The 57,671-nt window shown below is 57.7% G+C and carries 49 protein-coding genes (2 of these 49 running past the window's edge); 23 read left to right on the forward strand and 26 right to left on the reverse strand.

All coding sequences use genetic code 11. The features are described 5' to 3' along the window. From WX88_RS08395 to WX88_RS08410, 4 genes are all read right to left on the reverse strand, one after another. A protein-coding gene (locus tag WX88_RS08395; protein WP_046243914.1) for a lysophospholipid acyltransferase family protein crosses the window boundary here: on the reverse strand, nucleotides 1–447 show its 5' portion. It extends 213 nt beyond the left edge of the window; the window shows 447 of its 660 coding nt (coding positions 1–447); its start codon is at nucleotides 445–447; its stop codon lies beyond the left edge, outside the window. A gap of 6 nt (nucleotides 448–453) precedes the next feature. Further along, nucleotides 454–1,386 carry a phosphatidate cytidylyltransferase gene (locus WX88_RS08400; RefSeq protein ID WP_046243915.1) on the reverse strand — a complete coding sequence of 311 codons (933 nt, stop codon included), beginning with the start codon at nucleotides 1,384–1,386 and terminating at the stop codon, nucleotides 454–456. A 4-nt stretch (nucleotides 1,387–1,390) separates the two neighbouring features. After that, nucleotides 1,391–2,008 carry a CDP-alcohol phosphatidyltransferase family protein gene (locus tag WX88_RS08405; RefSeq protein ID WP_046243916.1) on the reverse strand — a complete coding sequence of 206 codons (618 nt, stop codon included), beginning with the start codon at nucleotides 2,006–2,008 and terminating at the stop codon, nucleotides 1,391–1,393. 539 nt (nucleotides 2,009–2,547) lie between these two features. Continuing rightward, nucleotides 2,548–3,507 carry a ribonucleoside-diphosphate reductase small subunit gene (locus WX88_RS08410; protein WP_046243917.1) on the reverse strand — a complete coding sequence of 320 codons (960 nt, stop codon included), beginning with the start codon at nucleotides 3,505–3,507 and terminating at the stop codon, nucleotides 2,548–2,550. 508 nt (nucleotides 3,508–4,015) lie between these two features. On the opposite strand from WX88_RS08410, the gene rplU reads away from it, so the two are divergent. Both rplU and rpmA read left to right on the forward strand, forming a co-directional pair. Then, on the forward strand, nucleotides 4,016–4,321 hold the full coding sequence (gene rplU / locus WX88_RS08415) for a 50S ribosomal protein L21 (protein WP_046244063.1): 306 nt from the start codon (nucleotides 4,016–4,018) through the stop codon (nucleotides 4,319–4,321). Nucleotides 4,322–4,422: 101 nt separating this feature from the next. Further along, the gene (gene rpmA / locus WX88_RS08420; RefSeq protein ID WP_046243918.1) at nucleotides 4,423–4,701 is read left to right on the forward strand and encodes a 50S ribosomal protein L27; all 279 of its coding nucleotides are present in this window, start codon (nucleotides 4,423–4,425) and stop codon (nucleotides 4,699–4,701) included. Nucleotides 4,702–4,829: 128 nt separating this feature from the next. Here the strand turns inward: rpmA and WX88_RS08425 are convergent, their stop codons facing one another. From WX88_RS08425 to hemW, 4 genes are all read right to left on the reverse strand, one after another. Then, nucleotides 4,830–5,609: a cyclase family protein gene (locus tag WX88_RS08425; protein ID WP_046243919.1), complete on the reverse strand. Its 780-nt coding sequence runs from the start codon at nucleotides 5,607–5,609 to the stop codon at nucleotides 4,830–4,832. Between the two features lie 39 nt (nucleotides 5,610–5,648). Beyond that, nucleotides 5,649–6,299 carry an alpha/beta fold hydrolase gene (locus WX88_RS08430; RefSeq protein WP_046243920.1) on the reverse strand — a complete coding sequence of 217 codons (651 nt, stop codon included), beginning with the start codon at nucleotides 6,297–6,299 and terminating at the stop codon, nucleotides 5,649–5,651. 121 nt (nucleotides 6,300–6,420) lie between these two features. After that, on the reverse strand, nucleotides 6,421–6,855 hold the full coding sequence (locus tag WX88_RS08435; protein WP_046243921.1) for a hypothetical protein: 435 nt from the start codon (nucleotides 6,853–6,855) through the stop codon (nucleotides 6,421–6,423). A gap of 138 nt (nucleotides 6,856–6,993) precedes the next feature. Beyond that, nucleotides 6,994–8,133 (reverse strand): radical SAM family heme chaperone HemW, encoded by a 1,140-nt coding sequence (gene hemW / locus WX88_RS08440; RefSeq protein ID WP_046243922.1) that lies wholly within the window; start codon nucleotides 8,131–8,133, stop codon nucleotides 6,994–6,996. A gap of 188 nt (nucleotides 8,134–8,321) precedes the next feature. Here hemW and WX88_RS08445 point away from each other — a divergent pair, with 188 nt between their 5' ends. Both WX88_RS08445 and WX88_RS08450 read left to right on the forward strand, forming a co-directional pair. After that, entirely contained in the window at nucleotides 8,322–10,190 is a 1,869-nt protein-coding gene (locus WX88_RS08445) for a BamA/TamA family outer membrane protein (RefSeq protein ID WP_052732492.1), read from the forward strand. Between the two features lie 314 nt (nucleotides 10,191–10,504). Next, a complete protein-coding gene (locus WX88_RS08450) occupies nucleotides 10,505–10,888 on the forward strand; it encodes an Hsp20/alpha crystallin family protein (protein ID WP_046243923.1) in 384 nt (127 codons plus the stop codon). Between the two features lie 205 nt (nucleotides 10,889–11,093). On the opposite strand, the gene WX88_RS08455 is transcribed toward WX88_RS08450, so the two are convergent. Together WX88_RS08455 and WX88_RS08460 are read right to left on the reverse strand one after the other, a co-directional pair. After that, on the reverse strand, nucleotides 11,094–11,417 hold the full coding sequence (locus WX88_RS08455; RefSeq protein ID WP_046243924.1) for a hypothetical protein: 324 nt from the start codon (nucleotides 11,415–11,417) through the stop codon (nucleotides 11,094–11,096). Nucleotides 11,418–11,422: 5 nt separating this feature from the next. Then, the gene (locus WX88_RS08460) at nucleotides 11,423–11,698 is read right to left on the reverse strand and encodes a VF530 family protein (RefSeq protein ID WP_046243925.1); all 276 of its coding nucleotides are present in this window, start codon (nucleotides 11,696–11,698) and stop codon (nucleotides 11,423–11,425) included. Nucleotides 11,699–11,796: 98 nt separating this feature from the next. Between WX88_RS08460 and WX88_RS08465 the strand changes: the two genes are divergently transcribed. From WX88_RS08465 to WX88_RS08480, 3 genes are all read left to right on the forward strand, one after another. Next, nucleotides 11,797–12,657: a glycoside hydrolase family 25 protein gene (locus WX88_RS08465; protein WP_052732494.1), complete on the forward strand. Its 861-nt coding sequence runs from the start codon at nucleotides 11,797–11,799 to the stop codon at nucleotides 12,655–12,657. 286 nt (nucleotides 12,658–12,943) lie between these two features. After that, complete coding sequence (locus tag WX88_RS08475; RefSeq protein ID WP_072052970.1) at nucleotides 12,944–13,360, forward strand: septal ring lytic transglycosylase RlpA family protein; 417 nt, start codon at nucleotides 12,944–12,946, stop codon at nucleotides 13,358–13,360. Between the two features lie 42 nt (nucleotides 13,361–13,402). Next, nucleotides 13,403–13,597 (forward strand): hypothetical protein, encoded by a 195-nt coding sequence (locus WX88_RS08480; RefSeq protein WP_046243927.1) that lies wholly within the window; start codon nucleotides 13,403–13,405, stop codon nucleotides 13,595–13,597. Nucleotides 13,598–13,672: 75 nt separating this feature from the next. Here the strand turns inward: WX88_RS08480 and WX88_RS08485 are convergent, their stop codons facing one another. The 3 genes from WX88_RS08485 to glgP all read right to left on the reverse strand — a co-directional run bounded on the left by WX88_RS08485 (nucleotide 13,673) and on the right by glgP (nucleotide 16,715). Beyond that, nucleotides 13,673–14,047 carry a hypothetical protein gene (locus tag WX88_RS08485; RefSeq protein WP_046243928.1) on the reverse strand — a complete coding sequence of 125 codons (375 nt, stop codon included), beginning with the start codon at nucleotides 14,045–14,047 and terminating at the stop codon, nucleotides 13,673–13,675. Nucleotides 14,048–14,241: 194 nt separating this feature from the next. Continuing rightward, nucleotides 14,242–14,904, reverse strand: a complete 663-nt coding sequence (locus WX88_RS08490; protein WP_046243929.1) for an SOS response-associated peptidase — start codon at nucleotides 14,902–14,904, stop codon at nucleotides 14,242–14,244. 164 nt (nucleotides 14,905–15,068) lie between these two features. Further along, entirely contained in the window at nucleotides 15,069–16,715 is a 1,647-nt protein-coding gene (gene glgP, locus WX88_RS08495; RefSeq protein ID WP_046243930.1) for an alpha-glucan family phosphorylase, read from the reverse strand. 960 nt (nucleotides 16,716–17,675) lie between these two features. On the opposite strand from glgP, the gene WX88_RS08500 reads away from it, so the two are divergent. Continuing rightward, the gene (locus WX88_RS08500; protein WP_046243931.1) at nucleotides 17,676–19,139 is read left to right on the forward strand and encodes a hypothetical protein; all 1,464 of its coding nucleotides are present in this window, start codon (nucleotides 17,676–17,678) and stop codon (nucleotides 19,137–19,139) included. Nucleotides 19,140–19,308: 169 nt separating this feature from the next. Beyond that, on the forward strand, nucleotides 19,309–21,216 hold the full coding sequence (locus WX88_RS08505) for a glycoside hydrolase family 13 protein (RefSeq protein ID WP_052732496.1): 1,908 nt from the start codon (nucleotides 19,309–19,311) through the stop codon (nucleotides 21,214–21,216). Nucleotides 21,217–21,252: 36 nt separating this feature from the next. Here WX88_RS08505 and WX88_RS08510 read toward each other — a convergent pair whose 3' ends face one another. Then, a complete protein-coding gene (locus WX88_RS08510; protein ID WP_052732497.1) occupies nucleotides 21,253–21,825 on the reverse strand; it encodes a T6SS immunity protein Tdi1 domain-containing protein in 573 nt (190 codons plus the stop codon). Nucleotides 21,826–21,874: 49 nt separating this feature from the next. Continuing rightward, a complete protein-coding gene (gene tssD, locus WX88_RS28660) occupies nucleotides 21,875–22,894 on the reverse strand; it encodes a type VI secretion system tube protein TssD (RefSeq protein WP_052732498.1) in 1,020 nt (339 codons plus the stop codon). A gap of 236 nt (nucleotides 22,895–23,130) precedes the next feature. On the opposite strand from tssD, the gene WX88_RS08520 reads away from it, so the two are divergent. From WX88_RS08520 to WX88_RS08540, 5 genes are all read left to right on the forward strand, one after another. Next, the gene (locus tag WX88_RS08520; RefSeq protein WP_156176023.1) at nucleotides 23,131–23,760 is read left to right on the forward strand and encodes a helix-turn-helix domain-containing protein; all 630 of its coding nucleotides are present in this window, start codon (nucleotides 23,131–23,133) and stop codon (nucleotides 23,758–23,760) included. 72 nt (nucleotides 23,761–23,832) lie between these two features. Then, the gene (locus tag WX88_RS08525) at nucleotides 23,833–24,540 is read left to right on the forward strand and encodes an SDR family oxidoreductase (RefSeq protein WP_046243933.1); all 708 of its coding nucleotides are present in this window, start codon (nucleotides 23,833–23,835) and stop codon (nucleotides 24,538–24,540) included. 120 nt (nucleotides 24,541–24,660) lie between these two features. Beyond that, nucleotides 24,661–26,484, forward strand: coding sequence for an alpha-amylase family glycosyl hydrolase (locus WX88_RS08530; RefSeq protein WP_046243934.1), 1,824 nt, complete (start codon nucleotides 24,661–24,663; stop codon nucleotides 26,482–26,484). A 95-nt stretch (nucleotides 26,485–26,579) separates the two neighbouring features. Next, a complete protein-coding gene (locus WX88_RS08535; RefSeq protein WP_052732499.1) occupies nucleotides 26,580–28,208 on the forward strand; it encodes an MFS transporter in 1,629 nt (542 codons plus the stop codon). A gap of 171 nt (nucleotides 28,209–28,379) precedes the next feature. Beyond that, entirely contained in the window at nucleotides 28,380–29,423 is a 1,044-nt protein-coding gene (locus WX88_RS08540; RefSeq protein ID WP_046243935.1) for a glycosyltransferase, read from the forward strand. 21 nt (nucleotides 29,424–29,444) lie between these two features. Here the strand turns inward: WX88_RS08540 and WX88_RS08545 are convergent, their stop codons facing one another. The 5 genes from WX88_RS08545 to thrA all read right to left on the reverse strand — a co-directional run bounded on the left by WX88_RS08545 (nucleotide 29,445) and on the right by thrA (nucleotide 36,487). Next, complete coding sequence (locus WX88_RS08545; RefSeq protein ID WP_046243936.1) at nucleotides 29,445–30,749, reverse strand: protoporphyrinogen/coproporphyrinogen oxidase; 1,305 nt, start codon at nucleotides 30,747–30,749, stop codon at nucleotides 29,445–29,447. Between the two features lie 131 nt (nucleotides 30,750–30,880). Continuing rightward, nucleotides 30,881–31,591: a c-type heme family protein gene (locus WX88_RS08550; protein WP_197076722.1), complete on the reverse strand. Its 711-nt coding sequence runs from the start codon at nucleotides 31,589–31,591 to the stop codon at nucleotides 30,881–30,883. 82 nt (nucleotides 31,592–31,673) lie between these two features. Beyond that, on the reverse strand, nucleotides 31,674–32,972 hold the full coding sequence (gene thrC, locus WX88_RS08555) for a threonine synthase (protein WP_046243938.1): 1,299 nt from the start codon (nucleotides 32,970–32,972) through the stop codon (nucleotides 31,674–31,676). A 53-nt stretch (nucleotides 32,973–33,025) separates the two neighbouring features. After that, on the reverse strand, nucleotides 33,026–33,958 hold the full coding sequence (locus WX88_RS08560) for a homoserine kinase (RefSeq protein WP_046243939.1): 933 nt from the start codon (nucleotides 33,956–33,958) through the stop codon (nucleotides 33,026–33,028). An 84-nt stretch (nucleotides 33,959–34,042) separates the two neighbouring features. Next, nucleotides 34,043–36,487 carry a bifunctional aspartate kinase/homoserine dehydrogenase I gene (gene thrA / locus WX88_RS08565; RefSeq protein ID WP_046243940.1) on the reverse strand — a complete coding sequence of 815 codons (2,445 nt, stop codon included), beginning with the start codon at nucleotides 36,485–36,487 and terminating at the stop codon, nucleotides 34,043–34,045. A gap of 114 nt (nucleotides 36,488–36,601) precedes the next feature. Here thrA and prfA point away from each other — a divergent pair, with 114 nt between their 5' ends. Next, complete coding sequence (prfA, locus tag WX88_RS08570) at nucleotides 36,602–37,675, forward strand: peptide chain release factor 1 (protein ID WP_046243941.1); 1,074 nt, start codon at nucleotides 36,602–36,604, stop codon at nucleotides 37,673–37,675. 255 nt (nucleotides 37,676–37,930) lie between these two features. After that, nucleotides 37,931–39,436 carry a hypothetical protein gene (locus WX88_RS08575; protein ID WP_046243942.1) on the forward strand — a complete coding sequence of 502 codons (1,506 nt, stop codon included), beginning with the start codon at nucleotides 37,931–37,933 and terminating at the stop codon, nucleotides 39,434–39,436. A 169-nt stretch (nucleotides 39,437–39,605) separates the two neighbouring features. Here WX88_RS08575 and WX88_RS08580 read toward each other — a convergent pair whose 3' ends face one another. After that, complete coding sequence (locus WX88_RS08580) at nucleotides 39,606–40,217, reverse strand: hypothetical protein (RefSeq protein WP_156176024.1); 612 nt, start codon at nucleotides 40,215–40,217, stop codon at nucleotides 39,606–39,608. Beyond that, nucleotides 40,210–41,760: a 2,3-bisphosphoglycerate-independent phosphoglycerate mutase gene (gene gpmI, locus WX88_RS08585; RefSeq protein ID WP_046243944.1), complete on the reverse strand. Its 1,551-nt coding sequence runs from the start codon at nucleotides 41,758–41,760 to the stop codon at nucleotides 40,210–40,212. The genes WX88_RS08580 and gpmI overlap by 8 nt, the downstream gene beginning before the upstream one ends. Before the next feature lie 171 nt (nucleotides 41,761–41,931). On the opposite strand from gpmI, the gene WX88_RS08590 reads away from it, so the two are divergent. From WX88_RS08590 to WX88_RS08610, 5 genes are all read left to right on the forward strand, one after another. Next, entirely contained in the window at nucleotides 41,932–42,333 is a 402-nt protein-coding gene (locus tag WX88_RS08590; protein ID WP_072052971.1) for a DUF4783 domain-containing protein, read from the forward strand. Between the two features lie 191 nt (nucleotides 42,334–42,524). Then, a complete protein-coding gene (nadC, locus tag WX88_RS08595; protein ID WP_046243946.1) occupies nucleotides 42,525–43,391 on the forward strand; it encodes a carboxylating nicotinate-nucleotide diphosphorylase in 867 nt (288 codons plus the stop codon). A 57-nt stretch (nucleotides 43,392–43,448) separates the two neighbouring features. Next, nucleotides 43,449–44,072: a hypothetical protein gene (locus WX88_RS08600; RefSeq protein ID WP_046243947.1), complete on the forward strand. Its 624-nt coding sequence runs from the start codon at nucleotides 43,449–43,451 to the stop codon at nucleotides 44,070–44,072. Nucleotides 44,073–44,181: 109 nt separating this feature from the next. Further along, nucleotides 44,182–44,547, forward strand: coding sequence for a hypothetical protein (locus WX88_RS08605; RefSeq protein ID WP_046243948.1), 366 nt, complete (start codon nucleotides 44,182–44,184; stop codon nucleotides 44,545–44,547). A gap of 161 nt (nucleotides 44,548–44,708) precedes the next feature. Further along, on the forward strand, nucleotides 44,709–45,458 hold the full coding sequence (locus WX88_RS08610) for a ZIP family metal transporter (protein WP_052732501.1): 750 nt from the start codon (nucleotides 44,709–44,711) through the stop codon (nucleotides 45,456–45,458). Nucleotides 45,459–45,569: 111 nt separating this feature from the next. On the opposite strand, the gene WX88_RS08615 is transcribed toward WX88_RS08610, so the two are convergent. Next, a complete protein-coding gene (locus WX88_RS08615) occupies nucleotides 45,570–45,893 on the reverse strand; it encodes a chaperone modulator CbpM (RefSeq protein WP_046243949.1) in 324 nt (107 codons plus the stop codon). 35 nt (nucleotides 45,894–45,928) lie between these two features. Further along, the gene (locus WX88_RS08620) at nucleotides 45,929–46,867 is read right to left on the reverse strand and encodes a DnaJ C-terminal domain-containing protein (RefSeq protein ID WP_046243950.1); all 939 of its coding nucleotides are present in this window, start codon (nucleotides 46,865–46,867) and stop codon (nucleotides 45,929–45,931) included. 525 nt (nucleotides 46,868–47,392) lie between these two features. On the opposite strand from WX88_RS08620, the gene WX88_RS08625 reads away from it, so the two are divergent. Together WX88_RS08625 and WX88_RS08630 are read left to right on the forward strand one after the other, a co-directional pair. Beyond that, on the forward strand, nucleotides 47,393–47,884 hold the full coding sequence (locus tag WX88_RS08625; protein WP_046243951.1) for a DUF6799 domain-containing protein: 492 nt from the start codon (nucleotides 47,393–47,395) through the stop codon (nucleotides 47,882–47,884). Between the two features lie 117 nt (nucleotides 47,885–48,001). Then, on the forward strand, nucleotides 48,002–49,360 hold the full coding sequence (locus WX88_RS08630; protein WP_046243952.1) for a lysophospholipid acyltransferase family protein: 1,359 nt from the start codon (nucleotides 48,002–48,004) through the stop codon (nucleotides 49,358–49,360). A 115-nt stretch (nucleotides 49,361–49,475) separates the two neighbouring features. Here WX88_RS08630 and WX88_RS08635 read toward each other — a convergent pair whose 3' ends face one another. After that, nucleotides 49,476–56,186 carry a T9SS type A sorting domain-containing protein gene (locus WX88_RS08635; protein ID WP_046243953.1) on the reverse strand — a complete coding sequence of 2,237 codons (6,711 nt, stop codon included), beginning with the start codon at nucleotides 56,184–56,186 and terminating at the stop codon, nucleotides 49,476–49,478. Between the two features lie 1,109 nt (nucleotides 56,187–57,295). Continuing rightward, on the reverse strand, nucleotides 57,296–57,671 hold the 3' portion of the coding sequence (gene chrA, locus WX88_RS08640; protein WP_082115926.1) for a chromate efflux transporter. Its footprint extends 917 nt past the window's final position; only the last 376 of its 1,293 coding nucleotides appear in the window; the start codon falls outside the window, past its right edge — the gene reads right to left on this strand; its stop codon occupies nucleotides 57,296–57,298.

Consider the following 57,671-nt stretch of genomic DNA (forward strand, 5'->3'; position numbering starts at 1 on the left):
TTTAGCCAGGTACCAGATTCCGGCTTTTAGCTCGGCCATCTGCTCGGGCTGGCCACGGGTGCCTTCGGGAAAAATCACCAGCACCTTGCCGGCTTCCAACGCCCGGTAGCACTCGGTAAGAGGGTCTTCCTCGCCGAGCTGCACGGCCCCGCGCACCACCGGAATAATGCCGATGACGTGCCGGGAAAACCACCGCAGCCACCAGCTCTTGTGGAAGTAATCGGCCGCGGCGGCAGGCTGAATGTTGGGGATGCTGAGCAAGGGAAACAACGAGAGCAGCGTCAGAATGTCGAGGTGACTGTTGTGGTTGGCCGCGATAATGGCGGGGCCTTTCGACGGCAGCCGCTCGCGGTGGCGCACATGGATGCCGAGCCACAGCAGCACCACCGGGTAGGCCACGCCCACCACAAACAGCAGCCGCAACGATGCTCCAAACCAACCGCGCATGGGCTTTTAGTAGTAGAAATAATAAACGAAGTGAAAAAACAGCGGCGCCGTGTAGGTCAGCGAGTCGAGCCGGTCGAGAATACCGCCGTGGCCCGGCAGCAGGCGGCCAGCATCTTTCACCCCAATGTCGCGCTTAACGGCCGAAATCACAACGTCGCCGGTGAAGCCAAACAGGCTGATGAGCACGCCCGCCAGCAGTGAGTAAAGCGGACTCAGGGGCGTAAACCACGGCCCCATCAGCCAAGCCAGGAGCGTGGTGGTGATGATGCCGCCCACCAAGCCCTCCACCGTTTTATTGGGGCTAACCTTGGGGGCTACCTGATGTCGGCCCAACAGCTTGCCCCACAGGAACTGCGCCACGTCGTTGAGTTGGGTGAGCACCAGCAGGTAAAACACGAGCATCTCGCCCCGCACCTCGCCGTGGGCCCCGGCGTGAGCGGGCAAAGCCAGCAGGTAAGCCACGTGGCTGATGCTGAATACCGTTGTCATCAGCCCCCAATGGATGGTACCGACAGCCCGCACAAAGCCCTTGGTTTCCCCATTTATCACCATGCGCAAGGGTAGCAGCAGAAACACATACACCGGAATGAAGATAATGAACATGCCGTACCAAGCCATGCTCACCCACAAGTACTGCACCGGAATGGCCAAGTAAGCCAGCAGCAGCACCGAGTTGTCGATGGGCCGCGTGGGAATGAGTGAGATGAACTCTTTGAATGCCATGAAGCTGAGCACCGCCAGCACCACCACAGCCACCGTGCGATGGAAACCTAGCGAGAAAAACAGCAAGCTCGCCAGCCACCACCAGGTCTGGATGCGCAGCTTCACCGAAGTATAGTTGCGCGTGGGATGCAGCCGGATGAGCGTGGCGGTGATGCCGGAAGCTGTCACCAACAACGCCAGAATGGCCCCAAAAGCGTAGGGTAGAATGCCGTACACGGAACTACGCGGGTAAGGTCGACGCGACGCGCAGCGCCTGTCGGCCGCGGTTCCAGACGGTGATAATCAGCAGCAAAGTCAAGGCCCCAAAAACATAGTTGAGGTAAGGCGCCACTTGCAGGCCCAGACCAAGGAGCAGCGCCACCGCCCCAAAAGCAAAGGCCCGGTCGCTCTTGCCGCAGGGCCCATCGTAGCGCCGCCCCCCGCCTATCACCTGGCCCACCACGCCGATGAACTCACTGAGCACGGCCAGGAACACCACCAGCATTACGAGGCCCGGGTACACGCCCGGCAGCAGCGCAAATGGTGCGTACAGTGCCGCATCGGCTACTACGTCGCTGCCTTCATTGAGCAAGGCTCCGAGCTTGCTCTGCTGCCCAAACTCGCGTGCCAGCATGCCATCCACGGCATTAAGCGCCATGCGGCCGAATAGAAAGGCTGGCAGTAGCCCCCAGCCCCACCGACTCCCAGGAGCCAGCAGCAGCCAGCCCCCGTAGCCCATCGATGCCAGCATAGCCGCTATCGTCACCCCATTGGCCGTGATGCCGGCGCGGTAGAGGCCCGTCGCCAGCGGCCGAAGCAGCTGCTGAAAGCGGGGTTTCAACTCGTAGATGGAAATCATAGAATCAGGAGGTCCGAAAAAACAGCAAATGGCATTTGCAAAGGCCCAGACGCTGGGCAAAGACTCGTTAAAAACCATTGCCTAAGCTCAGGCTCAAAGCTAAGGTCAATATTTTAATAGCCTTGAGGTTACTTTTTTTATCGAAGAAGCCTCTTGTCTCAACCGACAGTACTTTCTTCTGCCTCAAAACTAGGCGCCGCCTCACCTGCTCCCAATTCAAAAACAACAATCATCAGACATTACGCCGAAAGCAAATCAGTGAGCTTTTAACAAATAAGCTCCTAACTATTAGCGCTGTAAAATTCAATTAAGTCAGACTTTTAGAATAGCTGTGCCTAGTCGTGACGTCTACTTTAGCAGGTCGCTCGTCAAAGGCGCACCTGTTGATTAGCCGCAAAAAAGCCCTGACTTTCCATGAAAGCCAGGGCTTTTAGTTATAATCCTGCTAAGCAGCAGTGTTCATACAAATGCTAACACACATCCTCGGATACTACTCATTTAGAGAGATTTAGGGAGACAATTCTACGTCAAGCGACTCCTTAGAAGTCCTCGTCCAGCGAGAATACGTTGTCGTTGCGCTCGCTCATCACGCCAGCTTTCTGGTACTCGGCCACGCGCTTCTCGAAGAAGTTAGTTTTGCCCTGCACCGAAATCATTTCCATGAAATCGAAGGGGTTGGTGGCATTGTAGATTTTGCCGCAGCCCAGCGACACCAGCAGGCGGTCGGCCACAAACTCGATGTACTGCGACATCGTCTTGGCGTTCATTCCGATGAGACTCACTGGCAAGGCATCGGTTACGAATTCCTGCTCGATGCGCACGGCGTCGGCAATGATGTTTTGCACGCGCTCCTCGGGCAGTTTGTTTTGCAGGTAGCTGTAGAGGAGGCAGGCGAAGTCGCAGTGCAGGCCTTCATCACGCGAAATCAACTCATTCGAGAACGTGAGGCCGGGCATTAAGCCGCGCTTCTTCAGCCAGAAGATGGAGCAGAACGAACCGGAGAAGAAAATGCCCTCCACAGCGGCGAAGGCGATAAGGCGCTCGGCGAAGTTGTCGGAGTTAATCCACTTCAGGGCCCACTCGCCTTTCTTCTGCACAGCGGGCACGGTTTCAAGGGCGTTGAAGAGGTAATCCTTTTCCTTGGGGTCTTTGATGTAGGTATCAATCAGCAGCGAATAGGTCTCGCTGTGAATGTTTTCCATCATAATCTGGAACCCATAGAAACAACGCGCCTCGGGCATCTGCACTTCCTGCATGAAATTCACGGCCAGGTTTTCGTTCACGATGCCGTCGGAAGCGGCAAAGAAGGCCAACACGTGCTTGATGAAGTGGCGTTCATTGTCATTCAAGCCATTCCAATCCTTTTGGTCCTGCGAGAGGTCAATTTCTTCAGCGGTCCAGAACGAAGCCTGCGACTTCTTGTAGTATTGCCATACCTCATCGTTCTGAATGGGGAAAAGCACGAAGCGGTTGGGATTTTCGGCGAGGAGCGGCTCCATAAATTTTAAGGGACTTAGTGGCGGTTTCGTCGGGAAAGACGGCAAGCTAACTGCTGAGTTCGGGCAGATGTTTGGCCCATGCGTCAGAAACACTGTCGCCCTTCCAGCACCAAATATAGCCCCGCCCTCCAAGCTGATTCGTACGCTTTTTTGGTTTTTTCTTCGTTATTTTTTGGCTAAGCCCCGGCATTTTTTACGTTAGCCTTCGGAAGATTTTGCTCGCTTTCGAAAAGTAACAGCGGTGCTAAACCACGCTCTAAATCAGGCGTTTTCAACATACTTATCCACATTTGCAGTGTGGATAAACCTACTTGTCCCCAAAATCCGTCCTTTATGTAGACACTCCTTCAATTTCTTAACTCGGCATTAATCTATCCTTCATCTACCGCCGGGGCTTTTTGAAGGGTCAGAACCCGGCCAGTCAATGATGATTAATAACTTAGGCTTGGATATGCGAAACCAAAGTCGTACTTTTGCCTTCCCATTTCAGAAAAACCCGCGAAAGCTGATGTACGCAATTGTCAACATAGCTGGCCAGCAGACCAAGGTTGAGGCCAACAAATTCGTTTACGCTCACAAACTGGCCGGCAACGTCGGTGACACCGTAACGCTGGGCAACGCCCTGCTGACCGATGACAACGGCACCATCACTATCGGCGCCCCCGAACTGAACGTAGCCGTAACCGGCACCATTCTCGCCCACGTAAAAGGCGATAAGGTGCTCGTCTTCAAGAAGAAGCGCCGCAAAGGCTACCAGAAGATGAACGGTCACCGCCAGTCGTTCACCAAAGTATTGATTAACAGCATCGGTTAATGGAATCATGAGTTAAAAGTTATGAGTTATGAGTTGGCTCTTACCCCTCATAATTCGCACTTTCTAACTCATGACTTTTAACTCATAACTTATAACTCAAGATGGCTCACAAGAAAGGTGTCGGCTCGTCCAACAACGGCCGCGAATCGCATTCCAAACGTCTCGGCGTGAAAATTTTCGGGGGCCAAGCCCTCATTGCTGGCAACATCATCGTGCGTCAGCGTGGTACTAAGCACCACCCCGGCGAGAACGTAGGCATGGGCAAAGACCACACGCTGTTTGCATTGGTTGACGGCGAAGTACAGTTCCGCAAGGGTCGCAAAGACCGTTCATTCGTAACGGTTATTCCGCGCGAAGTAGTTTCGGTTCCGGCTGCTTAATTGCCCAGTGCTTTTACCTGAGAAGGCTGCCCCGTGAGAGGCAGCCTTTTTCGCGTTGAGGCTCGGTCAGCGAGGGAGTCAATGGTATGGGTGAGGTTTGTCGGTATACCGAAACAACTCTCGCGCGTTCAGGATGAGGGCAGTGCTTCCAGCCGGTAGAGCACCGGCTTACTGGGGCTGGCATCCAGTTCCAGGCTGGTAATTTGAATGTTGAGTAGGTAGAGACCGTCGGCTACTTCGTCGGGCACGAAAATCAGTTCTGTGATGGTGGCACCGCAACGGGGCGCCGTTGGATAACACCAAAAAGCATGGTGAGCCAGAAGTTGGCCGGCATCTTCCTCCCGGTCGACGCTGGGCAAGTCGAGCAGGAAATGCTGGACGTTGTTTTCAACCAGAAAATTAGCCAGCGCGGGCTCGATATATGGGGGATTGGTGCCGGAGTAATGGTGCTGCCGCTTAGTCTGGTCATTGGGTAGAGTGCGCAGGACAAGGGCTTCGGGAATGGTCTGGGTGGGCTGTGCCGCGAAGGCTGCCTGCACGTCGGTCAGCATCACGACTAAGTCGCCATTCGGCTGCGGGCGCGGCGCCACGCTCACCAGCCGGGCCACGAACAGAAAACGGCGCAGGCACTGGTTGAGCGTCACGGCGGGGTCGGGCGAGATGTGGCCGTAGCACTCGGTGTGGGTGCCATTGCCATGGGGCGTGACGTGCACGCGCTGGTAGTTAGTGCTACCGCCCAACGCTACGCTGCCCACAAAGCTGCCCACCCGAATGGTATCAAACTGCACAGGCTCGGCCCAGAAGCAATTGACTTGGTTCTCCCCAGTAGTTAAGGGTAAGGAGATATCGATGGGCGCGGCGGGGTCATAGGTGTAAACACAGCCAGCGTGTGGGAAGGTCGGTTTCAAATGGGAGCTAACAATAAGTAGTGGCGGTGAGAAGTTTTGTTAAGCTGCTTGTGGGGCCGCAGCGGCGTCGGCAGTCAGATGGTTGAGAATCTGGCTGATTTCAGCGGCACGGCTCACTATGATAAAATGGCCGCCGGGCAACTGGTACTCGCTGTGTCTGGCCCCTGCGGGGAGCAGCCGGTCGTGGGTACCATGGATGCGGGCAGTTGGAGCATTAGTGCTTCCTTTCCAATGCAATAACTGCCCAATGGCCCATTGCGCAAAAGCTGAATCAGTATCACGAATAATCCCGTGGAGCAGCTCGTACTCCGTTCCATTTTTAACACTGAAAAACCACTGCGCCACGCGCGGCATGAGTCGCAGCAACTGCGGGGCTAGCAGCCGGTGCAGACCGGTAGCGCGTACCAAGCGGGCCGCGCTGGGTAATTCGTTGGGTCTGGCGAGGCTGGAAATCAACACTACTTGGGCCAGAGGACGCAGCTTTCCAACTTCCAACGCCAGCACCCCACCGAAGGAAATACCGACCAGCCAGCAAGCCTGAGCCACGGGGACGACAACGGCCAAACGGGCGGCATAATGCGGCAAAAGCTCCGCACAGCTCTGCGGCGGCAGCCAGTGCAGCACGTGTACCTCGCCCTGCAAGCGCAGAAACTGGAACACCCGCTCGTCGGCCCCCAAGCCCGGAATCAAGTAAAAAATGGGTGGCGCGAGACATGGCCTGTGGCGCGCAGCATCTGCTGCGCGTAGAGCAGTAATCAATTGGTTGGCAGAACGCTAATAAAAAGCCACAGCATTAAAATCATGGGTGACCTTAGGAATCCAAACGCACGAACACCCCTTCCAGATAGAAGATATTGTGTGGCTGCGGGTCATCAGGACCTTCTTCGCCATTGGTTTCTTCGTCCTCCACGGCGGGGTACGTAACCGATAATTTCAGGGCTACGCTAGGCAGGGGCACGGGTGGGGCCTCATCGGAATTATATTCGAGCAGAGCCGGCCAGTCGCCGGTGGCGAGGGCATCGGCTACTTCCTCCTGTAGGGCTTCGGCGCGGTCGTGGGCAAGGCTCAGCAAGGTATCCAGGGCCTTGAAGGGCAGGGCGAGGTGAAAAAAGTGCGTGTCGTTGTCGAAAAAAGTGGTGGCCCACACGGTCACATCATCCGTGTTATCGATGACGATGGCCACGATGTGAATCTGCTCGACGAAGAAGTCGGACTCGTCGGCGATGCTGTCACTTAGGAGTCTCATAAGGCCGCAGATTTGACCACAGATTGAACGGATTTCAACGGATGAAACGGATTTTTTGTGGTTCCGCGCAAATATAGGAAGAGGTGCCGGGCCACAGAGGCGGAGCCACAAAAATCCGTTTCATCCGTTGAAATCCGTTCAATCTGTGGTCTGAAATAGCTCTAGGGTAATGTGGTCGGCTAGCAACTTGCCAGCGTCAGTCAAGATAAGGGTTTCGTTGTAGATGTGGGCCCAGCCGCTGGCTTGCAGTTCGGCGAGGTAGGCTGCGCGGGTGGCAGGCAGGTCGAGGCCGTGATGGGTGCGCAGGTGGGCCAGGTCGCAGCCCCGGGCAGTGCGCAAGGTGGTGAGCAAGTACTCGTTGGCGCGGTCGGTGGCGGTGAGGGTATCGACGGTTACAGGTACCTCGCCGCGTTCGAGTACGGCGGCCACGTATTGCTGATTGTTGGCCAAGGTGAACTGGCGGTTGTGGCCGTCATAGCTGTGGGCGCTAGGCCCCAGGCCGAGGTAGGGCACACCAAGCCAGTAGTTACCATTGTGGCGTGACTCGCGTCCGGGCTGGCAGAAATTGCTGATTTCGTACTGCTCGTAGCCGTGGGCGCGCATGGCCACCAGTAGCATTTCAAACTGCGTGGCCACGAACTCATCCGGCGCGGCCCGGAAAGTACCTTTTTGCAGGCGGTGGCCGAAAGCCGTGCCCGGCTCAATGGTCAGCGCGTAGGCTGAAACGTGCGGCACACCGAGCGCGAAAGCATTAGCCAAATCAGCTTCCCAGATGTGATGGCCGGGCGCGGGCACGCCGTAAATCAGGTCGATGGAAATGTTCTCGAAGCCCGCATTCTGAGCCCGACGCACGGCTGTAGTGGATTCTTCGGCGGTGTGGGCGCGGTTCATCAGCCGCAAGTGGGGCTCGTAGAAGCTTTGCAGGCCGATGCTGAGCCGATTAATACCAGCCTGCCGCAGTTCCTCCAACTTGACGGCATTCAGGTCATCCGGATTGGCTTCGAGGGTGATTTCGGCCGTGGCTTCTACCGAAAAATGGCGGTTGATTGCGTTGAAAATCTGGCTCAGTTCCAGAGCGGTGAGTAGCGAGGGCGTACCACCACCGAAATAGATGGTTTCCAGCGTAGTGCTAGCACCGAGATAATTATGCCGCAGCTCTATTTCCTGCACTATGGCATCTACCAGCCGGCTTTTCAGCCCCAGCGAGGTGCTAAAATGAAAGTCGCAGTAGTGACAGGCTTGCTTGCAGAAGGGAATGTGAAGGTAAAGGCCAGCCATGAGGAGCAGGAAAGGGGTGATTTACGCTCGAATGAGTAGCGACGGAACAATAATTCGGTGCCAGTCGTGCGAAACGGCAAACCATCCGAAGCCGCAAAGGTAGCCGCACCACCCCACGAGGTTAGTGCAGCTCATCAGCGGGTTTATCTTCGGGAAATTAAACGCCGGCTTTCGCGTTATTGCCCCGAATGGATACCCGGTTTCTATTGTGCTTCTTGCGACTGCTGGTTTTGGCCGGGCTAACATGGGCCCCCGCGGCGCGGGCCCAAACCTCCACGCTGGACCCCAACGCGCCTAATCAGCCTACCTTAGCCACTCCTCCCCTGCCGCCTGCCGCGCCACCTCCTGCCACGGTCGCGCCACGGGCACTGGCTCACCCCCGCGTGCTGCTGCTCGATGCCGAAGCCGCCGACCGGCCCCTCCTGCGCCGCTACAAAGTGAAAGCCACCGTGCCCGACTCCCTCAGTGCGCTGCGCGAAGTACGGGAACTGGTGCTGGCGATGCAGGGTGACGCCTACCTCACGGCCTCGGCCGATGAATTGCGCTGGGGCCACGACACGGTGCGGGTGCGCCTCTATGTGGGCGAGCAGTTCCGCTGGGCCTACCTGCGCAACGGCAACCTTGGCGATGGTCTGCTGACCCGCGCTGGCTACCGCGAGAAATTTTTTCGCCACACGCCTTTCCTGCCCCAGGACTGGGCCCGGCTGCAGGAGCGAATTCTGACCGAAGCCGAAAATCAGGGCTTTCCCTTCGCTACGGTGGGCCTCGACTCCATCCAGCTGAACAGCCATGATATTGCCGGCCGCGTGGTGCTGAAGCGAGGCCGGGCGGTGGTGTTTGATTCGCTACAAATCGTCGGCAATACCAAGACCAAGAAGCGTTTTCTGAGCAAATACCTCCAGATTTTCCCCGGCCAGCCCTTCAGCCAGCAGCGTGTGCTGGCCGCCGCGCAGCTACTACGCCAGCTGCCCTACGTGAAGCTGCGGGCCGAGCCAGAGGTTCGGTTTGCCCTGGGGCGGGCGCGGGTGTACCTGCTGCTCGATGACCGGCCTTCGAATCAGTTCGACGCCATCGTGGGCATTTTGCCAAACGCTGACCAGGCTAAAACCGGCGTGCAATTTACCGGCGACATCACCATCAACCTGCGCAATATCAAGGGCGGCGGCAAGCAGTTGGGCTTGCAATGGCGCAAAACCGACGCCCTCTCGCAGTTGCTTGACGTGCAGTATGTTCATCCCAATTTCTTTGGTACACCGCTGGAAGTGGCTGGTACGTTCAACCTCTATACGCAAACCAACGATTTTCTCACCCTGCGCCCCCGCCTGGAGGTAACCTACCCGACGGCGCGTGCCGGCCGCATCAGCTTTTTCACGGAGCAGCGCAGTTCGCAGTTGAGCTACGATAGCACCACGTACGCCAATTTAAGCCAGCTGCCTGAAAACATCGATTCGCAGTACAACTCCTACGGCTTGAGCTACGCTTGGAACAGCCTCGACGACTTATTTTTCCCACACCGCGGCTACCTGCTAACTGGCCAAGGCGCCGTGGGCACCAAAACCATCAGTAAAAACGGGAAAGTGAAGCCGGAATTCTACGATGGCGTGCCACTACGCTCCACTCAATACTCGTTTGGGCTGCGGGCCGAGCGCTACCTGCCCGTGAAGCGAGCGGGCGTGCTACTGCTGCGCCTACGAGGCGAGGGCTTGCTCAGCCCGCGGCTGTTCACCAACGACTTATTCCGGCTGGGAGGTCTTAACTCCCTGCGCGGCTTCAATGAAAACCAGTTTTACACCAGCTCCTACGCCATGGCTACGGTTGAATTCCGGCAGTTTATTGGGGCTGACTCCTTCGTGTTTCTATTTGCTGACCAGGCCTATACCCGCCACGATGTACCAAACGACCGATATGCTGACCAGCCAACCGGCGTAGGCACCGGCCTAAGCTTCCGCACCGGGGCGGGGCTATTCCAATTCGTGTACTCGGTGGGCCGCGCCACTGACCAAGCCTTTGAGCTAAAGTCCTCAAAAATTCATTTCGGCCTAACCAGCCGTTTCTAAGGAAAAGTGGCGCGGAGCCTTCGCTCCGCATAGCCGCACAATCCGCCTGTCCGCGTACATCAGCATGGCAAGTGAACGGCTGCCGACCTGCGCGGCTCCGCGGAGCAAAGGCTCCGCGCCACGGGGAAGCCCGCCATTTCGTCGGCTTTTATCAGGGTCAAAAGCCATTTTCCGCCACTGTGGCCGGGGATGGATTATTCATGCCAAAAAATCCGCCAATACGTCTGATATCCAGAGTAGATACCAACCGAATGAGATTGGTACATCGTTTGTCATAGCAAGCCCGAAGCCGCCCCTAAAACCGGCTCTTTGCCATGAAATTTATCAGCCCAAAATTCATCCGTACCATCGCCCCGCAGCTTGACTTGCTCAATACAATCGGCGGCGGCGTGGCCCAGCCCCAGCTCCGCGTCGACCAGCGTCCGAAAGGCGTGATTTTGCGCGTAGCTATGCCCACCGTGCCAGCTGATAGCTTCCGCGTGGTGCTCAACCAACAACGCCTGACGGTGTTCGGCGAGTACCGCCACGAGCCCACCGACCAGCTGGCCGCTCCTCTCTTTATGCAAACGCTCGATCTGCCCAATAACCTCGACTTGGCCCGTATCGACGCCGTGCATGAGGGCAATGAGTTGCAAGTGCGCATTCCTTTCCTGAGTCCCACTGACCAGCAGCGCGAAATCGATATTCGGCACAACTAATCCAGCCGCTGCCGCGCTGAGTTAACAACAATTGTTAACTGTTACCCAATTTATAACGCCGGGACCGACCGGCACCGCAGTCCATTAATAACGCCGGGACCGACCGGCCGCCTTCCCCGTTTCAGGGTTTTACTCTTGAGCCACCGCCCATAGCGGTGGTTTTGTTTTTATGGGCCTTTTGTGGTTTATAGTTCAGCCTGTATCGCTACCCAAACAGGGGAATAATCAGCAAAAAGCTCATCACCAAGGCCAGGTAGAACCACCCCATTACCTGACCGCGGTATCGGCGCGGCAGGCGGTTGCTGAGCACCAGCATGGCCGTAATGACTAACCCTAAGTGCGCCACGAAAAACACCATTGTCTTCACCCAGTTACTGACAATGGTATTTTCAGCCTGGTATTGATTCGACTCGCCGAGCCCCGACGTGAGATAGCGCAGGCCGCAAAAGGCTACGGTTTCGAAAACTACAAACAGGAGCAAGCCCAGCAGCAGCGCTGTTTTTGAAGATTTTTCAGATATTTCAGCCATCAGCGCTACGGGCGGGGACGGCCTTGCACCTCGGCGGAGCGGGCCTTGATATACAATTCCTCAACCTTGGCCCGGGCCCAGGGGGTACGCCGCAAAAAAGTCAGGCTGGACTTGATGCTGGGATTTTCGGCAAAGCAGTTCATGCGCAGGCGCGCATCAAGCTCAGGCCAGCCATAGGCTGCCACTAAATACTCAAGGATGTTGGCCAAAGTGACGCCGTGCAGCTCGCGGATGAGGTGGCCGGATTCGTCGCGGGCATCGGCAGTGCGGAGGAAGGACATGGGATAAATAAGGAGCTGGAAGTGTAAAGTTGGCGAAAAGCCGGGGCTTCACGCACGATGCCGCCGGGCCGAGCGTTATTTTTGGGCACCCCTTCCCTATGCCACCGCCTCCCACCGCCAACACCACCACGAAGTCTGCCCGACGCCCAACGCGGCGCGGGCCGTGGCGGCGTGGACTGCTGGTAGTCGTGCTCCTGGGGCTGGCATTGGGCCTGACCTATTACGCGCGCCACCAAGTGCAGTTGAATAGGTATGCGCGCCGGGCCTGGGCCACCTTCACGAAAGGCGGCCTCACGGGTCGGGAGAAAACCCCACTGCTGGCCGGTTATTCCGTGCATGGCATTGACGTTTCGGCCTACCAGGGACACATTGACTGGCCCGAGGTAGCACGCAACCGCGTGCGCTTTGCCTTCATCAAGGCCAGCGAGGGAGCCACGCTCCGCGACCCACGCTTTGCGCGCAACTGGCGCCAGGCCCGCGCCGCGGGCGTACTCTGTGGCGCGTATCACTATTTCCAACCCAATCGTAACGGCCAGATTCAGGCCGATCTATTTGCCCGCACCGTGCCGTTGGCTCCCGGCGATTTGCCACCCGTGCTCGACGTAGAGTCCTCTAGCTTTCACGATGTGGCTGTGCTGCGCCGGGAAGTAGCCCGCTGGCTGCGCCTCATTGAGGCGCACTACGGCGTGCGCCCCATCTTGTACTCCAATCACAGTTTCTACAAGCGCCACCTCGCCGGACACTTCGATAAGTATCCGCTCTGGCTGGCTCACTACGAAGTAGAACGGCCCGCCCTGCCCCGCAGCAAGTGGATAATCTGGCAGCACTCCGACGAAGCTTACGTACCAGGTATTCGCGGCGTGGTCGATTTCAATGTGTTCAAGGGCAACTTTGAGGCGCTGCAGGCCCTGCGCATACCAGCCACCGAAACTGCTCAGACCCGATCCAAGCACCGCTAAGCACGCCCGCCGCCAACGAAGCCAACGCACCAAGTAATTTTTACAGTTGCAGTTCGCCGACTAGATTCTGTCTTTCGACGCGGTCTTAGCTTCCTTCTTCGTCATCCTGCCTTCCATCTTCTCGTCTTTTTTCGTCATCTTGCCATCGCCCTGTTGCACGTGCGCAGCCAGGAACGTGCACGATAAGGTCAGAGCCAAGAATAGTTTCAGAATGTTTTCATGAATAGGTGAAACGGTATTAAGTGGAAAGTCCAGACTAAAGCTTACCGTCAATTACAAAGCTTAGATGAAGTCAAATCAAAAGGCTAAAACACTGCATTTCAAATTATTTCATCCCTCCTTTTGGGTGCTGGTGCTCGCGGTTTTGCTCCCAGCCTGCAGCGGCAGCCGGAATGCCTTTACCCAGTCAGGTCAGGGTTCCTACTACGCCGATAAATTTGCCGGCCGGGCCACGGCCAGCGGTGCACCCTACCGCCCCGGTAAGATGACGGCGGCTCACAACACGCTCCCTTTCGGCACTCGCATCAAGGTAACCAACGTGCGCAACGGCAAGTCGGTGAAGGTGACCGTAAATGACCGGGGCCCCCACGTAAAAGGCCGCATCGTAGACGTGTCGCGCAAAGCTGCCCGTCAGCTCAACCTCGTCGATGCCGGCGTGGTGCCCGTGCAAATCAAGGTTATCAAGGCCGCCCCCACCCGCTAAGCGACTGGTCGGCTTCCTCATTTTATAAATACCTCACACTTCATGAATATTCGCAAAAAGGTGCGCTGGACCTTGCCATCCAATACAGGCCGCTACGCCGCCCTCGATCTATGGGTGCGTGCCGCTGAAACCCAAGGCTGGACCGAGGCCGAAATTCAATACGTTATGGACGAAGTAGTAGAAGCCGAAGACGATGCTGCCGGCCTGGAAGTGCTGGCCTGGTATACCGGCACTTAACGCTGATACATCAACCTTGGTAAAGCGCCTTGCGGCGCACCACGGGTAAGAGTGCAGCAACAGAGGTATAGGCTGCTAAGCCGACTGCGGCGCAGGACGCGCCGCCACGCGCACCCAGGCACCGGCCAAGGCCGCAAAGCCTCCAGCTAGGCCGGCAACTACACCCGCCACCAACACCAGCGCAACCGCTGAACCGCCCAGCGGCAACAGCTGCGCCACACGGTGGGCGAGCAACCCTTCGTTCTGGAAGGATAGCCAAGCGGCGGGCAGCCACCAGCTCAGACCCGCCCCACCAAATCCGGCCCAGAATGCTGCCCGGCCCGTAGGTGCCAGGCCCAACGCCACCACAAAAGCCGCCACTGCTAGGCTCCACCACGGCAAAGCCAGCTGGGCCACTGAGGCTACCAGTAGAATGAGAAACAACAGCAGCCAAGGATTACGCCTATTCATACCAACAAAGTAAAGGACGCTGCGCTTAATGAGGACTGGATACGGACCCTTAGCTTGTGTACGCGGCCTGGTGGGTTCACCTCACCGCCGGCTCTCTCCCATGGAGAAGGAAGCCTGATAGCGGGTGTGATATGTTCAGCATCGCTGAAGGATGAATTACCGCCTATCAATTCTTCTTTTCACCAAGCCTAGCGTCAAGCGGCGACTAGCACTTCTGGGTCGTTGTTGGCGGGCGAGTTCACACGCTTGCTGATGACATATGCCTGCATTGCAGTGGCATCGTACGGCAGGAGTAGCTGCTGGTGAGCGGTTAGGCCCAGACTATCGTTTAGCCAGGCTTGCTCGGCGGCACGGCTGGGCAGAATGACGGGCATGCGGTTGTGGATATTGACCATCAACTCGTTGGGCTCCGTAGTAATGATGGTAAACGTAGGGTGCAGCTCACCGGTAGTGCGGTCCAACCACTCATCCCAGAGGCCAGCGAAGGCGAAAGGTCGCTCATCGCAGAGCGAAATACGGTGTGGCACCTTGCCGGCTGGGGTGGCTTGCCATTCGAAGAAGCTATCGGCCAGCACCAGGCAGCGGCGGCGCCCCAGCAGCTGCCGAAACGACGGTTTTTCAGTCAATGTCTCGGCGCGGGCGTTGATGGGCTTGGGGCCGCTGGCGGGGTCGCGGCTCCAACTGGGCACGAGGCCCCAGCTCAGCAGCTGTATCTGGGCGGGAGCAGTGTTGGTAATGATGGGCAGCCGCTGGGAAGGCGCAGCGTTGTAAGTAGTCGGCGCGGGCTCAACGAATTGGGCCTCGAAGCGCTGCTCGGCAGCTGGAGCGGGGGTAATGAATGTATAACGACCGCACATAGAACCACAGATTTAACGGATTTAAGCGGATGGAACGCACGGTGAACATACCGCTTCGGTTTAGCACAAAGAAGGGCTGCCACAATACGGTTGTGCCCGTATTGTGGCAGCCCTTCTTTACGGCATCCTATGAGAATCCGTTCAATCTGCCTGGTTCCGTTAAGTTAGCGGTACAGCTGCTCGTAGTACTCCTTAGCCATGCGGCCCGACTCAAACTCGGGCTCTACGTCCTTCATGGCGGTTTTTACGATTTTCAGGAATTGCTTGGGCTGGTCGTAATACAGGGGCAGTACGGTAGTTTCCAGCACGTCGAGCAAGGAGGCAGCCTCCAGGTCGTCTTTCACATTTTCGGGTAGAGACTCATCGGCAGTCGAGATGAGGAAGCCATTTTCGCCGTTGCGGCAGAATTCTGGAATCCAGCCATCGGCGATGCTTAGGTTGACGCTGGCATTCATGGCGGCGGTCATGCCGCTGGTGCCGCTGGCCTCACGGGGGAAGCGGGGCGTGTTCAGCCAGATATCGGAACCCTTCTTGAGCGCGGCCGACAAGCCTAGCTCATAGCCGGTGAGCACGGCGCAGTTTTTCAACGGGGCCGTCCGCTTGATGATTTCATTAAACAAGGCCACCGCGCCGTAGTCTTTTGGATAGGGCTTGCCGGCCCAAATCATCTGGATGGGGCGCTGGGAGTTTGTGGCCAGGGCTACAAAGCGGTCGAAATGACGTAGAATCAAGTCGGCGCGCTTGTAACCGGCGAAACGCCGGGCCCACACGATGGTCAGCACCTCGGGGTCGAAGATGTTGCCGGTTTGGTCGGCCACAATTTTGAATAGGTCCTTTTTCAGCTCGCGCTTGCGGGCCAGTAGGGCGGTGTCGTCCTTGCTTTTGTTGGCGGCGGCCAACTGCGTGTCGCGCCAATAAGAGCCGTTCTGGCTATTGGTGATGGGAATAATGGGGGAAACACCTTCGTAATGACTCCACATTGCATTGGCCACCGTGCCGTGTACCTTGCTCACAGCGTTAGCCTTACGCGAGAAGCGCAGCGCGGTCAGGGTATAATTCAGCGCGTCGTTTTCGATGCGGGCCACGCGGCGAATTTCCTCCTCGGGCACGGGGCCGAAGAAGCTCATGTCCGTCAGCAGCTTCATGGGGCGCTCCTCGTTGCCAGCCAGCTCGGGCGTGTGCGTCGTGAATACGAGGCGTTTTTGCACCTCGGCCAGGTCGCGGCCATGCTTTTCGTAGAGGTAGAACGCCAGCGGCAGGCCGTGACCTTCGTTGAGATGGTAAACATCGGTTTGGCGACCGAGGAGGTCGAGCAGCTTGCCGCCGCCCACACCCAGCAAGATGCTTTGGGCCACGCGAGCGGCGGCGTCCGGGTCGTAGAGGTGGTGCGAGATGGTGCGCGAGAGGTGGTCATTCTCGGTAATGTCGGTGGTCAGGAAGAACATCGGCACTGTACCGAATACCTCCGGGGCTAGATACAGGGCCTTCACGTGCACATCGGCGCCGTGAATGGTGATGGGGAATATCAGGCCAGTGTCTTCGAGAAACGAGTAGTGCTTCTGGCGGAACTCGGGCCGCATGCTTTGGTCGGCGTTACGGTCCTGGTCGTAGTAGCCGAAAGTCCACAGAATGCTGATACCGACTAAGTTTTGCTTCAGCTCGTAGGCGGAGCGCATGTGCGAGCCAGCCAGGAAGCCCAGGCCACCAGAGTAGGTTTTGAGGGCTTGATCGACGGCAAATTCCATCGAGAAATATGCGGCGGCCGTCTTGTACTTAGCCGCAGGCGCGTAGGGTTTGAACGTAAAGGCCATAGAACTGAGATGCGCATGCTACTGCCTGCGCTTGAGAAAAAATGTCAAGTTGAAAAATAAGGTCCAGGTCCGAGGCCGTTTCCTATCGAGGCCGCAAGGTCCGAAGCTTTCAGTAAACAATACAAAAATCCGATATACCCTGAAGAATTGGACACTATATAACATCGGTTAACTTGTACATAATTAAGCAAATAACTACTAAACACAAAATATTAAGCACAAATCGATATCACCGGCTGGTATTGAAAATTAAGGATTTCTGAAAGGTTCGGTCAGGCGGCCTGTTTCCCTAGGTTAGGCGTTTTAACCTACGCTTTCAGTGCCTTTGAGTTGCTGAGGTTTCTCTAAACTCGGCCGCAGCTACGTTCATGCACACAGCGTGAGGGCACCTCATGTGGCCTCTAGGGGGGTCGTACCCGATAAGGTGAGCCCCTCTCCCGAGGCGGGAACAACTACAGAAGCCGGTTGAGTTAACCGGAACGGTGTAGAGACGCAATACTTTGCGTCTCCTCGTTGAACGAATACGGGGCGAATGGCGCGGGCACTGAGAAGCAAAGTGTTGCGTCTCTACACCGTTCTGAGTCACTTTTTTGCATAATGCAAACTGCTTCTGAGAGGATGACTATGGTGTTGGTCGTTTCACAACCTGACGGCAGGAACCGGTGAGCGTATTACTGGCTAAGCTCAGCGTAGGCGTTGATGCCCGAAGCTTTGAGTTGTGTAGAGCTACGCGGACATGTGGCAATCAGCTTCTACCCAGGTATAAGCAGGGCAAAGACTGGCATCGTATTTCACCATATTATTTAATTAATACAGTTTGCAATTCGATGGCCACTAACCTTAGAAACTTTCTCGTGGCAAATAGACCACAATTTTGTAACACGGCATATTGTAGCGTAAATGACTAATGGAAGTAGCTTTGTGATTCCTTTCCATATTTCTAACCCTGCTTTTGGTTTTATGCGCACGTCATTTTCTACCCGCTACCTAGTAGCGCCGCTGCTTGGTGCAGTACTATTTGCGAGTTGCTCCAAATCGGAACTCACGCCAGATGTTCCCATAGCTACTACCACGACGCAGTATGCTTCGGCCCCGGGTTTTCCCGAAGGGTTTGAAACGGGGACCAAGACGGCTTATGCCACGGGCAACGTGACGCTCGGCTCCGGTTCCTGGACGCTGACCGATGCCTTGATTGGCAACGCCAGCACCGACGCCAAGACGGGCGCGCAGTCGGCCCGCGTGCGCAACAGCGGCTCGCTGAGCATGGACATCGACTTGACCAGCGGCGCGGGCGTTGTGACCGTGGACCACGCCAAGTACGGCAGCGACGCCAGCGGCACCTGGGGACTGTGGGCTTCCACCAACAGTGGTGCGTCGTATGCCCAGGTAGGCAGCACCATCACCAGCAGCAGCACCACGCTGCAAACGGCCAGCTTCACCGTTAACCTGACTGGCACCGTGCGCCTGCAAGTACGCAAAACCGACGGCGGCACCAACCGCATCAACTTCGATAACATCACGGTGCAAAGCTTCGGCGAAGACACCGGAGGCGGCACCACGCCCCCGCCCACCACCGGTGGTGGAGGCAAGAAGTTCTTGTTCGATGCTACGCACGCTGAGCTGGCTGGTAACGCCGACTGGATACTGGACGTGAACGCCGGCACCGTGCCCCGTTTTCCCACGCCAGCCCAAAGCGGCATCACCAGCAGCACTCCCGAAACCTACTGGACGGGAGCCATTTCTGCCTGGGGCGTGGCCCTTGTGAAGCTGGGCAACACCGTAGAAAACCTACCTCCCGGCTCGGCCATTACCTATGGCAACACTTCCAACCCCCAGGATTTGACCAATTACAGCGTATTTGTAGTGGATGAGCCCAACACGCTGTTCACCGCCCCGGAGAAAGCGGCCATCATCAACTTCGTGAAAAACGGCGGCGGTTTGTTCATGATTGCCGACCACGACGTGTCGGACCGCAACAATGACGGCTACGACTCGCCCGCCATCTGGAACGACCTGATGGCCAACAACCCGGTGCAATCCAATCCCTTTGGCTACAGCATTGCGCTGACGAATATCTCGGAAAACAGCAGCAACGTTTTGGCCAGCAGCACCAACCCCATTCTGAATGGCTCGCAGGGCAAGGTAACGCAGTTGGAGTTCCACAACGGCGCCACTATTACTAAAACCAGCGGTTCGCAGGCACAGCCCCTCGTTTGGCGCAGTTCCTCTACGCAGGGCCTGAACAATATCATGTGCGCCAGCAGCACTTACGGTGCGGGTCGGGTTGTGGTCGTAGCCGACTCTTCGCCCGCCGATGACGGCACCGGCAGCCCCGGCAACAGGGTGTACCCCGGCTGGACCGACGTGGCCAGCCACGCCAAGCTCCACCTGAATGCCTCGCTCTGGCTGGCTGGCCAGCAGTAGCGCATTGGGCGGAGAGAGTGGCTTTGCTTCTTTAATATTACAGAAAGCCCGCTACCGGTTTCGGTAGCGGGCTTTTTTGTGGTCTTGAGCACCGGCTTGGGTCCAGTAGCCCGCGCCAGGGAAACGGTTACTTTTGATGCCAAAACTCCCACCAACTCCTTTTTCGCGCATGAAATTCCCTCGCTTACTGCTGGTCATTGTGCTGCCCTTGCTGGCGCTTACTAGTCCAATTTCGGCTCGTGTCAGCCCGGTTTTGGCGACTACGCGGGCGGCTTCCCGCACCGTCCTGGCCGCTAAGCCTGCTTCCGGCCTCCGGGTAGACCCTACTTATTGGTGGGTGGGTATGAAAAATCCCAAGCTACAGTTGCTGGTGAACGGACCGGGCGTTGGGAAAGCCACGGCGAGCCTGGCGACGTATCCGGGCGTAACGCTGGAGGGTGTGCAGAAGGTGGAGAGCCCCAATTACCTCGTCATCAACCTCACTATTAGCCCGGAGGCCAAGCCGGGCCAGCTCAAGCTGGAATTCAAGGGCAGTAAAACACTCTCTTACGCCTACGAATTGCGGGCCCGCAACACCGACCCTAACCGCACGCAGAGCCTCACGCAAGCCGACTTCATTTACCTGCTGATGCCCGACCGTTTCGCGAACGGCAACCCGAAGAACGACGTAGTGAAGGGCACCCGCGTCAACCACGTGGCCCGCGACTCGATGTACGCCCGCCACGGCGGCGACATCAAGGGGATTCAGGACCATTTTGCTTATTTCAAGCAGCTCGGAGTCACGGCTATCTGGCCCACGCCGCTGGTAGAAAACAACATGCCCAAAGCCAGCTACCACGGCTATGCCGTGACGGACTGCTACAAGATAGACCCGCGCTACGGGACCAATGAAGAATACGTGCAGTTTGTGAAAGCTGCTCATGGGCAGGGCCTGAAAGTGGTACAGGACATCGTGCTCAACCACTGGGGCAGCTACCACCACCTGTTTCTCGACAAGCCGGCGGCCGACTGGTTCCACAACTTCCCCACGTTCACGCGCAGCAACTACAATGCCTTCGCCCTCAACGACCCCCACGGCTCGGCCCTGGACCGTAAGCTGTACAACGACGGCTGGTTCGACGTGACCATGCCGGACGTGAATCAGGGAAACCCACTGGTGGTTACTTATATGATTCAGAACTTTCTGTGGTGGGTGGAGAGCACGGGCATCGATGGCTACCGCATTGACACTTATCCTTATTCTGACCCGCAGTTTCTGATGACCTGGGGCAAGGCCATTGCCGAAGAATATCCCAAGCTGACTTTATTTGGCGAGGCCTGGGAAGGCACGGAGGCTGAGCAGGCCTTCTTTGCCCAGAATATTCTGCCGCCCGTCGATGGCTTTAAGTCGAACCTGCCGGGGGTGCTCGATTTTCAGATTTACTTCGCCATCGGCGACGCGCTCAAGGACGATAACGGCGACCTCAGCAAGCTCTACCGCGCCCTGCAGGCCGACTGGCTGTACGTTGACGCCACGCGCAACGTGCCCTTCCTCGACAATCACGATATGAGCCGCTTCTATTCAGTTATCGGGGAGAATTTCAACAAGTATAAGATGGGCCTCGCCTGGCTGCTCACCCTGCGCGGCACTCCGCAGCTCTACTACGGCACCGAGGTGCTGATGAAGAACTTCTCGAACCCCGACGGCAAGGTGCGCGAGGACTTTCCCGGCGGCTGGGCCGGGGATAAAACCAACTATTTCACGGCCCGCCCCGGCCAGGCCGGCGAAGCCTTCGACTACGTGAGCAAGCTGGCCAACTACCGGAAGACCCACCCCGTGCTATCGGGCGGCAAGCTGATGCAGTTCATTCCGCAGGACGGGGTATACACGTACTTCCGCTACAACGAGGGCGGCGAGTGCGTGATGATTATCGCCAACAACACCAAGGAAGAGAAGAAGGTAGACGGCACGCGCTTCGCCGAGCGGACCAATGGATTCTCCTCGGGCGTTGAGGTGGTGAGCGGAGCCGCTATCTCCGATTTGAAGACCCTGCGCGTACCGGCCCACACAGCTTGGGTGGTGGAGCTGCGCAAATAGCACCCGGCTTTGAGGAGGCAAAACGGACGGCGTCAGCTAGCGTTCGAGGATACCGGTGAACTGGCTGATGAGGAAGATGTGCTCCCGCAGCTTCACTTTCTCCAGGTGCTCCACGGTTTCGGGGCCGCCCAGGGCCAGCAGGGGCACGTAGCCGAAGCACTCATCAAAGCCGGGCTCGCCTAAACGTTCGCGAGCGGCCAAGTAGGGCTCCCAACGCAAGTCCTCACTTAGGAAGTCCTCATCGCTCAGATTGCGGAAGAAGATACTGAAGTTTTGACCGACGGTATCAGTGATTCCGTGACGATAATCCAGCAACTCTAAAGAATCAAGCTCCCACACGAGCAAGTCGCCCATCCCAGTAGCGAAGAGCACGACGGGCGGGGCCGGAGCGGGAGTGCTGGTGAGCTGATAGGTATCGGCCAACAGATCGGCGTAGTCGTCGGGGTTAACCACCTTCAGGTAGCCCTCGCAGAAGGAGCCAAAGCCATATTGCTCCCACACCTCCAGCAGTTCCGGTGGTACCCGGTCGCGGTAACGGGTGAGGAGTTCCGGCGTGGGCCGGTCAACAATCGTATAGTCAGGAAAACGGGCAAGCAACTTAGTCAGCATAGCGGAGTGGGGGAAGGAAAACAATAGTGGCACGAGCGGACCCGCCCTGCTACAGTACTGGTAAGACAATGTCCAGGTAGGTGGTAGCCCGCTCTTCCGGGGTCATGGCCGCGGCATAGGCGCGGATTTGGCGGTCAATACCCTTGATGCGCTTGGGCCAAGCCCCACCGATAGCGTAGTTGACTCGGGCATCACCCACGCCCGTAATCAGGTGGCCGTGGCCACCGGCAATCTGGTCTGGGTCGTGAAGCGCTGTTTGCGTATCCAGCCACTGGTCTGCTTGCGTTCGCACTTCTTTACGAGTAAGGTTTGGGTTTTGAACTTGCAACTCGTCTATCTTTTTGCGTAAAGCAATTTTTCGTGCTACTTCCTGCGCCTTATTCCCTTTGGGGTCACGGCCATCGGGCTTGGTTTCTTTACGCTGCATGTAGGCATCGCGGTTGGCGAGGAACTCGGCCACGGTGAGCCGGTTCAGGCCGTGCTGCTGGCCCGTGAGCTGGCGCACGTACTCGCCCCGATCCAGGGCGGGCTTGTGTTTGGTAGCCCCCTTCACCTCAAACGGCGGGTCGGCCGTGATGCGCGGCAGGCGGGGCACTCCGTCGGGGCCCACCACGAAGGGCCGGGCTGCCGTTAGGGCGACGGCCACGGGCGGCACCCCATGGTCCCGAGCAGGGGGCGCCACGAATGCCGCAGCCGGCCCGCCCACGCTCATCGTGAAGCCGCCGGGGCCGGTCAGCTCCACGTAAGCCACGTAACGCCCGTTTTCGCCTTCCTCGAACTCCTCCTCGTAGCGGGTGCAGTAGGCTATGGCCAGGTTCACGGTTTCGATGGCCCGCCCCCCGGCGCTGTCGAGGAAGGTGACATGAGCCGGGTAGTGCGTGGCCGGGGCCGCAGCCAGGGCTTCGATAAAGTCGTCGTTAGGCACATCCATCACCAATTCCAGCTTGCCGTAGCGGACGCGCTCGATGGCCCGGCCCCGGTCGTTGGTGCCCTGATGGACGCCGTAGGTACAGCTGATGAGGGGGTAGACGTGCCCGGCCACGTGCAGCTCGGCATAGATGGCGCCCATTGGTAGAAAAGTATATAGTGGCAGGAGGCCCCAAAGCTACGGCAGCGCCCCTGATACCAGTTGTCGGCAGCTCCTGAGCGGCGAGTGGTACGTAGGGGAAAAACATTGGTGACGGATTATTCCCTACGTGGCAGGTAGGGAATAATCCGTCACCAATGTTTTTCCCCTACTAGTCCAATGATCTACTTTTGTATGGTGCCGCGCCGGGCCACTTTTCCGAGGCGGTGGCTGCGGATATGAGCCGACGGGTCAGTGTATCGGAGACGGTGGGGGCGCGGGTGCGCAATTACTTCGGGCTAAGCCAAGCCGAGCTGGCGCGCTACCTGGGCGTGTCGGAGGGATTTACCGGGCACCTGGAAAGTGGCCGGCGTGCCCTCCCCTTTAAGCTGGGGCAGATGCTCGATGCGCTGGCCCGCCCCATTCCGGCCACCTTCCCTCCCCTCGATACCCCACCGGCCCCCGCCGACCTGGGCCCGCCCGAGCCGGCTCCCCTCGAAGCCCGGCTCGACTACTGCCGCCACCACGCTCGCCGCCTGCGCCGGGCCCTGCGCCCGCTGGTGGCTCAGGCTGCCTACGCCGCCCGCTGGCGCGCTGCATTGCCTACTCTGCGCGCTGCCCTGCCGCCCGACCCTGGCGGCGAGGAGCCACCGGTGCACACCGGGCCGGGGCGTTGGGCCGCCTTCCTGGTGTGGTACCGCTGGCGCTGGCTGGCCGACCGCCCCACGGAATTGCCGCCCAGCCTCAGCGCCCGCTACCACCTGCTGCGCCTGCAAGCCGAAGCCCTCGAAATGGAGGCGGCAGCCCTGGAACAGCTCCTCGAACGGCCGGCGGCGGGCGCCGTTTCGGAAGATACCCCGGCCGCGTAAACCTCTTCCGTGGCGCTTCACGCCCCTGCCGCGCCTTTGGGAAACGCTTTTTCCTTGCGTAATCTTGCCCTTATGACCGACCTCACCGACCAAGTAGTTATCGTATCCGGCGCGAGCCGTGGCATTGGCCGGGCCGTGGCCCTGCTGCTGGCCCTGCAAGGCGCCAAAGTAGTGGCCGTGGCCCGCAGCGAAGACGAGCTAACCGAGCTAACCCGCAAAACCCAAGGCCTGAGCATCGTGGCCGACGTGGCCGACGAGACAGATGCCCAGCACGTTATCGACGAGACCCTGCGCCACTACGGCCAGCTCGACATCCTGATTTGCAACGCCGGCGTGGGCTCCTTCAACAACCTGGAGCAGTTCGGCGCGGCCGAGTGGGACCGGATGTTCGACACCAACGTGAAGGGCACTTTCCTGCTGTGCAAAGCCGCCGTGCCCCATTTCAAAGCCCAGAAGAAAGGGCACATCATCGGCATTGCCTCCGATGTATCGAAGCGGACTTTTGCCCACGGCACGGCTTACGGCGCCAGCAAATACGCCCAGGACGCCCTGCTGGGCAGCTTGCGCAAGGAAGTGCGCCCGCACGGCATCAAAGTGAGCACAATTTATCCGGGGCTGGTCGATACATATTTTAACGACACCACGCCCGGCAGCGCGGAAGCCGAGAAAACCCACCTCCGCCCGGTCGACATTGCCCAGGCCGTGCGCTACGTGCTCGAAGCCCCACCCCACGTGGTGGTCGATGAGCTGATGCTGCACCCCCTCACGCAGGAATGGTAGACCCGGTGGGTAGTGAGCCATGAATAGTCAGGACCTGGCAATGATTTTGTTGTTCCTGCTAACTATTTATCGCACATTACCTACTGTTAATTGTTGACTGACCTGTTATCTTGCCGCATCATGAAAAAAATGTTGCTGGCCGGTGGCCTCCTTACTTTGGCTGCTTTCTCTTTGCCCAATCCGCCCGTGGACGATAAACGCCGCTCCGACACCGACCCCAACACGACTACGGAGGTACCCAAGGACCACAAGCTGGTTATCTATCAGCTGATGACCCGCCTCTTTGGCAACAAAGTGGCCTTGAATAAGCCCTACGGCACCATTACGGAAAACGGCTGTGGCAAATTCAACGACATTACCGACAAGGCCCTCGACGAAATCAAGAAGATGGGCGTGTCGCACGTGTGGTACACTGGCGTGATTGAGCACGCCACCATGACGGACTACACCAGCCAGGGCATTCCGGCCGACGACGCCGACGTGGTGAAAGGCCGCGCCGGCTCGCCCTACGCCATCCGGGACTACTACGACGTGGACCCTGACTTGGCCGTGGTCGTGAAAAACCGTATGCCCGAGTACGAGGCCCTCATCAAGCGCACGCACGACCACGAGCTGAAGGTGCTGATGGATTTTATTCCCAACCACGTAGCCCGCACCTATAAATCGGATGCCAAGCCGTTGGGCGTAGTGGATTTGGGAGCAGTGGACGACCGAACGAAGGCTTTCGCGCCCAACAACAACTTTTACTACATCCCCAACAAGAGCTTCGTGGTGCCCGCCGGCTACAACCCGCTGGGCGTGGCCAAAGGCCCCCGCGAAGACAGCAAATACGTCGAAACTCCCGCCAAAGCCACCGGCAACGACGTTTTTTCGGAAGCTCCCAAAATTGACGATTGGTTTGAAACCACCAAGCTGAACTACGGCGTGGACTACCAGAACGGCCGCCAAACCTACTTCAACCCCGTGCCCGACACTTGGAAGAAGATGCGCGACGTTCTCGTGTTCTGGGCCGGCAAGAACGTGGACGGCTTCCGCTGCGACATGGCCGAGATGGTGCCGGTCGAGTTCTGGGCCTACGTTATTCCGGAAGTGAAAAAGGTGAAGCCCGACATCATTTTCATTGCCGAAGCCTACAACGCCAAAGCATACAAAACCTATCTGGAGAAGGGCAAATTCGACTTTCTCTATGATAAAGTGGGCCTCTACGACGGCCTGCGCAAGCTGATGCGCCAAGAAGGCACCACCGATGACATTACCAAGGTGTGGAAAGAAGAGAGCGCCGGCTTCTCGTCGCACATGCTGCGCTTCCTGGAAAACCACGACGAGCACCGCATCGCCTCCAAGGAATTTGCCACCGACCCGCGCCGTGCCATCCCGGCCATGACCGTGACGGCCACCCTGGCCAGCGGTCCGGTGATGCTCTACTCCGGGCAGGAAGTAGGCGAACCGGCTAATGGCGTGGCGGGCTTCAACACCGGCGACGGCCGCACCACGATTTTCGACTACTGGGGCGTGCCCGAACACCAGAAGTGGATGAACCAGGGCAAATTTGACGGGGCCAAGCTCAGCCCCGAGCAGAAGGACCTGCGCGATTTCTATACCCGCCTGCTGAACGTAGCCAGCAGCAGCGAGGCCATCCGCAAAGGCCGCTTCTACGAGCTACAGGATGCCAACAACCTGGGCAAGGAGTACGACCAGCGCTACATCTATACCTTCCTGCGCCACACCGACAAGCAGCAAGTGCTGGTAGTCGTCAACTTCAACGCCGAAAAGAGCTACCGGCCCGTCATCAATATTCCCGCTGAGGCCCTGACGGCCATGGGCCTGAGCCCCACCAGATTTTACACCTACACCAACCTCCTCAGCCCGGAAGAGCTCCGCAACGGCCTCAACCTGACCCTGGCCCCATTGTCGGCCTATATCTTCGAGATAAAGTCCCGATAATCCTGGCGTAGTGCGCCCCGCAATTTGTTTGTATGTTTGAAGGCCGCGCCGCCCTGCTAGGGGCGGCGCGGCCTTCACTTTCTCCCCCCTTTCCAATGGCAGCTCCCACCGCCGCACCCTCCACCAGCACCGGCGTCAAACCACGCCTGAGTTTCTGGCAAATCTGGAACATGAGCTTCGGCTTCCTGGGCATCCAGTTCGGCTTTGAGCTGCAGAACAACAACATAAGCCGCATTTTTGAAACGCTGGGCGCCAATAAGGACGATATTCCAATTCTGTGGATTGCTGCGCCCCTCACCGGCCTGGTGGTGCAACCCATCATCGGCTATTTTTCTGACCGCACCTGGCACCCGTTCTGGGGCCGGCGGCGCCCGTTCTTTTTCATTGGCGCCGTGCTTGCCACCTTGGCGCTCATCGTCATGCCCAACTCCTCAGCGCTGTGGATGGCCGGGAGCATGCTCTGGATTCTCGACGCCAGCATCAACATCAGCATGGAGCCGTTTCGGGCGTTTGTGGGCGACAAGCTCCCCGGCGAGCAGCGCACCACGGGCTTTGCCATGCAGAGTTTTTTCATCGGCGTCGGGTCGGTGATTGCGGCGCTGCTGCCGTGGGTGTTCGCCAACTGGTTCCACCTGAGCAACACCGCAGCCAGCGGCGAAATCCCACCTTCGGTGAAATGGTCGTTTTACTTCGGCGCCGGCGCCTTCCTACTGGCGGTGATGTATACGGTATTCACCAGCACCGAAACTCCGCCCGAGGACATGGAGGAATTTCGGCGGGAGAATGCCAGCGTGAGCATCTGGCAGGGCATCAAGGAGTCGTTCATGGGCATTTTCAGCATGCCCACGGCCATGCGCCAGCTGGCGCTCGTGCAGTTCTTCACTTGGTTTGCGCTGTTCTCGATGTGGATTTATTCCACCAACGCCGTCACCAGCAACATCTACAATATGAAGGTCGACACCGCCTTCTTCACTAAAATAAGCGACTTCATCGACAGCCGTGCTCAGCAGCCAGGCACCGAAAAAGAAATAAAAGAGTTGAAGTCGCTGCAGCAGGATACTAGGGAAATCAAGCAGTTTCAGGCCGATAAACCCAATAAAATTCTTACCGTCAACCTTGCCAACTATTATGTCGCCAAAGGAGACCCTTCGCCGGAGGAGCAGGCCACGTTGCAGCGTGTGAAGAAGCAATTCAACGACGGCGCCGACTGGCTCAGCCTGACGTCATCGGTGCGCAACGGTGTGGCGGCCCTGTTTGCCTTCATCATTCCGCTGATTGCCGCGCGCACCAGCCGGCGCAAAACCCATATGCTGTGCCTGCTCATTGGCGGCCTGGGCCTGCTTTCCCTGCAATTCATCACCAATCCTGACTTCATTATCGTGTCGATGGCCATGGTAGGCATTGCCTGGGCCAGCATCCTGTCCATGCCCTACGCCATCCTTGCGGGTTCCCTCCCCGCCAACCGAATGGGTTACTACATGGGCGTGTTTAACTTCTTCATCGTGATTCCGCAGATTGTGGCCGCCACCATTCTGGGCTATTGCACTATGCACTTTTTCCAGGGCAACACGCTGCACACCATTGCACTGGGCGGCGCGTCGATGGTGCTGGCGGGCCTGCTCACGCTGCGGGTTGAAGACGTGGACGACACCCGCCCACCAGTAGACGAACCGGCCGTAACGTTGAGCTACAACACGCTCGCCACCAACAACCCCGACGTATAATTCGGTATTTTTACTGCGTATTTTCCACGCTTTTAGCCCAAATACCCGCATTAATCCTGGCAACAGCCACTACCACTGCCCGCGTATCCTGAAAGTTCATCTTTTGGGTTTCGTATGCTGTTGGCTGCTGTCTTCTTTGGATTGTTTTTTAGTATTTGTGTCGCAATACTGGTGTGGCCACGCCCACGGGACCCTCGGCGGGGGCCATTACGCACGGGGCGACCACGGGTCAGCATTCTGGTAGCGGCCCGCAACGAAGAAGTCTCCATTGAGCGGTGCCTGCGGGCACTGGCGAACCTGAACTACCCGGCGGGCCGGCTCGAAATCCTCATTGCTGACGATAATTCGACTGATAACACCGCCGCCGTCGTACGCGCTTTTATCAAGGATAAGCCGCAGTTCCGCTTACTATCGATACAGCATCGGTTGAGCTCTATTAAGGGTAAGACCAACGCTCTGGCTCACCTCTGCCGAGCGGCCACAACCGACTATTTCCTCTTCACGGATGCCGACATGGCCATGCCGCCCGACTGGGTGACGGCCATGTTGGCGGCGGCCACGTCGGGAGTGGGCGTGGTCACGGGCATTACCACGGCCGAGGGCAGCCTCTTCGGGCGCCTGCAGGGGCTGGACTGGCTCTTCGGCCTCAACCTTATCAGCCTGCTGGCTGCCCACGGATTGCCTACCACAGCCGTGGGCAATAACATGCTCGTTACCCGCGCTGCCTACACGGCCATTGGGGGCTTCGAAGGCATGGACTTCCGCACCAACGAGGACCTGCAGCTTTTCCAGCACGTTGTGGCTCATGGCTGGGATTTTCGCAACCTTTCCTCGCCAGCGGTACTGGGCGTCTCGGAGCCTCAGCCCACCGTGACGGCCTTGCTTGAGCAGCGGAAGCGCTGGATGAAAGGCGCCATCCGCTTGCCCTGGTACCTCACCGGGCTATTCGGGCTCTACGGCGTATTTTACACCGTGCTATTCTGGCCGGGCCTCCTCTCACTCACCACGCTGACAATGCTGTACGGGGGTAAAGTCCTGCTCCAAACTCTGTTTCTGGCTTCCACTCTCCGCCGGGTTGGCCGGCGGGAACAACTGGGCGTACTACTACTCTACGAGCCCTATCTGTGCGTTATGTCAGTAATGGTGCTCGCGTATACACTCTGGCCCGGCCCCGTGGAGTGGAAGCAGCGTCGCTACGCCTGGGCCGAAGCGTAAGAAACGGGCCACCCAAACCGCTTAGGATGGCCTGGACTCCGCTAATAACAGCTCCGCAACTTCGCGCCCCGTGGCCAGTGCGGCGTTCAGCGAAGGGTACGCGGCCCAGTCTCCACACCGGTAAAGGTTATCGGCCAGCTTGAGCGGTTGGCGGGTAGGCTCGCCAGCCAGGTATACCGGCAGCGCCGCGGCAATGCGGTAGCTACCCAGGTGCTGCCACTGGCGCGCGGACGGCCCAAACCACGCGGCCAGCTCCTGGCGCAGGCCGTCAGTAAGTTCGGCCTCGGTCAGGCTGCGCTCGCCGTGGGTGCTGACGGACACCAGCGCCCGGCCGGCCGGCGCGTAAGCCGGGCTCACATCGGCTGGAAAGCTCACATTGTGAGCCAGCACATGGGAAGCCGCATTCAGGCGCAGGAGTTTATCACCCCGCCCCGGGGAGTGCCCCTCAGCGGCGAAATACGTGCAGGTAGTCAGCCGGGCAGCCGTATGGAAACCGGCGGCCTGGGTACTGGCATCATCGGCGTTACCGCTGCGCCCAGCCAGGAGGCGCAAGGCGGCAAGGCCATCGGTGGCCAGCACCACGGCGGCCCCATCCAGCACTTGGCCCGAGGTGAGGCGCACCTGCGTGCCATCAACAATAGCGGCTACCGATGTGCCCAGCCGCACCGAGCCGACGGGCAGGCGGGCAGCCAGTTGCTCAGGAAGTTGCTGCATGCCCAGGGCCGGCACGGCCGCTTCACCAGTCACAAATTGCTGAAAAACGAACTCGAAGAAGTTGCTGGCCGTCGTCAGCTCCCTATCCAGAAATACGCCCCCGAAAAAGGGGACAAAAAATGACGAAATCATCTGCTCGCTCCACCCGTAACGCCGCAGGAAGGTGAGCGTGTCGGTGGCCGGCCGGGCCAGCAGTTCCTCCGGGGTATGCTTGAGTACGTGCCGCACCAGACTGACAATACGCAGCTTATCGCTCAGGGTGCCAATAGGTGAAGTAAGAGCTGAGAACGCGGCCAACGGCCGCTGCAACGGGCTTTGCACCGTGGTTTCGCGGCCATCGGCCAGCCGGATGACGGCACCGGAGCGAAACGCCTGGAGCTTCAGCGCGCCGTAATCGAACACGCGCCGAGCCTCGGGGTAATTAGTTTGCAGGACCTGGAAGCCGTGGTCGAGCCGGAAGCCGTCGGGGGTCACGTCGGTGCGCACCCGGCCGCCTACAGCATCGGCCCCGTCGAGCACGAGCACCGCCCGACCCGCGCGATGCAGCCACGTAGCGCAGGCTAGGCCCGCCATACCCGCCCCGACGATGATGATAGGTTTGGAAGAAGTCATGGATAAATGGTTGACGTAGTGAACTCTGCCCAATCAGGAAATGCGGCTCTGACCGGCCAACGCGGAGCACTGCGATAAGTAAATCTTAGCAGCTACCGTACGTAAGGAGTTGAGCTAAAGCCGGGGGTTGCTTAAAACAGCTTCGGCAGCTTGTGCTCCTTCCACTTCTTGCGCGTTTTCATGGTCCAGAACTCGGCCACGCCGTCGCGGCGCAGGCTCAGCTGCCAGGCGCCGATGGGCTGGCCCAACCGGTAGCCAGTAGCTTGGTCTTTGGGGTACTGCTTCTTGATAATGGCATAATCAGCGGCGGTAAGGTCCTTGCCCACTTCGCCGTGGCAGCGCAGGCACAGCGCATTATTGAGTACAATGGGCCGCTGGTATACAAATACCTCCTGCGACTCCCGCGTGATGGTGCGGGTCGTATCGGTGCCCGTTCCTTGGACCGGCAAAGCGCCTTGGTGGGCCGGGTCGCGGGGCTGCGGGCTCACGCGGCGGGCCGTGGCCTTGAGCACGCGGGCCAGCGAGTCAACTAAAGGATACGCCTCGGGTCGGCAAAACGCGGCAGCGCGGGCCACGCCACCCGCTGCCAGCTCGCGGGCCAGCGTTTGGCGTAGCAGGGTATCGGCGGTGGCCGTCAGGGAGTCGCCGGCCCAGCGCGTGGCGCGCAGCAAGTCTCTGGGCATGATGCGCTTCACCTCCCAGTTTGCGGTTTCTACGCCTATGCGCTTGCTGTCCTTGAGGTGCTCGACCTGGTCGGGACGGCAGGCGGTGGCGGCCAGCGCCACGGCCAGCACTAGGTAGCAACGGGCTCCACCAACGCTTTTGGCAGCAGATAACAGCAAAGTGAGTTGATAAAAGAAGAGTGTTTTCAAAACTAGTGATAGCATGCATTTCAGCAAACCCGAAAAGCTCGGCGGCGCGTTTCTACGTCATCAGATAAGCTTTCAGCTGCTCGTAATCAACCGCCAGCGGCACACTTCGTTTGGGGCGATTTTGCAAATGTTGCACTGCTTCGGGCAACGGAATGGCTTGGCCGATGATGGGCTCCACCACCTCGGGAAACTTGACCGGGTGCGCCGTGGCCAGAATCAACCCCTGAGCCGCCGGGTGCTGCGCCTGATAGCGGCGCAACGCCGTGTAGGCCACCGCGCCGTGGGGCTCCAGCAAATACCTCTCGCTTTCCCAGACGGCCCGAATGGCGGCTACTGTATCCTCATCGCTCACGGTATCGGCACTGAGAGCAGCGCGCATCTTGGTCAAGTCATTATCAAACAGCTCCAGAATACGCACGAAATTGCTGGGGTTGCCCACGTCCATGGCATTCGAAAACGTAGGCACGGCGGCGCGCGGCGTAAAGGTGCCGGTGCGCAGATACGCTGGCACGGGCTCATTGGCATTGCAGGCCGCAATAAAATGTCCCAGTGGCAGGCCCGAAGCTTGAGCCAACAAGCCCGCGCACAGGTTACCAAAGTTGCCGCTCGGCACCGAAATAACCGGCGCGGGCGCATCGGCTGGCCACTGCTGCCAGGCGAAACAGTAGTATAGCTGCTGCGGCAGCCACCGGGCCACGTTGATGGAATTGGCCGACGTGAGGAAGCGCCGCTGGCTCAGCTCCGGGTCCTGAAACGCCTGCTTCACCAGCGCCTGGCAATCATCAAACGTGCCGCTCACTTCCAGCGCCGTGATGTTTTGGCCCAGGGTCGTGAGCTGCTGCTCCTGCACCGGACTCACCTTGCCCGACGGGTAGAGAATCACCACTTCTACGCCCGACACGCCCAGAAAACCACTGGCCACAGCCCCGCCCGTGTCGCCCGACGTCGCAACCAGCACGGTTACGGCGGGAGTGTCGCCGCGCTGGGCAAAGTAGCCCAGGCAACGACTCATAAACCGGGCCCCCACGTCCTTAAACGCCAGCGTAGGCCCGTGAAACAACTCTAAGGCCGAAACCCCTGCTTCCACCGGCACCAAGGGAAACTCAAAGTCTACGGCCTCCGCGCAGATGCGCTGCAAGTCACTATCGGGAATAGTAGCCCCCACGTAGGGCCGCATCACGTTCAGGGCCACGGTTGCCTTGCTCAGGCTACGCAGCTCACGCCGCAAGCCAGGCGGAAACTTCGGGATGGTTTCGGGAAAATACAGGCCGCCATCCGGCGCCTGCCCGGTAATGGTAGCCGTGCGGAAATCGACCGGCGGCGACTGGTGACGGAGGCTATAGTATTTCATATGATGATGCGCTCGGCATAACAGGCTGGAATGATAAAGGGCTTGCCAGCTACTTACGACTCCAAAACGACTCGGGCTCCCTCGGTGGCAACTGGCCCAACATAAATGTTGTACGCAATTCCTAAATCGGCGAAGACGCTACCCATTGCCTCTCCCACGGCCTGCGCTGTTTGCGCCGTCTTATTCAGCATAAAAATGGATGGTCCGGAACCCGAAATACCGCCCCCGATGGCCCCGGCCGCCAACGCCCGCGCCCGCGCCTCGGCCAGCCCCGGAATGAGCGCCTGCCGCACCGGCTCCACGATGTAGTCGTCCAGCGAGCGACCTATCAACTCATAATCAGCCGTCAGGAATCCGGAAACCAGCCCGGCCACATTGGCCCACTGGCGCACCGCCACGCCCAAAGGCACGGTGGCCGGCAGCACCTTGCGCGCTTCGCTGGTCTTTATCTCAATCTGGGGGTGCACCACGGCTACCCAGAGCGGCGGCGCGGTCAGGGCCATAATATCCAGCCGCGGCTCCAGGGCCCGCACCACTGTAAACCCACCAAACATGGCCGGCGCGATGTTATCGGCGTGGCGCGCCCCGGAGGCCATGGCTTCACCCGCCATCGCAAATTCCACAAGCTCCATTTTACTGAATCGACCACCCAGCAAGGCGTTGGCGCCCACTACAACGCCAACGGCGCTGGCCGCACTGCTGCCCACCCCACTGCCGGGCATGATGCCCTTGGCGATTTCGACGTCGAACCCAGTTTCTTCCGGCACCGCTTGCAGCAGGGCCAGCAGCGCTATTCCGGCCACGTTGCGGCTTGGATCGGTGGGTAGATTATACGGGTCGAGGTGCTGAATGCGCACGCCTGGCACCTGGCTGCGGCGCAGGCGAATGGCGTCGTAGGGCGCACCTAGGGCCAGGCCCAGCACATCGAAGCCACAGCCAAGGTTAGATAGTGTGGCGGGAGAATGAACGAGAACGGAATCAGGCATAATAGCGCGGTCTTCTAGCCCGCGATTCAGGATAAATGGAAATTTGTATGGTCAGACGGAATACTCACGGATTGCAAGCCCGCACTACAGCCGCGCCGCGCGAACAATATCGGCAAACACGCCCGAGGCCGTGACTTCAGCGCCGGCGCCGGCCCCTTTCACCACCAACGGCTGCTCCACGTACCGGTCGGTGTAGAATAGCACCACGTTGTCTTTGCCACGCAGGTCGTACAAATCGTGGCCGGGAGCTACTTGTTGCAGGCCCACGGTGGCCTTTCCATCGGCGTAACGCGCCACGAATTTCAGACGCTTGCCTGCCGCCGTGGCCGCATCATACAGCGCCCGGAAGTGGGCTTCGTGGGCGGCCAGTTGGGTATAGAATGCCTCCACGTCGCCCTCCAGGCAGGCTGGTGGCAGGAACGTTTCAATTTCAATGTCGCTCATTTCCATTACCTGGCCGGCTTCGCGAGCCAGAATCAGGATTTTGCGGGCCACATCGCTACCGCTCAGGTCGAGGCGCGGGTCGGGTTCGGTGTAGCCTTCGGCCTGCGCCTGGCGCACCACTTCGGCGAAGGGCCGGGTGCCGTCGTAGTGGTTGAATACGAAGTTGAGCGTGCCGGAAAGCACGGCCTCCATGCGCCGCACCACGTCGCCGCTGCGCGTGAGGTCATTCAGCGTGCCGATGATAGGCAGGGCAGCTCCCACGTTGGTTTCGAAGAGGAAGCTGGCGTTGAATTCCTTTGACAGCCTTTTGAGGCGAGCATAACTGGCATAGTCTGAAGAGCAGGCCACTTTGTTGCAGGCCACCACGGCAATGCTTTTTTCGAGCAAGTCGGCGTAACAGCCGGCGGCCGCGGGATTGGCCGTGACATCCACAAAAATGGAGTTACGCAGGTTGCGGTCAATAATGAGGCAGGTGAATTCCTCCAAGCTTTGGGGCGGAGCTTCGGCCAGTTCCGTGGGCCAGGCCGTCAGGTCCAGCCCCTCCTCGTTGATGGCGCAGTGGCGACTGCTGGCAATGGCCACCACGCGCACCTGCAAGCCCAGCTTTTCCAGCAGGTGCGTCTGCTGACGCGCCAGCTGCTCCAGCAATTTGCTGCCCACGTTGCCCGGCCCCAGAATAAAGAGGTTCACCTGCTTCACGGTCGCCTCAAAAAAGGCCTCGTGCAGCACGTTGATGGCTTTGCGCACGTCGGCAGCCCGAATCACCGTTGAGATATTCTTTTCTGAAGCGCCCTGCGCGATGGCCCGGATATTCACCCCATTCTGCCCCAGCGCCCCAAATAGCTTGCCGCTGATGCCGGGATGGTCCTTCATATTTTCGCCCACGAGCGCCACAATTGCCAGGCCCCGCTCGGGCCGCAGCGGCTCAATACGGCCGGCTGCGATTTCTACGGCAAACTCTTCGTCGACGGCCACCTGGGCCGGCGCGGTATCTTGCTCGTTCACCCCCACGCAAATCGAATGCTCCGATGAGCTTTGAGTAATGAGTACCACGTTGATGCGCTCGCGGGCCAGCGCTGCGAACAGCCGCATCGAAAAGCCCGGGATGCCCACCATGCCGCTGCCTTCCAAGTTCAGCAGCGCCAGGTTGCCGATGCTGGAAATGCCCTGCACCACGGCTGCGGTGGGTGGCGGCGTTACTTCCACCAGCGTGCCGTAGTCGGCGGGCGCGAAGGTATTTTTAATCCAAAGCGGAATGCCCTGCCGCATTACAGGCTGAATGGTGGGCGGATAAAGCACTTTAGCGCCAAAGTGCGACAGCTCCATGGCCTCCTGGTACGAAATGCGGGCAATGGGCCGCGCACTGCGCACTAGGCGCGGGTCGGCGGTCATCATGCCGCTCACGTCAGTCCAGATTTCCAGCACCTTGGCATCGAGCACGGCGGCCAGTAGGGCGGCGGTATAGTCGGAGCCGCCCCGGCCCAGCGTGGTGGTCGTGCCCTGCGCATCGGCGGCAATGAAGCCGGGCACGACCCAGATTTTCGCGCCGTTCCGGGCTTTAAAATCCGCGACCTGTTTTTCGGTGGTGGCTAGGTCTACCTCAGCCTTGCCAAAATGTGAATTGGTACGAATCAGCAGCCGGGCATCGGCCCAGACGACGTCCAGGCCCTGCGCCCGGGCCACGGCTGCAATCAGACGCGACGACAGCAGTTCGCCGTAGCTCATCAGCTTGTCCAGCGTGCGTGTCGATAATTCACCCAAGGCAAAAATACCATTGCAGAGCAGCTCCAGTTCCTCAAACTGAGTTTGAATCAAGCTTATCTCAACGCCTTGTTCATCAGCAGCAAGCAGCTCTTGCGCGGCACTTAAATGGCGCTGCTGCAATTGCGTGAGGGTGTCCTGATACGCTGGGTCGGCCGTGGCCGCGGCGCGGCCGGCGCTAATCAGCGTATCGGTAGTACCGCCCAGAGCTGACACCACCATAACGATGGAATTTTGCTCGGCGGCCGTGGCTGCAATGGCAATTGATTTCCGAATATTCTCGGCGGAGGCAACGGACGTGCCCCCGAATTTTAACACTTGCATAAACTCAGGCCGCAGGGCAGATGTTGGGTGATGGTTCTGAATGAACGTCCCGCCTGCATAGGGGTGTTTAGATTCAGTACCTTTGCAAACTACTGACTAAATACCGAACACCCGATGCTTGATAAACTAGAAGCCATCAGCCAGCGCTACGATAATGTTAACGAAGAACTGATGCAGCCCGACGTTATGTCGGACCTTAAGCGCTATAAAGCGCTGAATAAGGAATACAAAGAGCTGGGCAAGATTGTAGCCGAGTACCGCAACTATCAAGGCGTGCTCAGCAACATCGAAAATGCCCGCTCGGTCATTTCAACCGAGAAAGACGAAGACTTCCGCCAGATGGCCAAGGACGAACTCGACGAGCTGCTGCCCGAGCAGGAGCGTCTCGAAGAAGTCATCAAAGACCTGCTGCTGCCCAAGGACCCCAACGACTCGAAAGACGTCATCATGGAAATCCGGGCGGGCGCGGGCGGTGATGAGGCCGCCATTTTTGCCGGCGACTTACAGCGCATGTACATGCGCTTCGCCGAAAAGCAGAACTGGAAGATGGAGCTTATCGATGCCATGGAAGGCACCGCCGGTGGCTACAAGGAAATTATCGTAGCCGTGCGCGGCGAGGATGTGTACGGCAAGCTCAAGTTTGAGAGCGGCGTGCACCGCGTGCAGCGCGTGCCGGCCACCGAAACGCAGGGCCGCATCCACACCAGCGTAGCGTCGGTAGTGGTAATACCCGAAGCGGAGGAATTCGACATTGAGCTTAATATGAGCGACATTCGTAAGGATTATTTCTGCTCCAGCGGCCCCGGCGGCCAGTCGGTAAACACGACCTACTCGGCTGTGCGCCTCACCCACTTGCCCACCGGCCTCGTGGCCCAGTGCCAGGACCAGAAATCGCAGCTCAAAAACTTCGATAAAGCCTTGGCCGTGCTGCGCTCCCGCGTATACGAAATGGAGCTGGCTAAAAAGAACGAAGCCGACGGCGCCGTTCGGAAAAGCATGATTGGTGGCGGCGACCGCAGCGACAAAATCCGCACCTACAACTACCCCCAAGGCCGCGTCACGGACCACCGCATCGGCTACACCGTGTACAACCTGGCCAGCGTGATGGAAGGTAACGTTGATGATTTCGTAGAGCAGCTCCGTCTCGCCGAAAGCGCTGAGCGCCTGCAAGAAGGAGTAGCTAAATAAGTAAGCGTTGGCCTAAAAACCGAGAAACATCGGAATGCCCCTTCCCTCCTTGGTAAGGAGGGGACGTTGCCGCGCCAGCGGTAACTGGGGTGGTTAGCTTCGTTGAACGACAGCCGAACAACTCCTCCCCACGCTATTGCCTCTATACTAATCAGCTCCCACCGCCGTTAGCTGCGCTAACTTTCTCTTCAACGCCCAAAACTAATTCCGCATGTTCTCCTCTCTTGGTTAAGAAAGGGGTGTTTCTGTTCAGCTATGCGCTACCTCTTCCCGCTATTCCTCATTCTCAGCTGCCTCCTGACCTTCCTACCCGGCTGCGAGCCGAAGGAAGATATGGTGCAAACTTCCGGTAGCCTGGAAATGGGAGCTGATACGGTGCTGTTTGACACGGTATTTACCACTGTCAGGACCGTAACGAAGCGCCTGTGGGTGTACAACCGCAACAGTGGGGCCGTGAAAACGAATGTCAGTCTGACGGGCACGGCGGGCAACACGTTTGATTTGATTATCAACGGTGATACCGGCCCTACTGCAAATGACGTCACCATCCGGGGCAAGGACAGCCTACTGGTGTTGGTGCGAGCTATCCTCGGCGACAATGGAACCTCCACCAAGCCTTTTTTAATAACTGACGAGGTGCATTTTCGAACCAACGGGAATGACCAAAATGTGAAGTTGGTGGCCTACGGCCAAAACGCCTATTTTCATGATGGGGAAATTCTGCCCTGCAACTCAGTGTGGCGCAACGACAAGCCCCACGTCATCTACAATTCGGTACAGGTGAACGCCGGTTGCGTATTGCGCATCTTGCCTGGTACGCGTGTGTACTTGCACGCCGGTTCGGGCATCTTGGTTAAGGGCCGCATCCTGGTCAATGCTGGCTCAGATTTCCCGGTCGGCAGCGGGCCCACCGATACCATCAAGGCGACGAACCGCAACATTGTACGCTTCCTCGGCGACCGGCGGGAGCCTTTTTACGACAATATTCCCGGGCAGTGGCTGGGCATCCAAATGGATGAAGGCAGCACAGGAAACATCATTCGCTATGCCGAAATAAAGAACGCCAGCTTTGGCGTGCTCCTGTACAATCCTGAGAACAGGAGCCAGCCCGATGTGACACTGGACAACACCGTCATTCAAAATATTTCGGGCAACAACCTGAGCTTTGCCAGCGGCGGAAACACGTTCACGGGAGCTGGTATTTTCAGCTTTTCGGGTAAGGTGACTGCTACGAACTGTCTCTTAACCAACTGCGGCGAATACGCTGTCCTCGGCCTGGGCGGTGGAACGTACGATTTCAACTTCTGCACCTTCGCCAACTATACGCCATCGTTCCGCCGCGAAACCTCCTCCATCACCTTCACCAACGAGAAAGCCACGGATGCCCGCGTACTCCTTCCTACGAGCGTCACCATCCGAAACTCCATCGTTTGGGGCTCTTTTGAAGATGAGTTGTTCGTAAAAAATTACACGGACCCCAACTACACAGTCTCAATCAGGAATTCCTTAGTTCGCACCAAAGAATACGCCACCACGCCGGCTGTAGTCGGCAATGCTGGCGTTAATATTATTAATACAGACCCACTTTTCAAGCGCACTTCCCTCAGTGGCAGCCAGCCTGATTACAGCTTGCAAGCTACTTCGCCGGCCGGCGCAATCCGCAGCGCCCCAGCAACACCACTCCCCTCTCCTTTCCGGGATTTGTTGAACCTGCCACGCAGCAGCCAGCCTACGATAGGAGCGTATGAATTTAACCCTTAAGAAGGTTGGATGAGCTAACCACCGGAACGCTTGTAGAGACGCCACCCTTGGCGTCTCGTCACTGAACGATGACAGGCGAATGGCGCGAACGACGAGACGCCAAGGGTGGCGTCTCTACAAGCGTTCTAGGTAACGCAAACTGTTTCTCAGACAAGGGGAGCTTTCGTTCCTATTCCACCTGTCCAGCAGCCGCGTAGTGCAGCGTATCGAATAGTATGAGCTTCTGGGTTCCCACCACTTCGTAGTGCCGCAATTGCCCATTCTCCAACTGAAAACGCAGCTGCTTCTGCGCTGAGAAAAGCGGGTTGTTCTGAGCAATAGTAGCCGTTACTTCCTGAGCTATTGCCCCCTGCTGTACTACTACCAGGCGGACCACCGGTGCGTTGAGTTGGCTGGCCCGGCGGGTGTAAGTACGCCGCAATAGTCCCCCCGGCAGCGCCACCGAATCCACGGCGTAGACCCCGCGCAAGGCAGCCTTATTGATATCGGCCTGAAAGAAAAGCTGGAGTTCGTCAGCCCACTTCACCGTGGGCACACGCACCATTTCGGGCGGGTTGCCACGTAGGCTCACGCGTTTGGTCACGGCTGCGTGGCGTTGGGCCAACTGTTCGACCTGTTGGGTCAGCAGCCCTTTAACATCAAAGTAGAGTGGGCGGCGGGCGGCGGGCGCAGCGGGACCGGCGTCGCCACAGCCTGTAAGGAGCACTGCGCCTACCAGGAGCGGCACCCACTGCAAGTCAACCCACAACACCAGCCTAAACCCTGTCCTCCACTTACGCATTTGGCACGGTGGCAGCGCTGCGACGTAGCAGGCTCTGGCCCGTCATTTCCGCCGGCTTGGGTAAGCCCATCAGTTCCAGAATAGTTGGCGCTAAGTCGCCCAGCTTGCCATCGGCCAATGTGCCTGCGTAGTCATTGTCAACCAGAATGCACGGCACCAAGTTGGTAGTATGCGCGGTATTGGGCGACCCGTCCGCATTACGCATAAACTCGGCGTTGCCGTGGTCGGCAATGATGATGCTGGCGTATCCGGCAGCCAGCGCTACTTCAATCACGGCGCGAGTGCAGGCATCAGTAGTTTCCACCGCTTTTACCACGGCTTCGAATACGCCGGTGTGGCCCACCATGTCGGGGTTGGCGAAGTTCAGGACTACAAAATCAGCTGATTTAGCTTGCAGCTCCGGTATCAGCGCATCGCGCAAATCGGCGGCGCTCATCTCGGGTTGCAGGTCGTAGGTCGCCACTTTAGGGGAGGCCCGCATAATACGTTTTTCACCTTCGAATGCGTTTTCGCGGCCGCCCGAAAAGAAGAACGTGACGTGCGGATACTTCTCGGTTTCCGCAATGCGAATTTGTGTTTTGTGATTCGCAGCCAATACTTCGCCCAACGTGTTGTTGAGATTATCCTTCTCAAAAATTGGCGTTACGCCCGCGAAGGTCTCGTCGTAGTTGGTTAGGGTGAGGTAGTGCAGGTTCAGACGCTGCATCTGGAAGGCATGCATGTCCTGCTGGGTCAGTACTTCCGTGATTTCGCGGCCGCGGTCGGTGCGGAAGTTGAAGCACAGCACCACGTCACCCTCCTGAATGGTAGCCAATGGCTGACCATCGGCGCCCGTCTTCACAATAGGCTTCAAAAACTCATCTGTCACCCCTTCTTTGTACTGCTCCTGAATGGTTTGAATCAGGTTTTGCGAAGGCGTACCGATGCCGTGCACGAGCAGGTCGTAGGCGATTTTCACCCGTTCCCAACGACGGTCACGGTCCATGGCATAGTAGCGGCCCACCACCGAGGCGATTTTAGCACCGCTACGTTCTACGTATTGCTCCAGCTCATTGACGTAGCGTACGCCGCTTTTGGGGTCAGTGTCGCGGCCATCGGTAAAGGCATGCACAAATACCCGCCGCACCCCGGCTTCGTGGGCAATGGTACACAGAGCTTTTACGTGGTCGATGTGCGAATGCACACCGCCATCTGACAATAGACCGATAAGGTGCAACGGCTTGTCGTTGGCCGTAGCGTACTCGAACGCTTTCACCAAAGCCGGTATTTGTCCTAGCTTGCGCTCGCGGATGGACTTGCCAATGCGCACCAACTCCTGGTCGACCACGCGGCCTGCCCCAATATTCATGTGGCCCACTTCAGAGTTGCCCATCTGGCCCTCGGGCAGGCCCACAGCCTCGCCCGATGCCTGCAACTTGCTGTGGGGAAAGCGTTGCAACAGTTCGCGGTAGAATGGCGCATTAGCCGCATCTACCGCTGAAGCCGCTGTATTTGGGGCAATTCCCCATCCATCCAGAATCACCAACAAAACCTTTTTATTCATGCCGTAAAGATACGGCTGGCTCGCTCACGCGTTGGAAATATCTACCTTCGTATCCGTCATTAACTTTCTGTTTCTCGCACGAACTTTGTAAGGTACCGAACAGGCACAATCACTTCCTGGCACCATTTTCGCTTGAAATCCGCTGCGTATAACGCATTTACTACCCTAATAATGAAACGCTATTTTTTTAGGATACTATTTCTAGGATGGTTATTCCTGTTTGGTGCTGGCGCGGCTCATGCGCAGGCCGATAATCTGGGATCTGTTCGCTCGGCACTGCGTAATGGCTCTTCGCGCGAGTTGTCGCAATACCTCGCTCCTACTATTGAAGTTGGTTTTGATGGTGATAAGCAAGCGTATAACGCTACTCAGGCTGAGATTGTCATCAAGGACTTCTTCTCGAAGAACTCCCCCAGTAATTTCGAATTCATCCATCAGGGTGAGAGCAAAGAAGGCATTCAGTATGCCATTGGCCGCTACACTGGCCGCAACGGCACCTACCGCGTCTTTGTGAAACTCAAGCCCTCACGCGGCGCTCCACTGATTGATACGCTGGATTTTACGAAAGAATAAACGTCCTTCAAGAAATTAAAAGTCCCAGTCCTCCCCGGCTGGGACTTTTTTTGGCTGCTGCGTTACGACGAGGGCATTTGGTGGAAGCCAGAGACGATACGCTGGCGTTGGCTGGTTGATATAATCTTGTTGGACAAACCTTAGTTTGAGCCTCATTTTATTCGCCGCGGCAAGGGCTGTACCTTTGTGTCGTGCAAACTCCCACCGCTTCTTACCTCACACCTGAGGCCCTGACCACCTTTATCCGCACGGCCTTGGCCGAGGATATTGGCGACGGCGACCATTCCGCCCTATCTTCTATTCCAGCCGACGCCCGCAACCGCGCCCACTTGCTGGTAAAAGGCGAAGGTATTCTGGCCGGCATGGCCCTGGCTGCCCTGATTTTCAAGGAAGTTGACCCTACCCTGCAGCTAACGGCACTTCTCGCCGATGGCAGCCCCGTGAAGCACGGCGATGTTGCCTTCACCGTTGAAGGCCCCGCTCGCAGCATTTTGACGGCTGAGCGCCTGGTACTCAATTGCATGCAGCGCATGAGCGGCATCGCTACCTACACGGCCCACCTGAACACCTTGCTGGCCGGCACCACGGCCAAGCTGCTCGACACCCGCAAAACCACCCCAAACTTCCGCATCTGCGAAAAGTGGGCCGTGCTCATTGGCGGCGGTGTCAACCACCGCTACGGGCTGTTCGATATGATTATTCTGAAGGACAACCACGTAGACTACGCCGGTGGGGTGGCCCAGGCCATTGCCGCGACGCACGCCTACCTGAAGAAAACCGGTCGGCAGTTGCCCGTCGAAATTGAAACCCGCTCCTTGGCTGAGGTACAGCAGGCGCTGGACGCGGGCGGCATCACCCGCATCATGCTCGATAATATGAGGCCCGAGCAGCTGCGGGAGGCAGTAGCCCTCATTGCCGGGCGCTTCCCAACGGAAGCCAGCGGCGGCATCACCGAGCAAACTATTGCCGAAATAGCCCGTACTGGCGTCGATTATATTTCCGTGGGGGCCCTCACCCACTCTGTTAAAAGTCTGGATTTAAGTCTAAAAGCCTATTAAAATAGAACATCCTGCTTCGGCAGAGCTCCGCGTGATGTTCCCTATCTATTCTTACCAATGAACCAACCTAACCAACGAGGTGGAGGCGGTGGCTTTCGCCAGGCGCAGCAGCCTTCGCCACTGGCCATTCGCACCAAAAAAACGCAGCTTACTACCGATGCCTACACTCGCCTGGTGATGGGCGAGGTGTGGAAAAAAGACTGGGTATACGCGTTGATTCCGTTTGCCCTGGGACTACTGCCAGCCATTTTCCTGCATTCATGGTGGTGGATATTGCTGGCCGTAGTGCTCACCATCCTGTTTGTATTGTTCCGCTCGGCACAGGTGACGGGCGTGACGCAGATGGAGCAAAGCAAGCCGCTGTTCGAGCGCATGAACTTTGAGATGGATAACAAGCAGCTCCTCCTGCGTGTGGGCCCCGAAAAGGCGATGCAGCTGACCTGGGACCTAGTAGCCCGCGCCCGCCGCGATGCCGATGCTTACCTGCTTTACCTTAAGCCCGGCACGCCGCCCGAGGGACTGGCTTCGTGGCGGCTGTGGCTGGCGCGCACGTTTGATGTGCCGGTGTTTTTACATTTGCCCTTGCGCATCTTCAACTCACCGAACGACTTGAAGCTGTTTGAAGCACTACTTCGTCGCAAAAATCTTTTGCCAACCGAAGCTGGGGCCACAACCGTTTAGGCGGTCAGCCGGTATTGGATGGTCAGTAGTCGGCTGAGATTATTCTACCAATTACTGCGCTCTCGAAGCGGCCTCTCTTGATTTTTATTACCCTGCTAATTTTACCCTGATGAAACTGACCCCCACCTTGTTGCTGGCCGTTGCCGCTGCTTCTCTGGCCCTGACTTCCTGCAGCAGTGAGCCTTCCGACTGGCGGCCCGACGATAAAGTATCGCTCGATATGGTTGCGCCCGGCACCCGCCCGAGCGATAATTTCGACCAGAATACCGCCTACGCCCCCAACCAAGCCAAGGGCGGTGCCATCACCAAACCCGTAAGCTCGGCAGCTGACCTGGACCAGCGCCCGGCTCCGTCGGCAGAATCAACTATTTCGGCCAACGCAGAGGAAGGCATGCGCAAGCGCGGCCAACTGCGCGACGCGGGTAAGTCGAGCCAGGCAGATACGGCCGAGAATGGGCATCAGATACAGCGCTAGGCGTTCGGCATCGCGGTACTAATTGTTTGGGTGGCAGCTTTGCCCGCCGATGGCGGTGGTGAGGCTGCCACCTTATCAAGTTAAGGATGAGGAGTGGGGAATAAGGAATCGGCAAACCGGTAAGCCCTTATTCTCCACTCCTCATCCTTCATTTTTCTCTTATGGGGTTTGCTATTTTTCTGCTACTACTAACGGTGCTGGGCGCGGGGGCCGCGGCGGCCCGGGTGCCAGTAGCACGGGGCAGCCAGTGGCTGAAGCCACTGCTAGCCTTTAGTGGCGCTTACCTGTTTACGCTCACGATTACGCACATTTTGCCCGAGGCCCTGCAGATGCTGCCCGCGCACCCCGAGCGCGTGGGCTATTGGGTGCTGGCGGGCTTTTTCGGGCAGTTGCTGCTCGAAGTGCTTTCGCAGGGTGTGGAGCATGGGCACGTGCATCACGAGGCGGCTCACGGTCCCCACGATACTGCGGGGCGGGTGCCATTCCTCCTCTTGGGAGCCTTGGTGTTACACTCCATACTAGAGGGCAGCATTCTGGTGCACGTTCCGGAAGTGGGACAAATCAGTCAAAATTTCTACGCCATCGTGGTAGGAGTAGCGCTGCACCACATGCCGGCGGCGTTTGCGCTAGCGACACTGCTGCGGCTGCGGCTCGGCAAATTTCGGCGGGTGTGGCCGTGGCTGCTGGTGTTTGCGTTAGCCTCACCGGTGGGCATTGTGATTAGCAACTACGTGGTGCTATCGGAGCTACTGCGAGGAGGGCTGTACGCAGCCTTGCTAGGACTGGTAGCAGGCAATTTCTTGCACGTCTCCACCACCATTTTATTCGAAACCAGCCCCGAACACCGACTCAATTGGCCCAAGCTCGGTGCCACATTAGCGGGTCTGCTGCTGGCCTTAGCAGTGGCTTAGCGTGGTTTCAGTGTAGATAGCTCCCCCGGGGACACCCCACCCAAACCCCTCTTCCCAGAAGAAGGGAGTTTGATATTCAGTCTACTACCTTCAGAATGGCAGTGGCAGCATTTATAATTCCAACACGGGGCCGCCACCGCGTAAGAACTCTTCTAGCTGACGAACCCGCGCGGTTTCTAAATCGAGCGTAGCCTGGAGTTGCACGAGCCGCTGGCGCATGGTCAGAATGACGTCGAGCGCCTCAGTGGGCAGGTTCAGTTCGTGGTGGAGACGAACTAGGCGAGGCAGGTCGTCGGGTTCGTCTACAATGACGGTTTCGGGTGCGGGTGCGGGGCGTAGCAGGCCCGCTTGCAGAAATTCGTGCACAGTCACCGGATCGAGGCCGTAGCGGGCCGCGCATTCCTGAAAAGTGAGAGTGAGGATGTGGGTTTCCATAGCAGGCAGATGCTTAGCTTAAGTCTCTCTTGTTATTACGCTTCCGGGCGAAGGTCCGCCAGCTGCCGAATCAGCTCCTTCTCCTTGTCGGTAAGGTGCTGGGGCAGCGTTAAATTTAGGCGCAGATACAGGTCGCCGAACTGCCCGGGGTGCTTGTATATGGGGAAGCCCTTGCCGCGCAGACGCAACCGGGTGCCATTCTGAGTTTCGGGCTTGAGCTTGATTTTTACGGGGCCGCCGAGGGTTTCTACCGTTTGCTCGCCACCCAGCAGGGCTTTGTAGATGCTCACGGGTACATCCTGGGTCAGGTCGTCGCCGGTGCGGACGTAGCGGGCATCAGGCTGAATGCGGAAGGTGATGAGCAGCGAGCCATTAGGGCCACCGTTGCGGCCGGGGCCGCCCTGGTCGCGCAGCCGGATGGTCTGGCCATCGGCCACCCCCGGCTGAATGGTGAGGCGCAGGTTTTTGCCGTTCACCGTGATGGTGCGCGGACCGCCGTGGTAGGCATCTTCCAGGCTCAGCTCCAGTTCGGCTTGGTAGTCGGCGCCGGCACCGGGGCGGTTTGCGCCACCGGCGCGTCCGCCCCCCATGTTGCCAAATAGCGAGCCGAAGAAATCCGAGAAATCCTCCCCCTCGCCAAAAGGGCTGCCTTCGCCGAAGCCGCCGCTGCTCTGCGTGTACTGGCTCCAGTCGAAGCCGCCTCCGGGCTGGCCGCCGCGGCCCGCGCCACCGCCCGGCTGCTGCTGATAACGCTGCCAGTCAGCCCCAAACTGGTCATATTTTCTCCGCTTTTCGGGGTCGCTGAGCACCTCGTGAGCCTCGTTTATCTCCTTGAACTTTTGCTCTGCCCCTTTGTCATTCGGGTTCACATCGGGGTGGTGCTGCCGAGCCAGCTTGCGGTAAGCCTTCTTGATTTGCTCTGCGGTAGCCGTTTTCTCTACCCCCAGCACTTTGTAATAGTCTTTGTAGTCCACAGAATTGGTGTGAAGAAGTGGAAGCTTGGTATAAGAGATGAACACGTGAAGAGCCCTTGAATCAGAAGCTGCCCGATTAGGTGAGGCAATCGCCTAGTCAGGCGAGCTAGATACTCCGTTCGGTCTCCTTCTACATATTCACAACTCATTACTTTTTCAACGGGCTATGGTTTCAGCCATAGGCGTTGAGACCATCGGTCGGGTTTCTTGATTTTGATTCGCTGTCTTCCAGCTATGCTCCTACTTAGCGGCCGGCTTTCTTACCTCACCACGAGTAGCAGAAGTCAGGAAGCGAAAGAGAAAGCTTCTATATGGATGAGTAAAAGCGACCATTAGCGGCCTGAATTAGCCCTTTTTATTGAACGAAGCCTATCTCATAAAGTTAGCTTGGTCTCGGCCGCTAACTTGGCCCCTATTTTGCACTTGTAGGTTAACGCTGAGTTAACCGATTTATAGGAGCAGTGTATATTGCACGCCGTAAGCACTTAGCAGTAAGTCTTCATTTATTTATTTTTTCATTTTTCCATGAAGTTCTCACCTCTCTTCTGCGGTATTTTCACGCTATTCATCTTAGGTAGCACCGTGGCCCATGCCCAAGGCGGCTTGCCCCCGCGCCGCGGTGGCATAGCTCCCAAGCCCCGCGCAGCCGCAGCCACCGGAGTTGGCCTGAAAGACGGGTTGACCATGCAAAAAGGCCGGGTCGTGCTTACTGAGGCGGGTATCACTAACCCCCTCTCGGCCGATAAGAAACTGATTAATGGCACCACCATCAGCACCACTGGCCTGGTGACGGCGACTGATGGCACCACAACCCAAATGAACGAAGGCGACATGGTGTCGCTCACGGGCCGCGTCACCACCCGCTCGTCCATCGTCGAGGCCGACAGCCTGCTCAAAATCAAGGCGTATGACCTAAAATACCCCGGCAAGCGCAAAAAGATGGAAGCAGAGCGGGAGCGCCGCGAAAAAGCCAAGGCAAAGCGTGAGGAGCAAAAAGCCAAAGCCAAGCGGAAATAACACCCAGCCCTAACCGGCACCGGCCAAGCGCCGCCAAACCTAGCAGTTTGGCGGCACTTGTTTTTCGGGGAGGTGGCCAGAGTCTCCTATCTTCGGGCCCCTTATGTACTTCCGCCTATGCTCTTCTATACCGTTATGAAGCCCCTGCTGCAGGTGGCGTTGCGGGTATTTTTCCGTCGCATCGAAGTTCTGCACCGCGAGCGCCTGGCGCTGCCCGGGCCGCTGCTCCTTGCTGCCAACCACCCCAACACATTGATGGACCCACTCCTGACGGCCATCAACCGGCGGCAGCCAGTCGCGTTTCTGGCCAAGAGCACTTTTTTTAAGAACCCCGTGGTGCGCGCCATCATGGAATCGGGCAACTCCATCCCCATCTACCGGCGGCAAGACGCTGAGGCCGGCAACGGACCCACGACGCCCCAGCAGCTGGCGGCTCAGAACGAGGCCAGCTTCGGCCGCTGCTATGACTATCTGAGCCACGGAGGCACCATCATGATTTTTCCGGAGGGCACCAGCGTGAGCGAGCGCCGGCTGCGGCCCCTCAAAACCGGTGCGGCTCGCATCGCGCTGGGGGCCGAGGCCCGGCATAACTTCCAGCTGGGCCTGAGAGTGGTGCCCATTGCCACCAATTATTTCGACCCGTCGCGCTTCCGTTCCGATGTGCTGTTGAACGTGGCGCCCCCCATTGTGGTGGCCGACTACGCCGCGCTCTACGCCACCGACCCCGAAGCCGCCGCCGACCAGCTCACCGATGCCATTCGGGAAGCGCTGGAGCGTCGCCTCGTCATCACGCGCGATGCAGCCGAGGACGCCTTCGTGCAGCAGATTGAACGGACGTTTGGGGACCACCTCAACCCCGATGACGACCCGGCCACCCTCTACGACAACTTCCAGCTGAGCCAAACCCTGCTGCAAGCGCTGGCTTGGTTCGAACAAAATGCGCCGGCCCGGCTGGTAGCTATGCGCCAACAGCTGCAAACCTACCTGGCCACTCTACAACAGCACCACCTTACCGACGCCGGGCTCGAGGGCCAGCGGCGCGGCACCATCGTGGGCTTGCTCAACCTGATTTTGGGTGCGCCAGTGTGGCTGTATGGTGTGCTGAACAACTATTTACCCTACATCCTGCCCTCGATGGTGGCGCAACGGGCTACCAAGGAAGCAGAATTTGTAGCACCCATCATGCTGGTAGTGGGGATGATTACCTTCCCTCTGGCCTACACCTTGCAAGCCGCTGCCGTGCAGCGCTGGCTCACGCACGACTGGCGCCTGACGGCCCTTTACGTGCTGAGCCTGCCTATCACGGGCTTCTACGCCCTGAGCTACTGGAACACACTGGCGGCTCGCCTAGAGCGGTTGCGGGCCCTGCGCCTGTTCCGTCGCGCCCCCGCCGTCGGCGCAGAGCTGCTGCAGCAGCGGGCCGCGCTCGTAGCGCAGTTGGAGGATGCCCGCACAGCTTATTTAGCAAGGACCTAGTTTCTCATTCTACACTGATTACCTGGCCCCTATTGTTTAGTTGGAATAACGAAAAAGACCCGTCCACCATGGTGGACGGGTCTTTTTCGTTAGGCAGAATCTTGGTTACGGTTTCTTATTCCTTCACCAAACGAGCCGTTAATGCGCGGCCATTAACTCCTTGCACCTGCACCGTGTAGACACCACTCGGCAATGACACTACATCGAGAGCATGCGATTGGCCGCCGCTCAAGTCGTAGGTCCCTAACGTGCGGCCCGTCATGTCTATCAGCAGAACGTGGTAGACGCCAGTCGGCAATGTAGTCAGATCCAACTTTGTAGTCAGGGTGGCCGGGCTGGGATATACGCTCACACGGATAGGCTGAGCCGTGAAACTAACTACCTGGATGGCAGAATAAGTAGCGGTGCCGTCGCGGTCAACTTGTCGCAGCCGATAGTAGACAGGAGCGGCGCCTACGGTCAAGCCTACGCCAACATCGGTCAGGGCATAATCGGTGGGTGTGGCTTTGCTGCCTTGGCCCGCTACCCGTCCAATGCTGACGAATGCTTGTCCGTCAAAGCTGCGCTCTACTTCAAATCGGTCATTATTCAACTCCTGAGCCGTACGCCAAGAGAGCAGAGCATCTTCATTACCAGCTGCTTTAGCCTTGAAGAACACCAGCTCTACCGGTAATGGAGCGGTTCCAATGGTAAAAGGTACGATTTGGGTAGTCACCCCGCCAAACAGGTCGCTGGTCGTAACCGTGACCTGATAGGTGCCGGCTTTGAGCTTCGTGCGGTCGGTCACCGTAATCTGGCCGGTGCTCGGATTCAGGGTCACCCCCAAGTCCGTTAGCAAGGTGGTGCCAGCAGCGTTGGTAGTAGCATTGGTTCCGGTTGTGGCCAAGCCGTTGCTGACGCCAGTACCACCGTTCACAAGCTGCCCGGTGCTAGCATTGTAGAGTTGTCCGCTCGTAGAGTAGGCGGCACCATTCGGGTCTACTACATAGGCCAATACATCATTGTTCTGGTAAACCGTAGCGCCACCCTTTGTGGGTGTTTGGGCATATATCGACCCATTGTCCTGACCTACCTGAATGGTGTAGCGGGCGACGTTTGAAGTGAGAGCGTTGGCCGGTGTGCCGTTACCGTTATCAACCGCTGAGTAAGTAAAAAATACGTTACCCACGAAGTTGTTAGCCGGCACGAAAGACAGGTTGGCAAAGCCATTTGAAGTTGCGGTTACGCTGAGGCCACCTGGGGCCAGGGTGGTCACGGGCGTGTTATTCACGAAGAGCGTGCCTTGGATAGCCGGGGGCAACGAGAGAATGGTGAAGGTAGCTAAGCTCCCACCAGTGTCGGGGTCACCTCCCGCGAGCGGGGCGAGCGGCAAAGCTTGGATAGCGCTGCTACCTCGCGGGTTCTGCAAGTTGTTTACCACATCGTAAGCTACCGGGGGCTGATTAGCCTGGGTCGTTTGAGTGGTAAAGGTGGTTGAATTATTAGCTGCCACCGGGTCTGCCGTACCACTGGTTACGTTTCCAAGCACCGCAATCGAGGGGGTAGTAGCAGGTACCGTAAACGATACTGTGTTGGTTACCATCGTACCCGATAACTGGTTGGCAATAGCCGGGAAGGTAACGACATTACCACTGAGCGAGCCTCCCGAACTTACTACGTTGGTGGCACCAGCTGGCAAGGTTACGGTTTGCACCACGTTGGCCGCATTGGATGGTCCATTATTAGCCGTCACAATGCTGTAGGTGGCGGTGGTACCAGGAGCGGCCTGAGTGGGCCCGCTTATAGTGGTAGCCACATTGGCACTGGGTACGATGCTCACACTAGTACTGGCTTGGTTGTTTGCAGTGGTAGCGTCCGTTTCATTCCCGCTGATGAAAGTGGTAGCTACGAGCGGACCGTTGCTGGGGGCATCCAAGGTGAGGGTATTGCTAGCTGTGAAAGCATTGGCAAGGTTTCCTAGTGGCAAGGTCAATAGTCCCGTCACGGCATCATAGGTCACCATACCGAAGCTAACCTTGGTTCCACTTACTGTACCAGTGGCGTTGTTATACCTGAGCGTAGTCAGGTTCAAACCGGGCACCAAAGCCACTTGCTGCACTACGCCAGTAGCTGGGTTAGGGCCCGCGTTGCTCGTACCAATAGTTAGGGTTATGGGCTGACCAGCGGTCTGGCTGCCCACGTTGGAGGTAACCGAAACTCCCAGGTTGGTCTGAACAGGAGTAGTTGGCTGGTTCAGGCCGGTATTGGCGCTGGCCTTGTTATTAGCCGGGTTTGAGTCGTTGCTGTCGGTGGCTGTCACTACTCCCGAAATAGTCACCTCATTTACGTTCGGCGCTACCAGCGTCACCCTATACACCGCTCCTCCCGTCGGACCAGGCGTCACGTTCGTTTGCGATGGAAAGGTTACCACCCCAGTAGTGTTGTTATAAGTGCCCGCACCTGTGGGACCAGTAGCCGTTACCGAGCCTACGCCTAGGTTGGCAGGCAGTTGGAGACTGGTCGTTTGGTTGGTCACCAGCGAAGGACCATTGTTGGTGACTGTAGCCACGTAAGTGATTTGATTGCCTATAACAGCATCTTCGGGGCCGCTCAGTATCAATTCTACGTCTGCCTGCGATGCCACCGTGGTAGTTTGACGGGCCGTATTGTTGGCCATTACCACGTCGATGGATTTGGCGGCCACACTGGTCACTACGGTCAAAGCGCTGGTGTTGCCCGGTGCCGCGGTGAAGGTGGCGGAGTTGGTAGCCGACGAACCGGGGCCGCTGACACTCAATGCGAAGGTCGCCAAACCGGTACTCGCGTCATATGTGGCGCCGTTCTCATAGGTAGCTACCGTGCCGCTGATACTGAGGGGGCCATTACTGTTAAGTTGGATAGCCGCAGTTCCCGTCAGGGGCAGCCCGGCGGGCAGGTCTAATGTTTGTACGGCATTCTGGGCGCTGGTGGGGCCGTTGTTGGTAGTGGTAGCCGTGTACGTAATACGCTGGCCGGCAGTAGCAGTGGACGGGCCTACTAACCTCGTAGCCAAATCAGCATTGAAAGGATTGGTTACCGTTACTTGGGTAACAGCTACGTTGTTGGCCGCTACAGGGTCAGTGGTGGTGGCGCTCACGCTGGCGGTGGCAGTTATGCCCCCGGTGGCAGGGGCCGGTGCCACTACCGTGAAGGTTTGGCTGGCTGCGCTAGCCTGCGTTGCTAAAGTAGGTAGAGTAAGCAGGCCAGTTGTTGGGTTATAGCTAGCGGAGCCGCCAGTTATCGTGAAAACGATGTTCCCACCCACCAGCGTTCCGCTCGTTCCATTCACGGTGAAGCCGGTGGTCGTCAGGCCCGGCTGCAAAGCGACCCGGGTAATCACATCGGTGGCAGCAGCTATGCCCTGGTTGCCCTCCACTATCGTATAGGTTACGGCCGTACCTGGTGCCACGCCACCACGCGGGGCGTTGGAACTGATGGTCGTGTACACGTTAGCTACCGCAATGGCCGGCCCCGTCGTTGTACCGCTCAGAGAAGCGGTATTATTGCTGACGGTCGTTTCGCCGCCAGCCGCCGTATTTGGAGTAATAGTGGCCAGCATGTTGAAGCCCGAACCGGCCGCCGGAGCGGCAAAGCTGAAGGTGTTGTTTACTACCCGCCCCACTCCAAGCTGAGCTGGTAGCGGGAACGTAAAAGTGCTGACACCACCGCTGAATGAATAGCTACCGCCATTGGTCAGGAACACATCAGACAGAGCCGCAGGCGTAGGCAGCGTCACGGTTTGCACCGCATTGGGAGCAGCCGTAGGTCCATTGTTGGCACTCGTCACACCAAAGGTGATGAGCTGGCCAGCACCGGCCGTCAGTGGTCCGCTAAGGGTGGTAGCCAAATCAAAGCTCGGACCGGTCTGAATAGTGGCCGACTGGCTATCGTTTCTAGTATTGTTGAGCTGATTGGTAGTGGTCTGGATAGCAGCTACCGCTACTACTGCGCCGCTCGTAGCAGGCTGGGTGTAAGTGATGGTCGAGGTGAATGATTGCTCCGGGTTAAGTAGTGTCAGCCCCGCGTATGTGACCAGACCGGTGCTAGGACTGTAGCTACCTCCGGAAGCAACCACATTGGTGAGGCCCGCCGGCAGTTGCACGGTGGCATTTACACCACTAGCTAAGCTCGCGCCAATATTGGAAAAGACTACGTTGAACTGGCCTGATTGACCAGCAGTCACGGACGCCGCCTGCGGCGTAATAAATGCCGCCACATCGGCGGTGAAAATAATGTTACCCGAAAATTCCGAGGTGCCAATTCCGGCCAGCGTGGCTGTGGACGTCAGGCCATTTTCGAGTATAGCAGCTTGTAGGGCACTCGTCAACGAGCTGAAAGGCAGCGTGAACGCAAACCGATTAGTGGCGTCCTGCCCCTGACTCAGGCCGTTGATGAGGCCGGGCCCATAGGTGCCGGTCCCACCATTGGCATCGTCACCCGAGCCCTCCGTACGGGTAGCCACGAACGTCTGGCCTTCGCCAAAGCCCGAAGGGTCAGCGGCCGGAATGTAAAACTCTACTACGGCACCGGGCCGGGCAAAGCCGGTTACGACCAGGTTACCGGCGGTCAAGGACAGGCTGGTTAGGATTGGAAAGTTGACCAGCGTATTACCGCCGGTTGCGTCGCTGTCGTTGATATCGTTCAGCGTTACCCCAACGTTGTCAATCAAATCAATGGCAAGCCCGGTGTTACGGGCGAAAGAGTTCCGCGAAATAGTGTTGTTTCGTGAGTCGATGGTCACTAGCAAGCCCTGCGAGTCGTTGTCGGTAATAACATTACCTATCACTTGGTTAGCGATGCCATGAATACGTATCCCTTCACCCTCCGTACCGTTTACGGCAATATTGCGGCCGTTACGGGTCAACGAATTCTGGATAAACCGATTACCTCCAACCGATTCAAATGTATCAATTCCCTCCCCCTGATTTTCCGTCACCAGATTCGCCTGAATGAGGTTGTTAGTGCTAGCATCTCTAGGCTCTAAACCGTCAAGGTTACCAATCTCTTGCGAGCAGGTACGTATTTCGTTTTGGCGGACAATATTGTTGTTAGATGATCCTACCATCCACACTCCTGTTTGCCCCATGAAACCGATTAGGTTATTACGGTAGATGCCATTATCGCCCCCCCCGGAATAAATGCCGCTACGTACAGTTCTTACGGGCGGATCAGTGAAGCTCGTAGCCCTAGTACCCACCATATTCTGCTCGATAAGGGTACCAGATACGTCGCCGTTAAGGAAAATGCAGTCGAAGAATCCGGAGATGCTAAGGCCCTTGATAGTCGTGTTATTGGCACTGACGGCAACGCCAGCGAAGGTAACTGGGTCGAAAAAGCCGGACAGAAAGAATGGCCGGGGGCCTAGTAGTTCCACTTCTGGCCGGTTTACACGGGCCAGCGTCGAGTCACCTACCCCCACTGTGCCCCCTGCACCCAACATCAGGGCATTGGTGTTGCCGATATTTAGAGTCTGAGTCGTGCCATCGAGCACCGTATTGGCATCTCGCACAACAAATCCTCCGGGGCCACTCGTTCGGTCAATGACGGCAACTCCAGCCGCCGAGAGCTGATTAACCAAGCCAGCGCGTAAGCCGGCGGGTGCACTCGTCGCGGCGCCATTCGGAATCATAAACAGGCTGGTTTCTTTACCAGCGGGCTTACCTTGCTGGGCAAGGTTTGCATTGGTTAGCGCATTGCTGTTGGCCACAAACTGAGCAAGGGAACCCTGCCCATCAAAACGAGTGTTAGTAATGGTATTGAAATTGAAGCCAAAGTCAACGTTCGTCACATCGGTGGCTCCAGCCGTAACAGTAGCTTGGCTCTGGGCAACAGTTGTGGCGGTATTTAGCCCAGCCAATGTGACAACAGGAGAGGCAACTGTGAAAGTACCCGTTGTGTAGGTGGTATATAAGTTGGTGGTAATGGTCTGGTTAAAAATACTGACACCGTTAGCCAGTACCTGCACCACTTTATTGCCGTTGAAGGAAGATGCCCTGAAGCGAACCGTGTAATTACCCGGAGGCAGGGACAGGCTTTGCTCCAGCGTACCAGTGGTAGCTCCCTGCAGGTAAGCTATTTGTGTACCATCTGGCGCATTAGGCCGTGCATCTTGGCCGTTACCTATTACCCCGGCAGTACTGCCAAAGACCCATCCGGCCCCAGTCGGTGCTGTTGCAAAAGCAAATCCAGAATTAGTACCTACGTTGGGGAGTTCAAAGCTGGGATTTGCAACGACACCCGGTAATATATTAGTGCCACTCCTGATTTCTACTAAATCTATAGCAGCCTCGAAGCCGGTACCCGTAGCCTGAAAGCGTAAGACGGTTTCGGGGGGTGCAGCGACGGCATCTACTTTCTCCGGCGCTTCACCACCCACCCGGTTGGCATCAGCTACACCACCGCGCACTACAAAGGTTTGCACCGGTAACAGGTCCCCCGCGTAACCTGGCCGCACGGAGGAAACTGTGGAGTTTACTACTCGCACGATATAGTTTCCTGCTAAAGGAGCATTAAATGTGTATTGACCGGTAGCATTAGTCAACGTAGAAGACACATATGTCCCCAAAGCACTGTACAACTCCACCAAAGCTCCGGGCCGACGAATGCTACCCGCTGCAAAGCCGGAAGCTACTGCCGAGGCATCAGCAACGGCATAGGACCGTCCAGCTCCACCGCCGTAGTTAACATCCTCGAATACCGTACCCGAGATGACCAATGCTAAGGGCCTGGCGGCGCGCATGGGCACAGTATAGGCAGCCGTAGCTTCGGCACTCAGCGCCGCATTTTCGATAGCATACAGAGGGAACATATTCCCCCCCTTAAATCCCAACGACTGCGTATTATGCAATTGGGCAGCGGAGTTGACCACAGACTGCCCATGGTTTCCTACGCCTTGCTTCGACAGGATGGGAGCAATATGTCCAGGCTGGTGTTTGGTGTACAGTTCGCTAGAAGCTGAACTCCTACCAAGCAATAAGCTTCCGTTCGCCGGTGATGAAGCTTGGGACCACGCTTTGAAGGGTAAAACAGCAGCCAGTAATAGTATTAAATCAATTCGTACTGTTATTTTCATGGTAGAAAAATGATTAGAGGTTTTTCATTGATATTTTTTTGAGAATTTTTATTTATTTTCTGATTGCCAATGTATTCTCCAAGAGAAGAGAAGGCTTGTTATATACTTACGCCTTTATCTTGAGGCCGGATTTAGCGACCTGAATTAATATTACATTTCAAGGAGGCCTTGTGCGTGACCTCAATTGTGTAATGACCGCCTTTGGTTGTTAATTGAAACTTCTTAACGAAGGGTTGCTGCTAGCAGCAGTCATAATTGCCCATCAACTTTACAGCGGGTTCTTGGGCGAGCAGTACGATATAGCTAATTGGTGACTAAATATTGAAACAAAAAAATTGGTCTGGCACGAACCCGCCCCTAGCTCACAGGACGCGTCTTATAAGATATAGACAAACTTAACTCAACAGGGTAATATCCTACTTCTATTTAACCGACTGAATCTGGAAACGTGTCCAATATAGTAGTTAAATCTCATGCATGAAAGTTTCTTAAAACGCCACAAAGGTAACGCAAGCAGTTCTCACAACTTTGAGTAGCCGCAAACCCACAGCCTCGGAAGCACTCAGATACTATCGATGCGGTTCGAACGCACTTGCTCCAAACTCTTTGGGGTGGTACGGAGCCTATAGCATAGTTTCAGCAGGGCTGTAAAAATCTCGGCGGCACGAATTACAGACTGCGATAGAACCTAGGCCCACACTAATGGCTCTCTGCGATTGACGGTCCCCCCCGCGCTTATGCCGTCAATCATTTTGGACATAGCCCCCGATACTGATGCTAAATCACTTAGGTTGCCGCTGAGCATTCGTTATGCCTTACTACATCTGCAATTTTTCGACTTTTCTTTATCCGTTGAAAACCGCGCCGGCCAGCAAAGCCACAACAATGATGACCACGCTCGGCACCTTTTCCCAGAGCAGCAGCAGGAAGGTAGTGCCAACCAGCAGGGGGTTGAGGGGCAGCGAATGGATAGGTCCGAGATGAAACGGCAGGGCCAGCAGCCGGTAAGGCAATGGATGGTAGAGCAGGAACGTGGCGGCGCACACCAGCCCCGCGCTCACCGCATTGATGCCCTCCAGCGAGGCCTGCACCACTCGGTACTGCCGCAACCGGTCCCAGAAGCGTATGACAAAGAATATCAGGAATGTGCCTGGCAAGAAGATGCCCGCCGTACCCACTAGGGCGCCCAATATCTGCATGCCAGCGCCGCCCACCGGTCGC

Source organism: Hymenobacter terrenus (genome assembly GCF_000972495.1).
Lineage (GTDB): Bacteria > Bacteroidota > Bacteroidia > Cytophagales > Hymenobacteraceae > Hymenobacter > Hymenobacter terrenus.

Bases quoted from the DNA above. Each gene is read 5' to 3' on its own strand.
- WX88_RS08560 (WP_046243939.1), bottom strand. From the start codon at position 33,958: ATGCCTGATTCCGTTCTCGTTCATTCTCCCGCCACACTATCTAACCTT.
- thrA (WP_046243940.1), bottom strand. From the start codon at position 36,487: ATGCAAGTGTTAAAATTCGGGGGCACGTCCGTTGCCTCCGCCGAGAAT.
- WX88_RS08405 (WP_046243916.1), bottom strand. From the start codon at position 2,008: ATGATTTCCATCTACGAGTTGAAACCCCGCTTTCAGCAGCTGCTTCGG.
- WX88_RS08635 (WP_046243953.1), bottom strand. From the start codon at position 56,186: ATGTTCCCTCTGTATGCTATCGAAAATGCGGCGCTGAGTGCCGAAGCT.
- WX88_RS08575 (WP_046243942.1), top strand. From the start codon at position 37,931: ATGCGCTACCTCTTCCCGCTATTCCTCATTCTCAGCTGCCTCCTGACC.
- WX88_RS08455 (WP_046243924.1), bottom strand. From the start codon at position 11,417: ATGGCTGAAATATCTGAAAAATCTTCAAAAACAGCGCTGCTGCTGGGC.
- WX88_RS08605 (WP_046243948.1), top strand. From the start codon at position 44,182: ATGAAACTGACCCCCACCTTGTTGCTGGCCGTTGCCGCTGCTTCTCTG.
- WX88_RS08630 (WP_046243952.1), top strand. From the start codon at position 48,002: ATGCTCTTCTATACCGTTATGAAGCCCCTGCTGCAGGTGGCGTTGCGG.
- gpmI (WP_046243944.1), bottom strand. From the start codon at position 41,760: ATGAATAAAAAGGTTTTGTTGGTGATTCTGGATGGATGGGGAATTGCC.
- rpmA (WP_046243918.1), top strand. From the start codon at position 4,423: ATGGCTCACAAGAAAGGTGTCGGCTCGTCCAACAACGGCCGCGAATCG.
- WX88_RS08460 (WP_046243925.1), bottom strand. From the start codon at position 11,698: ATGTCCTTCCTCCGCACTGCCGATGCCCGCGACGAATCCGGCCACCTC.
- WX88_RS08475 (WP_072052970.1), top strand. From the start codon at position 12,944: ATGAAGTCAAATCAAAAGGCTAAAACACTGCATTTCAAATTATTTCAT.
- WX88_RS08450 (WP_046243923.1), top strand. From the start codon at position 10,505: ATGAAATTTATCAGCCCAAAATTCATCCGTACCATCGCCCCGCAGCTT.
- WX88_RS08480 (WP_046243927.1), top strand. From the start codon at position 13,403: ATGAATATTCGCAAAAAGGTGCGCTGGACCTTGCCATCCAATACAGGC.
- WX88_RS08490 (WP_046243929.1), bottom strand. From the start codon at position 14,904: ATGTGCGGTCGTTATACATTCATTACCCCCGCTCCAGCTGCCGAGCAG.
- WX88_RS08510 (WP_052732497.1), bottom strand. From the start codon at position 21,825: ATGCTGACTAAGTTGCTTGCCCGTTTTCCTGACTATACGATTGTTGAC.
- prfA (WP_046243941.1), top strand. From the start codon at position 36,602: ATGCTTGATAAACTAGAAGCCATCAGCCAGCGCTACGATAATGTTAAC.
- WX88_RS08535 (WP_052732499.1), top strand. From the start codon at position 26,580: ATGGCAGCTCCCACCGCCGCACCCTCCACCAGCACCGGCGTCAAACCA.
- thrC (WP_046243938.1), bottom strand. From the start codon at position 32,972: ATGAAATACTATAGCCTCCGTCACCAGTCGCCGCCGGTCGATTTCCGC.
- WX88_RS08520 (WP_156176023.1), top strand. From the start codon at position 23,131: ATGAGCCGACGGGTCAGTGTATCGGAGACGGTGGGGGCGCGGGTGCGC.
- WX88_RS08465 (WP_052732494.1), top strand. From the start codon at position 11,797: ATGCCACCGCCTCCCACCGCCAACACCACCACGAAGTCTGCCCGACGC.
- WX88_RS08500 (WP_046243931.1), top strand. From the start codon at position 17,676: ATGCGCACGTCATTTTCTACCCGCTACCTAGTAGCGCCGCTGCTTGGT.
- WX88_RS08410 (WP_046243917.1), bottom strand. From the start codon at position 3,507: ATGGAGCCGCTCCTCGCCGAAAATCCCAACCGCTTCGTGCTTTTCCCC.
- WX88_RS08610 (WP_052732501.1), top strand. From the start codon at position 44,709: ATGGGGTTTGCTATTTTTCTGCTACTACTAACGGTGCTGGGCGCGGGG.
- glgP (WP_046243930.1), bottom strand. From the start codon at position 16,715: ATGGCCTTTACGTTCAAACCCTACGCGCCTGCGGCTAAGTACAAGACG.
- tssD (WP_052732498.1), bottom strand. From the start codon at position 22,894: ATGGGCGCCATCTATGCCGAGCTGCACGTGGCCGGGCACGTCTACCCC.
- WX88_RS08530 (WP_046243934.1), top strand. From the start codon at position 24,661: ATGAAAAAAATGTTGCTGGCCGGTGGCCTCCTTACTTTGGCTGCTTTC.
- WX88_RS08505 (WP_052732496.1), top strand. From the start codon at position 19,309: ATGAAATTCCCTCGCTTACTGCTGGTCATTGTGCTGCCCTTGCTGGCG.
- WX88_RS08485 (WP_046243928.1), bottom strand. From the start codon at position 14,047: ATGAATAGGCGTAATCCTTGGCTGCTGTTGTTTCTCATTCTACTGGTA.
- WX88_RS08525 (WP_046243933.1), top strand. From the start codon at position 23,833: ATGACCGACCTCACCGACCAAGTAGTTATCGTATCCGGCGCGAGCCGT.
- WX88_RS08580 (WP_156176024.1), bottom strand. From the start codon at position 40,217: ATGCGTAAGTGGAGGACAGGGTTTAGGCTGGTGTTGTGGGTTGACTTG.
- WX88_RS08625 (WP_046243951.1), top strand. From the start codon at position 47,393: ATGAAGTTCTCACCTCTCTTCTGCGGTATTTTCACGCTATTCATCTTA.
- WX88_RS08600 (WP_046243947.1), top strand. From the start codon at position 43,449: ATGAACCAACCTAACCAACGAGGTGGAGGCGGTGGCTTTCGCCAGGCG.
- WX88_RS08590 (WP_072052971.1), top strand. From the start codon at position 41,932: ATGAAACGCTATTTTTTTAGGATACTATTTCTAGGATGGTTATTCCTG.
- WX88_RS08615 (WP_046243949.1), bottom strand. From the start codon at position 45,893: ATGGAAACCCACATCCTCACTCTCACTTTTCAGGAATGCGCGGCCCGC.
- WX88_RS08435 (WP_046243921.1), bottom strand. From the start codon at position 6,855: ATGAGACTCCTAAGTGACAGCATCGCCGACGAGTCCGACTTCTTCGTC.
- rplU (WP_046244063.1), top strand. From the start codon at position 4,016: ATGTACGCAATTGTCAACATAGCTGGCCAGCAGACCAAGGTTGAGGCC.
- WX88_RS08545 (WP_046243936.1), bottom strand. From the start codon at position 30,749: ATGACTTCTTCCAAACCTATCATCATCGTCGGGGCGGGTATGGCGGGC.
- hemW (WP_046243922.1), bottom strand. From the start codon at position 8,133: ATGGCTGGCCTTTACCTTCACATTCCCTTCTGCAAGCAAGCCTGTCAC.
- WX88_RS08445 (WP_052732492.1), top strand. From the start codon at position 8,322: ATGGATACCCGGTTTCTATTGTGCTTCTTGCGACTGCTGGTTTTGGCC.